We start from the raw sequence: 57,671 nt of genomic DNA, 5'->3' as shown, positions 1-57,671 counted from the left end.
TCTCGTAGGAGGTGGTGTTGTTGCCGGAAGCAACGCCATCTTTGGCAGCCGTACGCCGGCAGCGGTCACCAGCAGCCAGCCCGGAACGGTTATCGTCAACAACAAGGACGACGTCAACGTCATTACGGCTGCCGCGGCCAAGGCCTCACCCAGCGTCGTGACCATCAAGGCCTCCAGCGGGGGCTCGGGTGGTACAGGTTCAGGCATCATCCTGGATGGCGAGGGCCACATCCTGACCAATACCCACGTTGTTACCCTGGACGGCACCACCGCGAACCCGACCCTTGAGGTCAGGACAAACGATGGAAAGGTCCTGAAAGCCACTGTTGTCGGAACCGACCCCCTGTCAGACCTTGCCGTCATCAAGGTTGAGAACGCAGGAGGCTTGGTTCCGGCCACCCTGGGTGACTCGAGCAAGATCAACGTGGGGGACACCGCCGTCGCAATTGGTTCCCCGCTCGGCCTGACGGGGACCGTCACGGATGGTATTGTCTCCACCCTCAACCGGACTATCACGGTTGCTTCTTCCGCGGCGCCGAAGGACGGATCTGACAATTCGCAGGGCGGTGACCAGGGCTTCCAGTTCGCTCCGCCGGACGGCAGCCAGAGCCAGCGGAGCGCCAATGAAGGTTCCATCTCCCTCAATGTCATTCAGACCGACGCCGCAATCAATCCCGGCAATTCCGGAGGCGCGCTGGTAAACAACAAGGGTGAGATCATCGGCGTGAACGTTGCCATCGCTTCCGCTGGAAGCAGCTCCGATTCGTCCGCCGGCAACATTGGTGTTGGATTTAGCGTCCCGATCAACCACGCCAAGCGCGTTGCCCAGGAAATCATCAAGAACGGCAAGGCCAGCCACGGCCAGTTTGGTGTAAGCGTCAAGCCCAAGTCCGCCAGCGGATCGTCCTCCGGGTTCTCGGTGGGCGCACAGGTGGCTTCCGTGGTCCAGGGGTCTGCCGCTGCGAAGGCCGGAATCCAGGTTGGCGACGTGATCACCAAGTTCGGCGAGCGTGGCATCAGCGATCCTAACCAACTGACCGCTGCCGTTCGTGAGCAGTCCGCCGGCGCCACTGTCAAGGTGACGATCCAGCGCAACGGACAGGACCGGGAAATCGACGTCACCCTTGACGCGGCGACGCAGTAGAACTGAACGGCAGTAGAACTGAACGGCAGTAGAACTGCACGCAGCACAGCAAGGAAATAAATCCCCACGACGCCGGGCGGCACCAGGCAAGGTGCAGCCCGGCGTCGTTGTTTGTCCATGACACAGGCGTTAACGCAGGCGGCGCGGAAAGCGGCCGCTATGGTTAGCTAGGACGTGCCCCTACGGTGGGGTGATGCATGGCTGTGGGCGGCCCCATCACGAGAGCCCCGCCATGAACAGAGCATGGAAGGCTGCTTCTAAGACAGTGGAAGAGACATTGAAGATTGTCGTTCTGGTCAAGCATGTCCCGGACGCGCAGTTCGACCGGCACCTCAGCGGCGAACACAACACCACGGACCGCGCCGAGAGCATCTTGTCCGAGCTGGACGAGTATGCACTCGAGGCCGCATTACAGTTGGCCGAGGCTCGCGGCGGTGAAGCCGCAGGCAACCAGGTCATTGCGCTGACGATGGGTCCGGCGGCTGCGGTCAACGCGGTCAAGAAGGCCCTGCAGATTGGTGCCTTTTCCGGAGTCCACCTGAGTGACGACGCTTTGGCGGGCTCTGACGCAGCAGCTACGTCCCTGGCCCTCGCCGCGGCCGTCCGTCACCTCGGTGCCGAGGCGCCGGTTGACTTGGTGCTCACCGGAATGGCCTCCACTGACGGTGAGACGTCCCTGGTTCCGGCTCAGTTGGCAGAGCGCCTGGGTTTGCCTCAGGTCACCTTCGCAGCCACGCTGGATGTCGCTGAAGGCAGGATCACCGCGCGCCGCGACGGCGATGCCCACTCCGACACCATTGAAGCGCCGCTCCCCGCCGTTGTCTCCGTAACGGACCAGATCAACGAGCCACGCTACCCGAACTTCAAGGGGATCATGGCCGCGAAGAAAAAGAAGGTCGCCACGTTGTCGTTGGCGGACGTCGGGGTGGATGCGGCCGAGGTTGGCCATAGCGGCTCACTGACCGTCGTTGAAAGCGCCGAGGCCCGTCCGCCTCGGACGGCGGGCACCATCATCACTGACGAAGGCGACGCCGGCATCCAGCTGGTGGACTTCCTCGCCGCCCAGAAGCTGCTATAAGAGGACCGGGAAGACATGGCAAACGTACTCGTATTCATCGACAACCCGGGCGCTGCCCTGAAGAAGAGCAGCCTTGAGCTCCTCACGATCGCTAGTACCCTTGGGGACGCCGCCGTCGTGATCTCCGGAGTTTTGCAGGATGGCGCCGCTGCTGAGCTCGGCGCCCACGGAATCTCCACGGTTTACGTTCCCTCAACTAGGGACCTGGATGACTACCTCACTGGCCCCAAGGCGGCATACCTCGCCGCCGCTGTAGCAGCCTCCGGTGCAAGCACCGTGCTCTTGGAGAACAGCTTCGACGCCAAGGAGATCGCCGGGCGGCTGGGCATCAAGCTCAATGCCGGCGTCATCACTGACGTCGTGGGTGTCGACGCCGACGGGACCGCGCACAAGTCCGTCCTCGCCGGTTCCTACACCACCACCGCCAAATCGCGGACCGGCGTTTCAGTCCTCACGGTCAAGCCCAACAGCGTGGTACCTGCCGAACCTGTTGGAGAAGGAACTCCGGAAATCGTCACGGTGGAAGTTCCCGCCGACGCTGCTGCCAACGCTGCCCGCATCACCGGACGCACTGAAAAGCCTGCCAGCGGCCGTCCCGAGCTCACCGAAGCCCGCGTTGTTGTCGCCGGCGGCCGGGGCGTGGACGGAGACTTCGGTCCACTCGAGGAACTCGCGGACGTCCTGGGCGGGGCCATCGGCGCTTCACGGGCAGCCACCGACGCCGGCTGGATCGGCCACGACGCCCAGGTGGGCCAGACCGGTAAGACAGTCTCCCCGCAGCTGTATATCTCGGCAGGCATCTCGGGAGCCATCCAGCAAAAGTCGGGCATGCAGACATCCAAGGTGATTGTGGCGGTCAACAAGGATGCAGAGTCGCCCGTGTTCGAGATCGCGGACTTCGGCATCATCGGTGACCTCTTCAAGGTCTTGCCGCAGGCCACCGAAGAGATCAAGAAGCGCCGGGGCTGAGTCCTTGGCTCACACTGCCGCAGGCACAAGCCCGTTCAACCCGGAACTGCACCGGGTTGAGCGGGTGCTTTGTTTCACTGCACACCCGGATGACATCGATTTTGGCGCTGCCGGCGCCATCGCCGCCTGGACCGCCGCAGGCGTGCAGGTCAACTACTGCATCATGACCGACGGCGATGCCGGTGGCTTTGATCCGGCTGACCGGCCGGACATTACGGCCATGCGCGCCGAGGAACAGCGTCGTGCCGCGGCAGTGGTGGGGGTCAGCGACATCCACTACCTCCACCAGCGCGATGGCTACCTGGAGCCCTCCCATGAGGTGATGCGCGAAGTGGTGCGGCTGATCCGCCAGATTCGGCCCGACGTTGTGCTGTCCATGCATCCGGAACGGAACTGGAAGGTACTCCAGCGAAGCCATCCTGACCATTTGGCAGTCGGTGAAGCTGTAACGCGCGCTGTGTACCCCGCCTTGGAGAACCCCTTCGCCTATCCGGAACTCGTGGAAGCGGGCCTGGAAGCGTACAAACTACCTTGGCTCTGGCTCTTCGCCGGTCCCGAGGAACGCGAGAACCACTTTGTGGTGGTGGATGACCATGTGCAGGCCAAGTTGGAGGCCATCCGCATCCACGCCAGCCAGCACCCCGACTTGGAGGCCATGGAGCGTTCCGTGCGAGCCACGATGAAGGCCAATGCTGCAAGGGCGGGTCTTCCGGAGGGTACCAGCGCAGAGGCGTTCCACGTCGTCGCCGTCAACGGCCCGGGGACAATAGCCGGTTTCTAGGATTGCCCGGGACCATTCTCTGCCGTACTCTTGAAGTGTTTTAAATCATATTTATTCAGGAAGGCAGACTTTGATGGCGAAGACTGCGCAACAACCCGTTCTGGTGATCATGGGCGTCTCCGGCTCGGGCAAGTCCACCGTTGCTGGAGTACTTGCGGGCCGCCTCGGCTGGGAACTCGCCGAAGGCGACGACCTGCACCCCGAATCGAACGTGGCCAAGATGCAGTCCGGGCAGCCCCTCACGGACGACGATCGCTGGCCGTGGCTGGAAAGGGTTGCCGACTGGATCCGCGAACACACAGCTTCGGGGACGCCGGGAATCATTACCTGCTCCGCTCTGAAGAAGCGTTACAGGGACGTCCTGCGCGGGGAAGGGGTCGTGTTTGTGTTCCTGCAGGGAAGCAAGGAGCACATTTCTGGTCGGCTTGCCTCGAGGCATGGGCACTTCATGCCGCCAGCCCTGCTTGAATCACAGTTCGAAGCTTTGGAGGAGCCGACAGAAGACGAGAACTTCATCTCCCTGTCTGTGGCTGCTTCACCGTCTGAAGAAGCGCAAGAAGTCATCGAACGACTAAGCCTGGAGCCCAAGAGCACGGGCGCCACCACCGCTGGGGCCAACAGAGTGCCCGGACACTAGCGCTTCGCCGAAGCGTACAATCCAACTGAACTGCCGACGGCGGTGCCTCCTGGCAATGAGGAGGCACCGCCGTCGTTGTTTGCCCGATTGCTGCGGCGGGCCCCCTCAAGGGGCCGCCTCAGCTGAGCTGCCGCTCAGCGTAGACCTTTATGCCGGCCAGCAAGAAGGAGGCTAGGCCTGCGCGGTAGTTGTCGTAGAACGCGGTGAAGCGTGGGTCGTCGACGTACATCTGTCCCAAGCCGACGTAGGACTCGGCGTTCGGGGTCCAGCTGACGCACACCCACTTGTAGTGTCGGTCGACGGCGGCCTGGACGGCGGGATCGTCGGCAGCCAGGCCGGCGTCGAAGCAACGCGCCAATTCCTCGTTGAGGGCCGCAGACTCGGCAATGAACTGTTCTTTCTCGCCGAGGCTCATGCCAGCGTAGCGGGCCTTGCTGTCGTCGACAGCTTTGTCTCCCCAGCGCTGCCGTGCTTCGGCTTCATAGGGGTTGTGGTCGAAATCCTTGAACATGTTCTCCGCTGTCATGGGTTCTCCTTGGCGTAAGGCGTTGATGGTGGCGTCCACGGTGCGGGACATCCGGTCCATCCGGTCACGTTCGGCCAGCAGCCAGTCCCGGTGCACGGCAAGCGCCTGCACGGGATCGGCCTGGCCGTCCAAAACCTCGGCGATGGTCTCGAGCCCAAGGCCAAGTTCACGCAGCAGCAGGATTCGCTGGAGCCGGAGAAGTTCGGCGGCGCCGTAGTAGCGATAGCCGTTGGCGCCCACCGAGGCTGGCTCCAGCAGGCCTAGTTTGTCGTAGTGCCGTAGGGTCCTGGACGTGATGCGGCTGGCCCGGGCAAGCTCCGAAATCGTCCAGGTCCTGTTGTCGTCCCGCTGCATAACTCCAGCGTAGAAGTTGACGTTACGTCAACGTCAAGCGCTTAGTTGGGCGTTGGCTACCGTTGGCAGCGAAGGCTTTTTGGAACCGCCCACGGGTTCAACCGTGATTCCCAACGACGCTGCGCCGGAGATGCCCTTGACCAGGGCAGGCCGTGACAGGGCAGCGGCGTCCATGAGCCCTTGGGAGACCGGATCCGAGCCGTCGCGGGGAATGAGCCACATTTGGTAGACCTTGCCCGGCGGCGGTGCCGGCACGTCCTTCATACGCACGACGGCGGCATCGTGTGAGGCGGAGACCGTCACCGTGGCTGTCCCGCCGCCGATGACTTGGACGGTCGCTTGCCGTACGTCCTGCGCCTGAAGAACCTGGTTTAGGGGGTCGTTTTGGGAAGCGACGTACGTGCCAATGCCCACGCCTCCGGTGGCGATGACGAGGGCGGCTGCGGCAGCAACAAGCCAGCGGCGGATGCCGCCCACCCGTCGTCGGGACTCCCTGCGGTTCCGCGCGGCACTGAGGTCTATTAAGCCGGAATCTCCGACGCCGGACGGGCTGAGGGCGGGGGACTGGTCACCGGTGCCCGTGGTCGCCTCGGCACTGGGGCGTGGGGATCCCGGTTCGTACGCTATAGCTGTAGTTTGGTCCGCGTCACGGGGAGGTAGCTTGGCAACAATTTGGTCGATCAACCCGGCGGGCGGCTCTTCTTCTGCCGCGAATGTTGCAGCAAGCGTTTCCCGTGCGGTGCGGACCCTGTTCAAGAACGCGGTCCGCTCCGTCTCCGGCGCGCGAGTCACATAGTCGTCGATGACTGCCCTCTCCGGATCGGTTATCGCGTCCAAGGCATAGATTTCGGCAAGTTCCGTCAGCCGGCCTTCAGCCAGGTCGGTGGCGATATCCTGGGCAAACATCCTGCGCACGTATCCGCTGCCCTCCTCTCCGGTAGTCATCGTCAGGCAACCCCCAGGCATGTCTTGAGCCGGATGAGCCCGTCGCGGATACGGGACTTGATGGTGGGCAGGGCAGCGCCTAGCCGTTCTGCCACTTCGCGGTAGGTGAGCCCGCCGTAGTAGGCCAGGCGTACGGATTCCTGCTGGGTTTCCGTCAGGGTTTCCAGGCACCCGGCCACTGCTTCGGCTTCGAGGCGGTCATCTACTTCTTCGGCGACGGAATCGTGGTCGGCCTCCTGGCTTGACGCAAACACCCTGGCTTCCCGGTCCGTTGCGGACTGGACGGATCTCACGCGATCGACGGCCCGCCGGTGGGCGATGGTCATCAGCCACGCGATGGGCGATCCCGCAGCAGGATCAAACGCTCCGGCCCCCTGCCAAACCTGCAGGAAGACCTCCTGTGTGGTGTCCTCGCTAAGACCCGGGTCAATCAGCACCCGGCGCGCCATGCCATAGACGCGGCGGGAAGTCGCTTCATAAAACTGGGCGAAGGCAGACTGGTCACCCTCCGCGATTAGCGCCAGGAGAGCGGCAAGCCGTTGGTTCAAGTCGGCAGCGCTGGAGGACTCCGCGGAGATATCGCTATCAGCGGCGGTGCCAGCGGCCGGCGCATTGGGATTGTCCATCGCTTCCCAGCATAGAGCGGCACTTCCAGAGGCCACGAACGATCTTGAAATCTTCGCGGTGGGCGCGTCCAACCCGGTGGCCCGCGCAGGCATGTGCAATTGCAGCGTGCTCACGTGCCCTCCTGACTTCACCTATTCCCCGGCATGTTCCACCCGCGAGTGGCCGGTCGATATCTTGGCCGTTCTGAGGACGGCTGAAGCTATCTGCTTGGTATTCGGCGCAGAAAGGACGACGGATGGGCCGGGCTACAGTTGCGCTCCGGCGAAACCCTGCTGCCGCCAGGCCTCGTAGACGGCGATCGAGGCGGCGTTGGCCAGGTTGAGCGAACGAAGGGAAGGCCGCATTGGCAGCCGCACACGGGCTGTCACATGTGGATCTTTCTTCAGTTCCTCCGACAGTCCCACTGACTCGGGACCGAACATGAGCACATCTCCCGGGCGGTAGGCGATGTCTGTGTACGAGGTGTCACCGTCGGATGTGAAGGCAAACACCCGCTCCGGCCGCAGGGCTTCCCACGCAGCCGTGATGTCCGGGTGGACGGTGACGACGGCAAGATCGTGGTAATCGAGTCCTGCCCGGCGGAGTTTCGCATCGGAAAAATCGAAGCCGAGCGGCTCCACGAGGTGCAGTTCGGCTCCTGTGATGGCTGCGAGACGGATGGCGTTGCCCGTGTTGCCGGGGATTTCGGGCGTGTGGAAGAGGATGCGGAACACAGATCAATCGTAGCCGTGGCTGCCGGCCCTGCCGGATTTGGGACCTCCTGTCCCTGTGGCAGGGCTGTCAGTGCATGCCACGGAGCAACCTGGCCAGCACCGGAACCACCACTGTATTCGGTGCCGGTCCCGACGACAGGAACTGCTTCACCCCGCGGACCAGGCCGGCAGCGTTGACCACCTGCACCGGACCGGACTCCTGATTGCGCCGGAACTGGTCGATGACCGGCTCGTGGAGGTTGCCTCCAGGACTGTGGACCACAATCCAGGCTGTGACGTTGAGTTCGGGGAAGATGTCCTGCATCTGCCTGACGATATGGTCCAGCCGCGGCGGAGCCACGGACCGGCTCCCATGACGCAGCACGGCGCCGTCCCAGGCGTACGCGCCTTTGGGCAGCATCATCGAGTCGATAAGCGCCAAACGGTAACCAGACAGTACCGCGTGGTCGATGTGCCCGTTGTCCGACGGCGACTGCAGTCCGTTGACCAGCCGCGCCGCGGGGATGCCGCTGAGCACCTGCCGGACCAGCAGTTGGACAGTCTGCATTTCCCGCTGGATGCGCGCTTCGGCACCAAAGATTCCCCGCTTGCGCGGCATCCCGTGCACTTGCCTGGCGGCCTCGGCCTCAGGGATGAGCGGCACTTCTCCGGGAATACCGTACGCAGGAACATAGAAGGGCGGATCGCCAGCAGTGCTCCGTGGCGTGGCTGGGCGCCGGGTGCCTGGCCGGAAAGACGACGACGGTCCTGTTGCGTAGCCGCCCTCCCCACGACCCTGCGAGGATCCGGCCTGCCCCGGATGGCCCGCCGCTCCAGTCCGGTACGTCGCCCGGGCGTAGCTTCGGTCATACGCGGCCCTGCGCTGGGGATCGATGAGTGTCTCGTAAGCGAGCGTGACCTGGCGGAAAGCCGCGGCGTCACCGCCGTGATCAGGATGGGCGCGGCGGGCCGCTTTCCGGTAGGCGGATTTGATGTCCTTCTCGGTCGCCGTCACCGCTATGCGCAAGACCTCGTAGTGTGACTTATTGTCGTGGTCCACATCACCACCCCCTCTTGCCAATCAGCCTGTGACGCACCGCAGCCAGAGCAAGCGCACATTCAAAAGCGCATGCTTTTAGCGGCCAGCCTGCCGCAACAGTGTATCCAGCTTGGCACCTAACGAGTCCTGGCCGCGCTCGACGCCCGCACGGCCTTCCTCCATAACGCTCAGCTGCAGCACTCCGGTTCCCGCGGCCTGCCACTGTACCGCGGGCGTGGCCCCGGTACAGTGGCAAGGCCCGCTGTTAGCCACCGTGGAGGTGGTCCCGAGGGCGTTGACAATCTTCGCTTGGGCACGGGCCGGTCGTGACGGCGGGCTAGACTTTCTGCCGGACACGTTGCCCGGCAGGCGGTCGGGCGCGACACGGACAAACGCGAGGGGATAACGGTGCGCTTCGAGGCCGGCAGCAGAGCGACCTTCCACAGCCCAGCCTTCCACAGCCCAACCTTCCACAGCCCAACCTTCGGTGCACCTTCCCTCCACAGCACAAGGCCCGCACAACTCGGCCGCTACTCAGCAGCAGGTGCCTTTCGTGGGGCCCTCTTGGCCGCCGTCGTCGTTTCGGTTGGTGCCGCCCTGGCGGCGTGCAGCGTCAACGTCCCAGATCCGGCGTTCGCCCCGGCAACGACGACGAGCACCCCCATCGCCACTCCAAGCATCACGCCCGGCCACGACGCCGAAGCCGTGGCAGCAAGGGACATGACCATGGGGGCGGGTGAGACGCTGGCAGCCGGTGTTCCCGTGGGCATCTCGGATAGCCTCAAGGAAGCGGAGGGCTGGAAGCAGGTCCGCCAGAACGTCCAAGGCGAAAACCGTTACACAAACGGCAGCGGTTGCACCGTGACAACAAGGGTCCGCACCAACCAAGGTCCATTGGCCGTATCCGGAGATGACAAAGCCTCCACCGCCGCGCTTTTTCAGTACCTCGATCCAAGCATCCTTCCGGAATACCTAAGAATGGACACCCTGCGATGGGGTGGTGAGGAAGGCAAGCCGGGCCCACGGGTGGAGGTGCTTTCCTTGGAAGGAACAAAGCACGCAGGTTCCAAAGCCACAGCGATTTTCGCCCGAGTCTTTGGCAAGGCGGGATCGTCCATTTATGTCTCCGTGTCCTGCCCCAAGCCCTCGGATTTGGACAAAGCGCGGCAGGATGTGATCTCGCGGCTTCCCGTGGTTCCGCCCACGTCATAGCCGCCTGCCCGTGATGCTAACGCGGCCGTGTGATGCCAACTCGGCCATCTAATGCCACGCGGCCGGGCCCTGTTCAGCCGCCTCGGTAGACTATAATCGTGCCCGCCTACCTCGACCATGCCGCTACTACGCCCATCGCGCCAGCCGCGCTTGAGGCGTTGACCCGTGAACTCACGCGCACTGGCAACCCGTCATCGCTCCACGCCGCCGGCCGCCGTGCCCGACGTGCAGTCGAAGACGCCCGGGAGGCTATTGCGGCTGCAGCGGGGGCGCATCCCTCGGAGGTGATCTTCACGTCCGGGGGAACCGAGTCCGACAACCTGGCTGTCAAGGGGCTGTTCTGGGCCCGCAGGGACGCGGACCCGCGACGAAGGCGGGTGCTGTGTTCCGCCGTCGAGCATCATGCCGTGATGGACGCCGTCGAGTGGCTGGAAACGCACGAAGGCGCAGAAGTCTCCTGGCTTCCCGTTGATGCCGAGGGAGTAGTGCGGCTTGATGCCGTCCAGGCCGCCATTGACGAGGACCCGGAGACTGTGGCGTTGGTCACTGTCATGTGGGCGAACAATGAGGTCGGCTCCATTCAGCCCGTACAGGAAATAGCCGAACTTGCACATAGGCACGAAATCCCGGTGCATTCGGACGCTGTGCAGGCCTTTGGTTCCATCCCCGTTGACTTTCGTGCCAGCGGTTTGGACGCCATGGCCATTTCAGCCCACAAGATCGGCGGGCCGGTTGGCGTGGGCGCACTTCTGCTGGGTCGCGGTGTGAAGCTGACTCCCGTGCAGCACGGTGGCGGACAGGAGCGCGACGTTAGGTCCGGTACGTTGGACACTGCATCCATCAGCGCCTTTGCTGCCGCTGCTGAAGCGGCAGTGGGCAACCTGACACAGGAATCCGCCCGAATCGAAACCCTTCGCGACCGCCTGATCGATGGAGTCCGGGCTGCGGTCCCGGAGGCAGTTCTTCGCGGTGCTCCCGGAGCCGGCAGACTGCCCGGCAATGCCCACTTCACCTTCCCGGGATGCGAAGGGGACTCCCTGCTGTTCCTCCTGGACCTGGCCGGGGTCCAGTCGTCCACCGGCTCTGCCTGCACGGCGGGAGTCCCGCGTCCTTCACATGTGCTCCTCGCGATGGGGCTTGGCGAAGAAACAGCCCGCGGAGCCCAGCGGTTCAGCCTGGGCCACACTTCCACCGACGCCGACGTGGATGCGCTCTTGGCCGCGCTTCCTGATGCCTATGCCAGGGCGCGACAGGCTGGGATGGCCGGGCACGAGTCCAGCATCGAAACCGCCGGGACAGCTGCCCGCCGATCGTCTGGGCAAGCCATCTAGGACTCCAGCTTTCGGAGGGCGCCTTGGTCCCGGCGAGCTTTAGCCGACCGGCAGGAGCTGATCCAACGGCACGTCCTGGTCAGTGAGGGCGTTCACATCCAGCGGGACACGGCCGGAGATCAACGCCTTGATTGACTTATGGACCTTGGGAACATTGATGCTCAGGCCAGCAACGAGCACTCCGTCCCGCAACCAGAATGCCAGGAATTCCCCACTGTCGGCGTCGCCGCGCAACACTGGCTTTCCCTCCACCAGGCTTGGGAAGCCCGAGTATTCGAGGCTGACCTCGAATTGGTCTGTATAGAAATACGGGACTGCGTCGTGCTGGGCACCCTGGCCCAGCATGGCTTTGGCCACAGTTTTCCCGCCCTTCAGTGCATTGTCCCAGTGTTCGCTGCGGTAGCGCTGGCCCGTGAGTGGATGCAACGCGTTGGCAATATCCCCGGCCGCAAACACATCGGGGGCGCTGGTACGAAGAGATTCATCCGTCAGGACGCCATTGTCGACGTCGATCCCGGCCTCCGCCGCGAGCTGGACGTCCGGATCCGCGCCAATTGCCAGCACCACCACGTCTGCCGGCAGTTCCTCGCCGGAATCAGTCACCACGGCGGCCGCGGCACCGGCGCGGTCAGCGTTGCCTTCTGCAATCCTTGACGCTGTTCCCTGGACGAAGCGCACACCGTGGGCTTCGTGCACGCCCCGTAGGTACGAGCCGATATCAGTCCCAACGGAGGCGGCGAGGGGCACAGGTCCACGGCCCAGGACAGTTGCGGTATTGCCAAAAGTCCTCGCAGCGGCGGCAAGCTCCATGCCGATCCAACCGGACCCCACCAAAACTACATTGAGTCCGCCGGGGGATAACAGTTCCTTGAGCTGGAGACAGTCATCCAACGTACGGAAGGTCAGGACGTTTTTGAGTTCGGCACCTGGCAGCTCCGGGTGGCGGGGAATGGATCCGGTGGCCAGGAGCAGCTTGGTGTAGTTGAGGCTCTTAGCTGTGGAAAGGTGCGCCGTGCGTCCTGTGACGTCCAAGGCTGAAACTGACGTGCCGAGCCAAAGGTCCACCTGGTGTTCGGCGTACCAGTCCCTGGGCAGGACCGGCACGGAGTCCTGGTCTTCGGTGCCGAGCAAGAAGCCTTTCGACAGTGGTGGGCGTATGTAGGGGTAGTGCAGTTCTTTGCAGAGCATTGTGACGTCGCCGTCGAATCCCTCGCTCCGCAGCGTTCGTGCTGCCGTGGCGGCGGCCAATCCGCCGCCAGCAATGACGATGTGTTCGCTTGCCATTCCGCCTCCATTCGGTGGGTCAAGGCCCCAATCCGGACCGGCTGCCGGGTTTTGGTACGGCTTCCGGCAAGCGGTAAGATGGATGGGCATTTGGTACACCCTCAGTGCATTCTTCCTTCATCACCAGCAGAAAGCCAGCATGCGAGTTCTTGCAGCCATGAGCGGTGGAGTGGACTCCGCCGTAGCAGCCGCCCGTGCCGTTGAAGCCGGGCACGACGTCGTCGGGGTTCACCTGGCGCTGTCACGCATGCCTGGAACCCTCCGCACCGGAAGCCGGGGCTGCTGCACGATTGAGGATTCGCGGGACGCTTGGCGCGCCTGCGACAAGCTCGGCATTCCGTTCTACGTCTGGGACTTCTCCGAGCGCTTCAAGGAAGACGTGGTCCAGGACTTCATCGACGAGTACGCAGCCGGACGTACCCCCAACCCGTGCATGCGCTGCAATGAACGAATCAAGTTCGCCGCCCTCCTCGAAAAGGCCATTGCGCTCGGGTTCGATGCCGTCTGTACCGGCCACTACGCCAAGGTGATCGAGGACGCCGACGGCAACCGCGAACTTCACCGGGCCGCCGATTGGGCAAAGGACCAGAGCTACGTCCTGGGCGTGCTGACGCATGAGCAGCTCAAGCACTCCATGTTCCCCTTGGCGGATACACCGTCCAAGGCTGAGGTCCGAGCCGAGGCGGAGCGCCGCGGCTTGTCCGTGGCGAATAAGCCGGACAGCCATGACATCTGCTTCATTTCCGACGGCGACACGCGCGGCTGGCTGGCAGAGAAGATCGAGATGACCCCCGGTGACATTGTGGACGAAACCGGGGCCAAGGTGGGCGAACACCCCGGAGCAAACGCCTTTACCGTTGGGCAGCGGCGCGGACTGAAGCTTGGTACGCCCGCAGCTGACGGGAAGCCTCGGTTTGTTCTAGAGATCCGTCCGAAGGAAAACAAGGTGGTTGTGGGGCCCGAGGGGCTGCTGGCCGTCGACGAAATCCGCGGCATCAAGGTCTCCTGGGCGGGCCTGCCCATCGCCGAGGTTGGCACCGGCGAAGAATTCGAATGCCACGCCCAAGTCCGGGCCCACGGTGACCCTGTCCCGGCTACCGCCTGGACGGAACGGGACTCCGCTGACTCGGACTTCCGCGAAAACCTGGTGGTGCGGCTTCGCGACTCCCTCCGCGGTGTGGCGCCCGGACAGACGGTGGTGCTGTACCAGGGCAGCCGAGTCCTGGGGCAGGCCACCATCGACGCCGCACGCTCGCTTCAGCGCGCCGCAACGTAGGCCGCTAGCGCACGCGGGGCGTGTCGACGTCGTACTTTCATGGTCCTGGCGCTTGCCCAGGCAACTGCTGGCCCGGCGTTGCCGTCCGCGGCGCGCCGCAATGTAGGCCGCTAGCGCACGCGGGGCGTGTCGACGTCGTACTTTCATGGTCCTGGCGCTTGCCCAGGCAACTGCTGGCACGGCCCGGCGTTGCCGTCCGCGGCGCGCCGCTGGAGGTCATTGCCTGCCCCTTGGCGCGCGGCCATACTTGGCCTTACAGCGATCCCGCTGACGTGTGGCTTGGGTGGGCGAGACGGCGATGACTGTGGAAATCCGGAAGAAAGTCCCGGGCGACATTCGTGCCGGGCAGATGGTTCCCGTGACAGTGCTGGCTGAGGGACCCGTGGCCTCCGGGCCCGGAGGGCCGCTGACGGTGGATCTGCGCATTCCCGTTGAACGGATGAGGCGAGGGCCATCCGGATTGCGCTTTGCCATCCATATTCGAAAGTGGCGCGGGACCAATGTTGCTCCTGTGACGCTGACTGAAGTAGGGGACCCGTGGCGGCTGGTCTCCAAACCACCGCCGTCAGAATTGCGCGAACTGCTGGATGACAACAGGTTTCTGGCACAGCATGTGTATGGAGTGGCCTCGGCGACGCTGGACCTCTTTGAGACCACGCTGGGCCGGCGCATGCCCTGGAACCTGGAAGGCCGGCTGGTCCTCAAGGCCCGCGACCAGGCAGACGCCTACGAGACCGGTTATGAGCGCGGAAGCAACATCATCCGTTTCGGCTCCATCGAACGGCTGGGATACAAGGTTCCGATCGCCCTTTACCGAGACATCGTGGCGCACGAGGTGACGCACGCCATCCTGGATGGCTTCCGCCCGGCGTGGGCCGACGCTTTGGCCAACACTGAACAGCTCGCCATGCATGAGGCCATCGCCGACCTTGTGGCGATTCTCTCGGTCTTCTCGTCCCGTGAGGTGGTGTACCGCCAGTTGGCCGCCGTAGCGAACGGTTCCGGAACAGGGAAACCGGTGACCGATGAGGTGATGATGAGGTCCCTTTTCGACTTTGCAAAAGACCTTTTTGCCCGCGGCGCCTTGCGCGAACCGCTCCTGGATGTAGCTCCAAAGGACTGGCAGCAGTTGCCCGAACCGCACGCCCGCGGCTCGGTTGTGGTTGGGGCGGTATTGCGAACGGTGCAGCGGCTGTGGGCGGAACGGAACAGCCGGTTCGGGGATAACCAGAGCCTGCAGCAGAAGGCAGAGTCCGGGTCGATCGTCGGCATGCGCGTCCTCCGCATGGTGATCAGGGGACTGTCCTACATGCCTCCCGTGGACGTGACGTGGCGGGACTTGTTGCGTGGCATCATCGCGGCGGACATGGACATGATCCCCGAGGACCAGCACCACTATAGGGACGTCCTGCAGGACGAGTTTTCGGCGATCGGCATACGCCGGATCCCTTCAGCCAACATCTCCGGCGTCGAAAACTACACTTCCCTGCGCTATCCGATAAGGCTGCGTGCCCTGGGTTCGGATCCCCAGGAAGTCCAGCGCTTTGTGTGGGAGAACCCCCGGCTCCTGGACGCCGCACGGCTGGAGCGGCGAACGCCACTCAGCTCCACCCGGGTACGCACATCGGAACGCGTTTCGCCGGACGGCTTTGTTGTTTCCGAGATAGGCGCTTCCTTCATCCAAACGGTAAGGATGGGGCGGAAAGAGGCTTTCGTGCGGTTGGGCCTGAAGACGGAACGTGACTACGTGGACATTCGCGGGGGCGGGGTCTTAAGGTTCGACGCCGGTGGGCGGCTTGTGTATGCGGCGTTCAAGCCCGTACTGGACCGGGAGCGTCAGGCGGCTATGTTCGTTTCCGATGAGCAGCGTGCGGCAGAGCAGGCGGCCTCCTCCACCGCACGCAACAAGTTCCACAGGACTGGGGACTAGCAGCTGTCGTGCACCCACGTTCAGTGTCCCCAGGCCGCCTTCTTCGCGGCAGTGGTCCCTTCAAGTTGGGCAATCTGGTCAAAGCCGCCTAACTTCAGTCCTTTGCTGACCACCTTGAGCACGTCCGCCCGGGAAAGTTGGCCATTGTCCTTCAGCGCGCGAATGAGGTTATAAGTGAATGCACCGTTGTAGCGGCCATCAAGGAACGCATCCGCGGCTGTTTGGTCTGCCCGGCAGGCCGCCATCAGGACTGGTTTTGCTACGTTGCCCATCTTGATGAGGTCCTTGAGGACACGAACGTCCTTTGATTCGTTTGCTGCCACGGCCGTTGGTGTCGGCGCGGGAAGGAACCTGGGGCGCCGCCCGGGCAACAGGTCCAGGGACTTTAGTCCGGTGCCGCTGTGGCAGGTATCCATCACGACTTCCATCAGCACTCCATCGGGGAGTTTGGCGAATAACTGGTAGAGCTCATCGTCCGAGATGACGGTGGCCGCGTCCCACGCGTCGCCGGCGTTATTGATGTCATGACAGGCGAACGCTTCGTCCAGCCGGTCTGCCTCGTCCCCGCTGGTATCCGGGATCTGTGTGCCATGGCTGGAGAAGGTGAAGACCAAGTGATCGGCTTGGCCGCTGGCGGCAAGGTCCAGTAACCCCTGCAGCTCATCCATGACCCGTTCCTTAATGGCGTCGGAGTCGTGGAGTACGGTGACCGAGTCGGCCGGAAACCCGTAGTCGGAGGTGAGCAGGGATGATAAGTCGTTGGCGTCGTTGACGCAGCCTTGGAGCCAGCTCGATTGGGGAAGATTGCTGAATTGGTTGATGCCTACGCAGAGGGCGGCTTTGCTCATGGCGGGAGACCTTTGGCGTGCGGTTGCGCGGACCCAGCCTCGAATTTAGCCGGATCCGGCGCGGATTGGACGTTCGATCGGCGGCCCCAACTTCCACCGCCCGGATGTCGAGCCGCAACTTTCCAACCTGGGCGGCAGATCCCACCGCCACGGGCGTAAGTCCGATCCGACGACACGCCGTTCCAGCGGCCGTTTCATCCGGCTTGTGAGTGGGGCCGGCACTACACGCAGGAACGCAAGATAACGATATTCCCGGTGCTTTCAGGGGGCAATGGACTCCCAAGCCGACCGACCGTTCGGGAACTGAACTACCGTAAGGTAAATATTGGGTCTCAACTCATCACAATTGCGCGTCGTTCTGATTGAATCGTGGCATCAGGACTGTGTTCTGCGCCACACTCCCTGCGCTGAGCGCGGTACTCATCGAACAGAAAGTTCACAGATGTCAATGAAATCCAAGGCCCTGCACGGCGTCATCGCGCTGGCAGGTGTTTCGGCCCTCGCCCTGACAGCCTGCACGGGTCCATCCGGCGGCAGCTCCTCTCCATCGGCGGCAGGCGGTCCCATCGCCTATGGCACCACGGACAAGGTCACGGCCCTGGATCCGGCAGGTTCGTATGACAACGGTTCGTTTATGCTGATGAACCAGGTCTACTCGTTCCTGATGAATTCGAAGCCCGGTGGTGCCGATCCCGTCCCGGACCTAGCGGAATCCGCTTCGTTTACGTCGCCCACGGAATACACCGTGAAGTTGAAGTCCGGCCTGAAGTGGGCCAACGGCCACACACTTGACTCCAAGGACGTCAAGTTCTCCTTCGACCGCCAGGTCAAGATCAACGACCCTGCAGGTCCCGCGGCGCTCCTGGGAAACCTCGACAGCGTCAGCACACCTGATGCGACCACCGTCGTGTTCAAGCTCAAGTTGGCCAACGACCAAACCTTCGCCCAGATCCTCAGCAGCCCCGTCGGACCTATCGTGGACGACGAGGTCTTCCCGGCAGACAAGATTCTTCCCGACGATGAGATCGTCAAGGCAAAGGCGTTCTATGGCCAATACACCATCGACAGCTACAAGAAGAATGAACTGGTCAGCCTGAAGGCCTTCCCGGACTACAAGGGCCTCCTCGGAAAGCCGGCCAATGATGCGGCGACCATCAAGTACTACGCCAGCCCAACCAACCTCAAGCTCGATATCCAACAGGGCAACCTTGACGTAGCCAACCGCAGCCTAAGCGCCACGGACGTCGACGACCTCAAGAAGGACTCGAAGGTCAAGGTCAATGTTGGCCCGGGTGGCGAGATCCGGTACATCACGTTCAACTTCAACACGATGCCGTACGGCACCAAGGCGCCCAATGCCGACCCAGCCAAGGCCCTCGCCATTCGGCAGGCCATCGCCAACCTCGTAGACCGGCAGGCTATCGCCGACCAGGTCTATAAGGGCACCTACCTTCCTTTGTACTCACATGTGCCCAGCGGCTTCCTCGGTGCCAACCAATCCTTCAAGGACCTTTATGGGGATGGCTCGGGTAAGCCGAGCACGGACAAAGCCAAGAAGGCGCTGAGCGATGCGGGCATCGCTGGACCGGTGGCAATCAACCTGCAGTACAACCCGGACCACTACGGCAACTCTTCAGGTGATGAATACGCCCTTGTCAAGGCGCAACTGGAGAAGTCTGGCCTGTTCAAGGTCAACCTGCAGTCCACAGAATGGGTGACCTACACCAAGGCCAGCCGTGCTGACGAATACCCGATCTTCCAATTTGGGTGGTTCCCGGACTTCAGCGACTCCGACAACTACCTGTCACCGTTCTTCCTGGAAAACAACTTCCTGAAGAACCACTACAACAACCCGACCGTGATTCAGCTCATCAACAAGCAGCTCACCACGACGGACAAGGGCCAGCGTGAATCGGCCATCAAGGATGCGCAGAACGCCCTCGCCAAGGACATCTCCACATTGCCGTTGCTGCAGGGCGCCCAAGTCGCCATCTCGGGCACCGGGGTGAACGGCGTGGACAAGACCCTGGACGCATCGTTCAAGTTCCGGCTCGGAACCGTTTCCAAGTAGCCGGCACCGACACCAAGTAACCGGCTCAGGGGGAGGCCGGGTGCCGGACCGGCGCCCGGCCTCCTCTCCTGCCGATTCGCTGGCTCCACGCGCCAGCACCCATCACCAACCGCGCAATCCGCGGGATCCGAAACTTTTAGGCAACAATGACTTCTCTTATCGAGGTGCCCGAGGCCAAACCGGGAGCAGTGACTCCCAAGAGCAAGGCCGCACCGGGCGGAGGACTTGGACGCTACCTAGTGGTCCGCTTCTTCCTGATCATTCCCACCATCTTCATCCTCGTCACCCTCGTGTTCTTCATGATGCGAGTCATCGGCGACCCCATCACAGCCGCCCAGGGTGGGCGGCTTCCCCCGGACGTCCTTGCGCAGCGGATTCACGACGCCGGCTACGACCGGCCAATCCTCGTCCAGTACGCCGAGTACCTGGGTCAGTTGGCCACCGGGAATTTCGGCACCACCATCACTGACCGCCGTCCCGTCGTCGACATGCTGGCCACGTTCGGCACAGCGACACTCGAACTGTCCATCAACGCCCTGGTTGTGGCGCTCGCCGTCGGAATCCCGCTCGGCTTGATCGCAGCCCAGCGCCGTGACAAGGGGCAGGACGCTGTCCTGCGCTGCTTCGCGATCCTCTGCTACGCGACGCCCGTGTTCTTTTCCGGGCTCCTCCTCAAGCTGGTCTTCTCGGCTTGGCTCGGGTGGCTGCCCGTCGCCGGCAGGACGTCCACACGAACCGAACTCACCATGCAGGGCTTGGCTGCGCCATCCGGGATCTACTGGCTGGACGCTCTTCGCAGCGGCAATATGGCTGCTCTGGGCGATATCGCCGCGCATGCAGTGCTTCCTGCCATAGCCCTGGGGCTGTTGACCGCCGGAGTGTTCCTTCGTCTGGTCCGCACCAACGTCATTGGAACGCTTGGCAAGGACTATATCGAGGCCGGGCGCTCCCGGGGCGTAAGTGAGTTCCGCCTCCTCACCAGGCACGCCTACAAACCGGCACTGATTCCTATCATCACGGTCATGGGCCTCCAGATTGCGCTGATGCTTGGCGGCGCGGTGCTGACGGAGACCACCTTCGAATGGAAAGGGCTCGGGTACCAGCTAGTGCAATACCTGAATGCGCGGGACTTCGTCGCCGTACAGGGCATCGTGGTGTTGCTGGCCGTCATCGTGGCCGTAACCAACTTTGTGGTGGACGTTGTGGCCGCCCTGATCGATCCCCGCGTGAGGTACTGACCATGAGCACATCTGAACTGCACGCGAGCCGGGGCCCGATCCTTGGCAGGCTCCCTGTAGTCTCCCACCTGCGCAAGAGTGTTGGGCTGCAGCGGGGCATGCTTGTCGCCGGGGTGATCCTCACCGGCTTCTTCCTGCTCGCAACAGCGTTGGCACCGCTGCTGGCTCCTTACGGCTATAGCCAACTGAGCGACAACTCCGGATCATTCCCCACTCAACAGGCGCCAAGCGCAAAGCACCTCTTGGGAACTACCGTGGGCGGCTATGACGTGCTGTCACGGGTCTTGTGGGGATCGCAGACCGCTGTCACTGTGATCGTGGTGTCCGTGGCCATGTCCCTGTTCCTTGGCGTGGCACTAGGACTGCTCAGCGGCTACTTCGGCGGCTGGCTTGACCGGATCATGGTGGTCATCGCGGACGCCATTTACGCGTTTCCTTCGCTGCTGCTGGCCATTGTGATGTCAATCGTCATCAGCCGTGGACAGTCGAGCTTCTGGGGCGGCATCCTGGCCTGCTCGTTCGCGATCACCGTGGTGTTCGTGCCGCAGTACTTCCGGGTGATCCGCGCCGAGACCATCCGGTTGAAAGCTGAGCCCTTCGTGGAGTCGGCCAAGGTGGTGGGCGCTTCGAGCCTGCGCATCATGGGACGCCACATCTTTACGAATGCCACGCGCACTTTGCCGCTCATGTTCACCCTGAACGCTTCCGAGGCGATCCTCACGCTCGCAGGCCTGGGCTTCCTGGGCTTCGGCATTGAACCGTCATCTGCGTCGGAGTGGGGTTTCGACCTCAACAAGGCCCTCTCCGACGCCTCGTCCGGAATCTGGTGGACCGGGGTCTTCCCCGGCCTCGCGATCGTCCTGACGGTGCTCGGACTAACCCTGGTGGGAGAAAGCATCAACGACCTTAACGACCCACGGCTGCGTGGCCGGCGCCGCGCCGGAACCAAACAACTCAAGGCAGGCAAGGCATGACGGTGAACCTGGGAACGATGTCCGACAAGTCGGGCCGTGCCGTCGGACCAGTGCTGGACATCGACGGATTGAAGGTAACGTTCGCCACCGACAGCGGAGACGTTGAAGCTGTCCGGGACGTCAGCCTGGATGTGAAGCCCGGCGAAGTCCTTGCGATTGTGGGTGAGTCAGGCTCAGGCAAGACCGTTACGGCGAAAACAATCCTTGGACTGCTGCCGGAAACGGCCACGCAATCCGGGACGGTGGTGATCCGCGGACATGACGTTGTCAGCGTGACACCGGCAGCGATGCGGCAGATCCGGGGCCGTGACGTGGCGATGGTGTTCCAGGAACCCTCAACCGCCCTGAACCCGGTCTTTACGGTAGGTTGGCAGATCGCCGAAGGAATCCGGGCACATAGCGCCCACGGCCACAGGGTGTCAGCCAAGGAGGCCAGGAAACGGGCCGTTGACGCCCTGCGCAAGGTGGGAATTCCGGATCCGGAAGTCCGCGTCAACTACTATCCGCACCAGTTCTCCGGTGGTCAGAAGCAGCGTGTGGTCATCGCGGCCGCGCTGGCACTAAACCCTGGGCTCATAGTGGCGGACGAACCCACAACGGCCCTGGACGTCACCGTCCAAGCTGAAATCCTGCAGCTTCTGCGGGACCTGCGGGACCAGTACGGCACATCCATCGTGCTGATTACCCACAACATGGGCGTGGTGGCGGACCTCGCCGACCGCGTGGTGGTGATGTACCAGGGTGACGTGGTTGAAGAGGCCTCCGCCCGGACCCTGTTCGCCGAGCCGCGTGAGGACTATACCAAGCGCCTCTTGGCCGCAGTGCCCCACCTGGGCCGGCAGTCGGCGTCGGAAGGGGTGACAAAACGGCTCCACCAGGACGGCAAGGTCCTGGTGGAAGCCAAGAACCTCACCATCGAATATCCAGGCAGGCTGGGCCGTCCCGGCTTTAGGGCCGTGGACGACGTCAATTTCACTCTGTCAGAGCGTGAGGTCTTTGGTCTGGTGGGAGAGTCCGGATCGGGCAAAACCACCATCGGGCGAGCCATCGCCGGGCTCAACCGCGTCACGGGTGGCAGCCTCAAAGTCCTCGGCTACGAGATGCTGAACTTCAAGGAACGGACGTTCAGGCCACTCCGGAAGGACATCGGCTTTGTCTTCCAGGACCCGGCGGCGTCGTTCAACCCGCACCTGAGCATCGGGGAGTGTGTCGCGGAGCCCATCGTTATCCACGAAAAGGCATCACCGGCGGAGACACGACGCCGGGTCGGCGCGCTGCTCGAATCAGTCCAGTTGCCGTCGTCGTTCGCGGCGCGGTTCCCGCATGAGCTGTCCGGCGGACAGCGTCAGCGGGCCTCCCTGGCCAGGGCACTGGCCCTCAACCCCCGGTTGCTCATCGCGGATGAGCCGACGTCGGCACTGGACGTTTCGGTGCAGGCCAAAGTTTTGGAGCTGTTCCGGGACATCCAGGAAGAGTTCGGTTTCGCTGCCCTGTTTATCAGCCACGACCTGGCTGTGGTGGACATGCTGTCGCACTGGGTTGGCGTGCTGTACAAGGGCAAACTGGTTGAGCAGGGCATCGGCAGCCACGTTATGGGTGCGCCGCAGCACGATTACACCAGGCGGCTCATCGCGTCGCTCCCCGTGCCGGATCCCGCCGAGCAGGCGTTGCGTCGTGCGGAGCACCGCGCCTTGCTGGGCACCTAGGGTCGCACGCAAGCCTGCGCCCAAGCCACTCGGCAAGTGCGTTACGGGCCCGCCTCCGATCGTGGAGGCGGGCCCAAGGCCTGTCCTGCGGGAGGTCAGGGCGCGGCAAGATCCGGAGCGCTACGGCACAGCCTAGACTGAAGGCATGACCGAACTGAACAACGCCCACCCTGACGATGCCGAAACCTACGATCCTTCCGCCAGTTCCTTGGCCGGCCAGGTGGACGCGTCAGTCATGGAAGAGCTGTTGTCCATCCGGTCCAGTATCGACAACATTGACGCAACGCTGGTGTTCCTGCTCGCCGAGCGGTTCAAGGCCACGCAGAAAGTTGGCGTACTCAAGGCGACGCACAAGCTTCCTGCTGGAGATCCCGGCCGCGAAGCAGCCCAGATCGCTCGGCTCCGCAGGCTTGCTGAGGAAGCGCATCTGGACCCGGCCTTCGCTGAAAAATTCCTCAATTTCATCATTAGCGAGGTCATCCGGCACCACGAAGCCATCGCGGAGGACCACCAGGCCTCGGCCGCCAAGGCATAGCGCATGGCGGAAGGATTGCCGCGCGACCAGGTAACAGCGACGGCCCACGGCCCCTGGCCCGGGAGCGATCCCTTAGAAGCCATCCGGATTGTCCGTGGCGAGCTCGGCACGCCGCATCTGCCCTTCCTTCCTGAATTTCCGGACAGGGGAGTGGGCTCGGACGCTGTGGGGCGGACAGCATGCCTGCTGGAGGAACTGGCGATCGACGTCCAGCCGCATGGCTGGCGCCTGGTGGACAAGCCCGGCCGCGACATGCAGCGTGCGCGCTCTGCCCTTGCCACGGATCTCAACGTTCTGGCGGACGTCGCCGGCGAGGAAGAGCGGCCGGCGGAGGCGTTTAAGGTCAGGCTCCTTGGACCACTGTCGCTGACAGCCGCGCTGTACCTTCACAACGGCGAGCGTGCGCTGTCAGACCATGGTGCCCGCCGCGATATCGTGCAGTCGCTGACGGCGGGGATTAAGGACCACCTCAAGCGTGTATCCGTGGCCGTTCCGGGCGCCGCCCTTGCCGTTCAACTGGACGAACCGGACATCGCCGACGTACTGGCGGGTACCATTCCTACGGCCAGCGGTTACCGAACTCTTCGTTCGGTCCCCGGTGAAGAGGTCACACTGGCGTGGCGAGCCGTTATTGACGCCGCCAGGGACGCCGGCGCTGCCGAGACCGTGATTTCAGTGCCCGAAGTTGAAGCGCCGTTCCAGCGGATCCTTGCCTCCGGGGCCGACGGCATCGCGGTGCCGATTAAGGCCCTCACCACCCGGCAGTGGGAACAATTGGCGGGCGCTGTCGAGGGAGGGAAGCGCCTCTGGCTGGGGGCGCTGCCGACGGCGGACCGGGTAGCCGCGCTGCCCCGGACCGCCGACGTCGTCGACGCCGTTTGGCGACCGTGGCGCCAACTTGGCCTCCCGCCGTCGCAGCTTGGAGCGGTCAGGGTGACACCGTCGCACGGTCTGGTTGACTTTGGCCCGTCGGAGGCGAAGGACATTCTGGTACGGCTCACAAAAGTGGCCGATGGCCTGAACCAGGCTGCCCTGGGCTAGGCCAACCTTGCTGGTCGGAAATGCAGCATCAGAGCCTTGCGGCCGCGTCAGCGGGTACCGAACGTCCAGGGATTAGAGGCGCTTTTCCCAGCGCTCCGGTTCGGCATACCGGGGCAGCCCGCTGGTGGTGTCCGCCGTCGCGCCGGGCAGATAGGGCTGGAGCCGATAGCTGAAGCGGCCCGCGTAAACCAAAATCAGGCCAAGCTGCGGCTGAATCACCTTGACCTGGATGCGGTGCAACTGCTCAATCGGATCCCACCACTGCTCCGCGTAGGCCTTCGCATCCATCACGGCAGGCAAAGGAACACGGAGGGGGCCGGCAAGCAGCCGGGACGCTTCCGAAACACCGCGAAGCCGGCCCTCATCCGTGACGGCCAGATCCAGTTCGGTGACGAGCCTCCGGTACTTGCCAACGTAGTCCACCAGCCTTGTGCCGCGTGCTGGCTTCGCAGGCTTGCTGTCGTCCACAGTCGCTGGGACCGGGCCGGTTGGGACTGCGCTGGTGGTGTCTTGGAAGAGCCGGGTGACGCGCGGAAAGAAGATCTCGCGCCTGGCTGTCAGGCTCGACCGCCCGAAAGGATCCATGTGGGCGTGGTTCTCGATCCGGAACGGAATCCCTTCGCCGTACTCCGGAAAAAATGCTTCCTCGCTGGCCGTCAGCGCAAGAAAGGGCCGAAGCCACGGCTGGCGGCAGCCAACCACGTCAAAAACCCCTTCGCCGATACCGTAGTGGCCCGAACCGGGGGTCAATGAGAAATATTCCTGGAGTTCGGGTTGGAGCCGGGCGAAATCGCCGCCAAGGGCTTGTTCGTAAATAGGCGTGGTCACGAAGTTCCTCCTAATTTGGGAGTGCGGCGGCTTGCGGCGGACGCGGGCTGCGGGTCGGTTTACAGGCGTCCCGCCGCTTTCAGCCGAATGTAGGCATCAGCGAGTTTGGGAGGCAAATCCAGCGGCTCGGCATCAACCACTTCGGCGCCGAGCTGCCTCAGTTCCGCGCTGACGGCCTCGCGTTCCAGTAGTGCCCGTTCCGCTGCCGCGGCGGCGTACACTTCGCTGGCCGAAGCGCGTTGTTCGTTCATTTCCGCAAGGCGCGGGTCCCGGACGGAAGCCACAACCACCACGTGATCGCGTGCAAGTTGCGCCACAACCGGGACAAGGCCCTCTTCTGGTGCGCCGACGTCCAGCGTCGTCAAGAGCACCACCAGCGAGCGATGCGCGGACATCGAACGGACCTGGGCAGGTACTTGCCACCAATCCAATTCGATCAGTTCAGCCTCGAGGGGTGCCATGGCTTGGACCAACATGCCCAGTAGGTTTCCTTTCGACGACGAGGAAACCTTGCCGCGGACCCGTCGGTCGTATGCAACAAAGTCCACCCGGTCGCCGCCTCGCTCCGCGAGGACCGCCAGCAGGAGCGCCGCCTCGATTCCTGTGTCCAATCGGGGCTCGTCGCTGATGCGTGCTGCCGCTGTCCGCGAAGTATCCAGGAGGATGACCACCCGGCGGTCCCGCTCGGGTCGCCAGGTTCGGACGACGACGGCGGATCGCCTTGCCGTGGCGCGCCAGTCGATGGACCGCACATCATCGCCGCGGACGTAGTCGCGCAGTGAGTCGAACTCGGTACCGGCCCCACGGATTTGCACGGCGGCTTTGCCGTCCAGCTCCCGCAGCTTCCTGAGCTTGGATGGAAGGTGCTTCTTCGCATGGAATGGGGGCAGGACTCGCACGGAGGCCGGTGCCGCAAGTGTCCGCTGCCGTGCACCGAGTCCCAGCGGCCCCAGAGAGCGCACGGTTACGTGCGGGGACCGTAAGTCGCCCCTTCGCCTGGGTTGCAGATGCACCACCAGTCTGCGCCGTTCGCCGGCCGGGATGGAAATGGACTGGATGGGATCTGTCGCGCCTGCCGATGGTTGCCATCCGTCCCTCACGGAAGCTCTGAGTTTACGCCGGTTGGTATTTTCGAGGATCGTCGGTACGTCAACCGACGCCCCTAGGGTGACGTTTCCGGCGTCGCCCCTTACAACCTTGACGCGTGCAGGCGACGCTGCCAGCAGCGCATCCAGCACGAACAGGGCCAGCAGCGAGGCGGCAACCAAGGACACCGTAGTCCACGAGGGGAAGAGGGCCAGTGGAATTAGCCCTGCCGCCACCAGCAGTACGAAGCGGCCTGTTAATGCCACGGCTGACCTCCCGTGAACGCTATTAACAATTGGCCCTGGCGGCGTCGCCAAATTGTACGCATCCCAGCCCCGGTTCGTTCCGCCGTCGTGAGTGCCAGGCGCTGTGGGATCTCGGGGGTCATCGCGGCACTGGCACAGTGGCCAGCAGGCTGAGCAGGACGTCGTCAACGTGGACGCCGTCCATCTGTGCTTCGGGTCGAAGCCCAACGCGATGCCGCAGGCACGGGAGCGCAAGCGCCTTGACGTCGTCTGGAGTGGCGAAGTTGCGGCCCGACAGCCAGGCCCAAGCGCGGGAGGTATTCAATAGGGCAGTGGCACCACGTGGTGACACTCCCAGCTGGAACGACGGCGCGGCGCGCGTTGCCCTGACGATGTCGACTATGTAAGCAAGCACTTCCGGTTCAACCCGAACCGCGGCCACCTCATCGCGGGCCGCCTCCAGTTCCTCCGCGCCTGCCACGGCCCGGACTCCAGCGGCCGCCAGATCCCTGGGATTGAATCCGAAGGCGTGCCGGCGAACCACCTCGATTTCCTCGTCCCTGCCCGGCAAAGGCAGGGCGAGCTTGAGAAGGAAGCGGTCCAGCTGCGCCTCGGGCAACGGATACGTGCCCTCGTACTCCACGGGATTCTGCGTGGCGGCCACCAGGAATGGCGAAGGCAGGGGCCTGGAGACGCCGTCGACGGAGACTTGGCGCTCTTCCATCGATTCAAGGAGAGATGCCTGGGTTTTCGGCGGCGTCCGGTTGATCTCGTCGGCCAGCAGGATGTTGGTGAACACCGGGCCTTCGCGGAACGTGAACTCCGCCGTATGGGTGTCGTAGACCAGCGAGCCAGTGACATCACCCGGCATCAGGTCCGGAGTGAACTGAACCCGCTTGGTGTCGAGACGTAGTGCCATGGACAAAGCGCGGACCAGGAGGGTCTTGGCCACGCCGGGCACGCCTTCCAACAGCACATGCCCGCCGCACAGCAGGGCGATCAAGAGTCCGCTGACTGTGGCGTCCTGTCCCACAACGGCCTTGGCAACTTCCGCGCGGACGGCTAGAAGCGCATCTCGCGCTTCGCTGTTGCGTGGCGATGACGGGTCTGCTTCGCGAACCCCGCTGTGCTGAGTCCAGGCGTTGTTGTAGTCGTGTCTATCAGGGTAGCCCTCAGGCTGATGGCTCATGGGCGCTTCGCCTCCTTTTCGAGATGTTCGACTTGCTGGGCCCACCGCACCAGCTCGCTGTCATTCGTGGGCCGGGCGCTATTGAGTATTCGGCGGGCCTCGCCGCTGTGTCCGAGGCGCCGTTCAGCGGCATCCACCACGGCGTCGGCGCTCGCATCCGGTCCCAGCCTAAAATGTCGGGCGAGGCGGGCCAGGCAACCGGCACGTAGATTGTCCGCGGCGACGCCTATGGCCCGGGTGTCCTGGTACAGCCGTGCCCTGCCCTCTGCGGTTTCGGCTGCTTTGACAACGACAGGCAGGGGCTCGGTGACCAACGGGCCGTGGCGCCGCCCCCGCCATAGGATGGCGGCTACGGCAATGACCGCCAGCCACAATCCCAGGAAAGTAGTCCACGGCGGCACGAGTTCATTGATTGTCGGACGATCCCTTGCCTGGCGGACTTCGGTGATGCCAGGCATGAACCAGATCAGCTCTTTGGTGCTGCCGAGGCTCCGGATGGCAAGTGCCGCGTTACCGTCTTTGTCCAGGCCACCGTTGCTGAGCAATGTGGTGTTGCCCAGGACGGTGAGTTTGCCATTCGAGGTACGCGCATAGGCGCCTGCGGTGCTTCCGTTTGTGTAGCAAACCTCGGGTGCCGTGTAGACAAACGAACTGTTCGCGGAAATCTGCCCGGCGGCTATTGCGTCTGGTGCGGAACAACCAGGGTCTACCACTTTGGCGGAATCGGGGAGGACGCCGGCTTGGTGGATTTCCTTTGTCAGCGCAGCCAGGGTCTGGGTTCTGGGTGCGGCGACCACTAGCTTGCCCACGCTGTCGGATAGCTCGTCAAGCTGCGCTGCGTCCAGGTAGCCGTTGCGATCGTAGAGGAAAACAGTCGCATCCCCGCCGCTGTCCACAAACGCGTCCGCAGTCTTGGCTAGGCTGTCCGTAGTCCTGACTGTTACACCATGTTTTTCCAGCACCCTGGCCAAGGCCATGGCTCCGTCGGGTGCTGCATTGCGCGTGGACAGTTTGTTGCGGTCAGCTGGCGTAGCGAACAGTGCCACGGCCTGGAGGACCAGCATTGCAATGAGCAAGCTTCCTACAATCACCAGGACCGGGTGTCGCCGAAACCACGCCACAGCCGCCTGCCGCGCTGAGGGCCGCGTTTGGGACGTACGGGCCTCCACGTCCGCCAGGACGCTCACCGTGGCACCGCCGGGCTGATTCCTGGCCGGTCGGCGTGCGTGGGAGTAGTCGCAGTCAAACGTGTGTCCAGCTCGCGAATCATTGCGTGATCCTCCGCCTTGGCGGGCTGGTGACCATAGCGAACGCTGTCGAAGAGGACGGCAGCGTCCCTCAACTGCTCCGCCTGGAGCGGGAAAGCAGGACCGATTTCGACCGCGGCCTCGTCGGCCGTTCGACCGGCGCGCGGATCGATGACCACCCGTTCTTCGGCGCCCCGGACAATCGCTCGGAACTGTTCGACGACGGCGCCCGCCCAGTCACCGGCTCCGGCCAGCTCGGCCGCCCGGCGTCGGTGGGCCTCGGCTGATACTGAAGGGCCGTCGTCGAACACGTCCTTATGCACCGCGCGGCGCGCGTTCAATCGCGGGCGGGCCAGGAGCACTGCCGTCACCACAACGGCAATACCAAGGAAGGCCACCAGCGGGACAGTGACGTCAGCTCCGGCCCAGGGATCACCGCGGAAAAGCGATTGCACCCACTCCGTGATCTGACGGATGAAGTCTTCGAACCAGCTGGGCGCAGCCTTCTGGTAGCGGGGATCGGCCAGTTCCTCCGCCGCCCAACGCTGGGCTTCATTCCGATCCGGGTCAAGTGGCGGTTCGAATGCCGGGCCGTGGAGCAGGGAGGCTACGACCCAGGACCCATTCACCTCGCTGGGGCGCCGAAACGCCCAGGGATTCCGTCAGGGTCCGCGCCTGTTTCCAACAGTCTCAGCAACTCAACGTCGAGGCCCTCATGACGCATGCGCAGGTCCATGTACAAAAGCGAGCTCACTGACGTTTGGAACGCGAAGCCCAGGGCCCCAACCAGGGCGCCTACCGCCAGACCGGCCAGGGTGACCGCCGTGATGCCGGCCATAGCCTCGTTTAGGCCGCCGTGCGGAGCGACGGTGAGGACAATCATTTGCATGCCAAATTGGATAGGTATCATCACCACCTGGCTGATCACGCCCACGAGGATCGCGGCAACAACCGTGATGCCCAGGATTCGCCACCAGTTGAACCGCGTCAGGTTCCAAGATCTCGTCAAGGCCTGCACGGCTCCGATGTCTTCCACAACGGCAGCCGCAGGCGCAACGCTTACTTTGATAAATAGCCAGGCGCCCAGTGCGAGCAGGCCTAAGCCAACGATGAAGGCGAAGAAGAATCCTGCGGCACCGGCTGCCATCGCAAGCACGATGGCAAGGCCTACGCCCACGGCTGCGAGTGCAGTGTAGCCAAGGATCATCAGTGCCCCAATACCGGCGAGTGTCCAGATTCGGCCTTTCGCGAGCGACCACATCATCTTGAATCGCGTCGTACGGTTCAGGACGGACCTCGCAACGGGTACGGCCATAACGCCCTGCAGAATCGCCGACAAGAAACCCACCACTAGGGAGGCTCCGAGGCTAATCCCCATATACGCGAGGAACTGGGACATCATGTCGTTTAGTTCCGTTGTCGAGGGCCTTGACCCGATAGTGGCCGTCCGCGCCATGAAATTGGTGATCCACGGGACCATGGCGGCCCCCGCTCCTGCGCGGAGCACCTCGACAAGGACTGCGGAACCGAACATCGCCGCGGCATTCCGTCGTACCGTCCTAAAGGCGCCGTCCAACACCTCACCGAACATCAGCGGCCTCAAGGGAACGACGCCGGGTTTTGGCGGGGGAACGTAGCCTTGGGGAGGCATGTGGTGGCTGGCCTGGTAACCGCCCCACTGTGGTGGTGATCCCCATTGAGGCTGGGTGCCCCAACCCGGTTGACTGCCCCACTGGGGTTGGGCTCCCCATTGGGGTTGGGCTCCCCATTGGGGTTGCTTGCTTTGCGGCGGCGTGTCCCATTGGGGCTGTGATCCCCACTGCGGCTGGTTTCCGTATGGCTGGTTGGGGTATGGCTGGTTGCCCTGTGGAGCTTGGCGCGGCTGTGGTTGTGATCCCCACTGCGGCTGGTTTCCGTATGGCTGGTTGGGGTATGGCTGGTTGCCCTGTGGAGCTTGGCCCGGCTGTGGTTGTGATCCCCACTGCGGCTGGTTTCCATATGGCTGGTTGCTGCGTGGCGGAGCGCCCCACTGTGGCTGCGTTCCCCACGGGGCCTGGCTGCCCGCCTGTGGTCGGCTTCCACCTTGCGGCTCGGCAGGCGGAATAGCCGGGTTGTCCCCGCCCCGCTGCCGCTCGTCGTCGGGCTGTGACACTTTATCCTCCCCACAAGATTGGACCGCTGTGGCGGCCCTGGGACCCTGTCACGGAACCCTTGGCCCAGCCTATAGTTTTAGCGCCGTAGCTCATAGCACATTCCCGAACGCCGGGGTCCACCATCCCGTGTCCGTTCGGGCAAAGGTCCAGCTAATCCACGGGGGTGCTTGGCTGCGGCACGCCATGCCACGGGGCCCGGTGAACAGGACAAAGTCTTTTCGATGGGGGAATATATAGCTATGAAGGCACGCATTCTTGTGGTAGACGACGACGAAGCCCTGGCGGAAATGATCGGCATTGTCCTGCGCAATGACGGCTTCGAACCTGTCTTCTGCGCCGACGGCGGCCAAGCCCTGGATGTGTTCCGTTCAAGCAAGCCCGATTTGGTGCTGCTCGACCTGATGCTGCCCGGCTCGGACGGAATCGAAGTCTGCCGCAACATCCGGTCCGAATCCGATGTTCCCATCGTGATGCTGACTGCAAAGTCAGATACCTCCGACGTCGTCCGGGGCCTTGAATCCGGAGCTGACGACTACGTTCCCAAGCCCTTTAAACCCGCCGAACTGGTGGCTCGTGTGCGCGCCCGCCTGCGGCCCGGCGAGCAGAAGGCACCCGAAACGCTCAAGATCGCCGACGTGACCATTGATGTTGCCGGCCACATGGTCACACGTGGCAACGAGCGTATTTCACTGACACCACTGGAGTTCGACCTCCTGGTGGCTTTGGCACGGAAGCCGTGGCAGGTGTTCACCCGGGAGCTGCTGCTGGAGCAGGTGTGGGGATACCGCCATGCAGCGGACACTCGCCTTGTGAACGTGCATGTCCAGCGCCTGCGTTCAAAGATTGAACGTGACCCCGAGGCGCCCGAAGTAGTGCTGACGGTTCGTGGTGTCGGCTATAAAGCAGGTGCCTGAGCCCAGGCCCGGCGGTTCCGCTGTGCCCGGCGGTTCGGTTGGGCGGGGGACGGCTGAAGAAACCGAGCGGCCCACGACGGCGAACACCGCCCGCACATCAAGCGGCACCGAGCAGCCGGCCAAGCAGGAGACGGGACCCGGCGTCGGCAATTCCCACGCCGGCTTGGCTGAACAAGGGGAGCAGGCCGCAGGGCCCGACAGCCCTGCTGACACTTCTGGGCCGGAACGAGTGACGCTTACGTGGATTCGCACCCGTACCCGCATCTGGGCTCGGCGCGCCCTCATTCTGGCACTTCGCGTTTTTCGCCTTGTTGTCACCGGACTGCGCCACATCGGCCCCGGCTTCCGCTTGCTGTGGCGTGCAATCCTGAAGCGTTGGCGGAGATCGCTGGAATTCCGCACGGTCCTGACCACTTTGGTCTTGGCGATGGTGTCATTTATGGTGGTGGGCGCATACTTGTCCAACCAGATCGCCAACAACCTCTTCCAGGAGCGGTTGGCCCAGGCCGAGTCTGAGACCCGCTACAACGTCAAGCAGGTTCAGGACACTTTTGACGGCGCCCAAGTCACCGATCAATCCAGCGTCATCACTCTCGTTTATGACACCCTGAACGCAGTTGAGGGGCGAGGCTCGGTCATCCAGCGGCGGTACGTGTTCGAGGCCATGCCAGAGCAGACGAAGCCTCGCAATAGATGGGTGGAATCTCGGGCTTCGGACCAGCTCACCATCCGCGTAATCCCGCCCGAGCTGCGAAAGGCCGTCCAGCAGTCCGGCAAGGACCAGTATTGGGCGTCCATGGAGTTCCCCGTGGGCACAGAGGACCGGCCGGGCATTGCAGTGGGCAACAAGGTCACGTTCAACGGCACCGTCTATGAGCTGTACCTGATCTACGACCTCAACACCGCCCAGAAGACGCTCAACGAAATTCAGAATGTGCTGTGGGCGGGAGGCGCTGCCTTGGTCCTCATGATTGGCGGCGTTGCCTGGTACGTCACCCGAAACGTGGTCAGCCCCGTCAGCCATGCCGCCGTCGTCTCCGAGAAGCTTGCCGCAGGACAGCTCCAAGAGCGCATGGTGGTCAAGGGTGAGGACGAGATGGCCCGGCTTGGCGCCTCGTTCAACCACATGGCTGCCAGCCTGCAGGAGCAAATCACCCAGTTGGCCACACTGTCCCAGATGCAGCAGCGCTTTGTTTCAGACGTTTCCCACGAGCTGCGAACACCGCTCACTACCGTGCGGATGGCCGCCGAAGTCCTTTATGACGCGCGCGATGAGTTCGACCCTATAAACAAGAGATCCGCGGAGCTCCTGTACAACCAGGTGGAACGCTTCCAGTCCCTCCTGTCCGACCTGCTGGAAATCTCCAGGTTCGACGCCGGCGCGGCGATGCTCGACGCTGAACCACAGGACATCTTCCAAGTTGTGGCCGGTGTCGTGGAGGGTGCAGCGCCGGTGGCTGCACAGTACGGCTCCGAGGTTCGGCTGAACTCGCGCCAGAAGAGCATCGTCGTCGAGATGGACTCCCGCCGCATCGACCGCATCATCCGCAATCTGCTCCTGAACGCCTTGGAGCACGGTGAGGGAAAGCCCGTCCACATTTCGGTTGGGGCCAACCACGAAGCCGTTGCGGTCTGCGTCCGGGACTATGGAATCGGGATGACACAGGCTGAGGCCGCGCGCGTTTTTGACAGGTTCTGGCGTGCAGACCCGGCCCGCGCGCGTACTACCGGTGGCAGTGGCCTCGGTCTGTCGATTGCAGCTGAAGACACTAAACTCCATGGCGGCTGGTTGCAGGCCTGGGGTCGCAAGGGCTCGGGTTCGAACTTCCGGCTCACACTGCCCCTGCGACAGGGAGGAACAATCATCAAGTCGCCCCTGCAGCTCGAGCCTGCAGATATCGGCTTCTCCGCAACCACCAGTGAGCGCCGCTTGCTTGTGCTGGAGACCCCCGAGCGGCTGAAGCCTGCGAGCGAGTCATCACAGGATAGTCCGCTCGACGACGGCATGGCGGCCACGCAGGACAACAACTCTGATCCTGGAACGAAAGGGCCGACGGCCCCGGCAGAACGTGGCGCACAGCCGGCGCAGAGCAGAGAAGCTCGCGACGGTCAGTCGCCGTCGGACGGTGTCTCCGAGGGGGAGGCGCCATGAGGCGCCGCCGTCCCCGAGCCTTAACTGCGGGGCCTATCCGCTCCGCGGTGCGGACCGCCGTCGGACTCTTGGTAGTCCTCGCGGTGATACTGACCTCGTGTGCGCAAATTCCGCGGTCCGGGCCTGTCGGCAAGAGCAAGGACGAGAGTGCTGGGAATCCCAACGCCCCCGTATTCTTCCCCGCGGCACCTCGGGCAGGCGCCAGTCCGGAGGCCGTCATCGAGGACTTTTACTCGGCCGGCAGTGGCTACGAGGATGACTATGCAGTCGCCCGACAGTACCTGACCCAAGCCCTGTCGGTTACGTGGAAGCCCGACAAGCGGGCTTTGGTATTCCGGTCCGCGCGTGTGGTGAAGACTGACGTCGAAAACGTCTATATGTACGAATTGGACCTTGCATACACGGTGGACGCCGACGGCGTGGCGACGCAGCTGCCCGAAGGCACCAAGGAGAACGTCCCGGTAACGCTCAACCAAGTGGACGGACAATGGCGCATTTCCGCCGTTCCAGACGGTACGGCCATCCAGGAGGAGACTTTCAAGGTCATCTATGGCGCCTATCCCATCTACTTCTACGACCCCAGCTACACCTACGCAGTTCCGGATATCCGCTGGTTCATCAAGAAAAAGACCGTCAAGGCGATGACCAGCGCCCTGCTCAACGGTCCGGCTCCTTACCTGCGCGGCGCTGCAGTGAGTGCGTTCCCCTCCGGCATGAAGCTGGCGCGGGAATCGGTGCCGGTGGTGTCCGGGGCGGCACAGGTGGACCTCTCGGCAAAGGAACTGTCGGAAGCGTCCACTGAGGACCGGCAGCGCATGCAGAACCAACTGGCATTGACATTCAGGAGCCAGCCGGACGTTATCAATGTGGAACTCCGCGCCAACCAGGACCTGGTCCGCGTGGAGGACAACGGGACGGTGCTGCCGCCCGTACTGGACAAGACTGTTCCCCTGCGCCAGATCGCCATCAGCAACAACGACTTGGTCCGGTACGAGAACAACAGGGTGTCGCCGATACCCGACCTTCAGCCCGTTTCTGCAATCGGTCCGAAGTCACCTGCTGAATCCCCGGTGTCGCAGGCAGTTGCGTTCCTGAACGCTGACCACACAGCGATGTTCTCCATGGTTCCGGGTCAACCTGCGCGTCAGCTCACATCACGCAGCCGCTTGAGCCATCCGTCGTTCAGCCCGCAGGACTGGGTCTGGACGGCAGGGCCGGGCGCCACCGGAGCCACTGAAGTTGTCGCCTTCAAGCCCTCAGGTGTAGCCCCCGGGGCTCCCGTACCGACGGTCACACTCAGCCCTGCCTGGCTTTCCGGCCGCATCATCAAGGATTTCCGCATTTCTCGTGAAGGCGTGCGAGCCTTGGTGATTTCGGAAATGCACGGCAAGACCCAGGTGCAGGTCACCGGCATCATTCGAAATCCTGACGGAACACCACGGGAGCTAACCGCGCCGGTGACGCTTATGACTTCCAAGGCGCCGGACCAGGGCGTCTGGTTGAACGGAACAACGGTTGCGGTCATTCAGGGATCGGCCACGGGGACAGTGGTGCCGGAACTGCTCTCCCTTGCCTCCGGGCAACCGCAGCCACTCGCCCCCTGGACCGGGCTAACAGCCATCAGTGGGGGCAATGGAGCTGACGAAATTTACGGCCAATCGGACGCAGGCGTCTTCCTGCGGGTCGGTAACGGATGGGAACTTCAGCTCAAGGGGCTGACCGACCCGGCATTCCCGGGTTAGCCGTCCGACCCCCTCGATGGGGGTTCTTAGCGTCCGGACCCCTGTAGTTGTCCACATAGTGGCGCAGGGTGCTGGAGCGGTGCGCATTCCCCGCGAAAACTGAAGTCATGGACGCAACGGCGGCTGGGAACACATTGGAGGGCAAGACTTCGAAGCACCGTGGCTCCTACCCACGCACCTGGCAGCGTTGGATTGACGGCGTCCAGGGCGCTGCCGAAGACCTGCTTTCTTTGGTGTCGCCGGTGGAATGCGTCTGTTGTGAAGCTTTGGATACGCAATTATGTGCTTCCTGCGCGCGCCGAATCAGGCGCCAGTGCAGGACTCCCTTTCGTGCCGAGTTGCAGGCACCTGCCCTGATTGATGCTGACGGCACAGCCACGCTGGCGGTAGTGGCAGCGGGTGTTTATCGGGACGAACTCGCCCAGGCCCTGCTCGCGTTCAAACGTCATGGCCAGTGGCGCGTCGCGGACGTCCTGGCCCCAATGCTCGCGCATGCCCTCGACGCCGCCGTTGGCGGTCGCGGGGGCTTTGTCCTGGTACCCGTTCCCAGTAGTGGGGCGGCCTTCCGTCGACGCGGCTTCAGCCCTGTGGACCTGCTTCTTTGGCGCCTCCGTTGCCGGGGCCTTTTGTTGCGGGACCAGACGGTGCGGGCACTCCGACGGCGGGTGAGGGCACCCACGTTGAACGAGCTGCTGCAATCGATCACGTCCGGCGGGGCAATGGGGCAGAAAGGCCTGGGCAGGGGCGCCCGGGCACGCCGCGTCCGCGGCTCGATGTCCGTCAGCCGCTGGCCGTACTTACGTGAGCTGCGAGGCCAACGCTGCGTGATCGTCGACGACGTCCTTACCACCGGTGCCACGCTCGCCGAAGCCGCGCGCGCCATCCGAAAAGGCGGCGGAGAGGTCTGCGGTGCCGTGGTGCTTGCCGCAACGCGGCCACCCACTGCGACGATGGACGCTAAGGATCGCTAGGCATTGCACGTGACCGCCTCGCGAGCTTTGGGACCATCGATGACGCAGGCTCAGCTAGCTTCCAGCAAACTAACAGCGTGTCTTAGTGAAAGTTATTGTGACGAAAGGATGAATTTGCCGTGGCGATGAACTAACGTCGGTTATGGGTACCAAGATCAGTTGTACCTGTCGATAGCGGCTCGGAAAGGGGCTCGACTGTCAGCCAGATCGGCCCCAAAGAAGCGCCGTTGTCGTGTCACCTGAGTTGTTTGGAGGGCACCATGGAGTTCATGATCAGCGGCCGGAATCTGACGGTTTCAGACCGCTTTCGCGAATACGCGGGCGAGAAAATCTCAAAGATTGAATCGCTCGGGGATAAGGTCCAGAGGGTCGATGCCAAAGTTTCCAAGGAAACAAATTCGCGCCAAACACCTGACCAGCTCACCGTGGAAGTAACAGTCACGGGTCGAGGCCCCGTTATTCGCGCCGAAGCCAGTGCCGCTGACAAATTTGCTGCATTTGACCTTGCGTACAACAAGTTGCTGGAACGGCTCCGCAGGGCCAAGGACAGGAAGAAAGTCCACCACGGGCGGCACACACCCAAGGCCGTGCGCGAGGCAACTGCTTCCCTTGAGCCTGCCAGCACCAGCCAGCCCATCTACGTCGCGGCGAGCAATCACCAGGAACCTGCGCCGGAAACAGCCGAGCGCTCACCTTATGACATCGAAAACGACATTCCGGCGGGCGACTCGCCTGTACTGATCCGCCGCAAGGTATTTCCTGCCGCCTCGCTGAGCCTCGACGATGCCGTCGACAACATGGAATTGGTGGGCCACAACTTCTATCTCTTCGTGGACAAGGAGACGAATGCACCATCGGTCGTCTACCGTCGCCGGGGATGGACATACGGCGTGATCACTTTGGACACTGACTGCGAGCCTGGCGCGAGCGCCCCGCTGGAAGAGAAAATCCTGGCGTACCGCTCTGACGACAAAGCCGCCACAGCGTAGATTGGCCGAAGAAGAACAGTAAGGATTGATAAGAAAGGGATGACGTGGTCGAATCGCTGAGCCTCTCGGAGGCACGGCGGATCGCACTCGCAGCCCAAGGACTAGACAAAGGCCGGCCCACCGGACCCGTAACAGCACGGGCGGTGGGCCGGACCTTTGCACGTCTGCAGGTAGTCCAGATTGACTCCGTCAACGTGCTGGCACGCAGCCACTACCTTCCATTTTTTTCGCGGCTGGGCAATTACGACCGCAGCATTCTTCACACCATGGCAAGCCGTAATCCCCGGCGCATGATGGAGTACTGGGCACATGAAGCGAGCTTCATTCAGCCTTCCCTGTTTCCTGACCTGCTGCTATGGCAACGACGCGCATGGGTGGGAGCCCATTCGCTCGATCCGGTACTCCGCGAGGATATGGAGGAGCGAATCCTCGCAGTCCTTGCAAACGGGCGTCCGATGACCGCGGCCGAAGTGAAAGCCGAGCTCGGTCATGAAGAGGAACTCCTGCACGTCAACTGGGGCTGGAACTGGAATGCGGTTAAGCGCGTCTTGGAACACCTCTTTGAGCAAGGGCTCGTCTCGGCTGCGTCCAGAACTGCGCAGTTTGAACGCAAATACGCCCTAACCGCCTCAGTGCTTCCCAACCGCCTGGTCGGACCAGGCAGCTTCGACGCCGACGCCGCGATGGACCGGCTCATTGAGGCTGCCGCGCAAGCTCACGGTATTGGTTCAGTGCGCTGCTTCGCGGACTACTTTCGGACACCTGTCCGTGCCGCTGCCGAGTCGGTTCGCCGGTTGGAGGAGGCCGGAAAGCTGCAGCCGGTCAGGGTCGCGGGATGGAACAGGATCGTTTACCGTAATGTCGGGTCCAGGCTTCCGCGGGCTGCTGTTGGGCGCGCGTTGCTAAGCCCCTTTGATTCCTTGGTTTTCGAGCGTCGCCGCCTGGAGGAACTGTTCGGGTTCCATTACCGCATCGAAATCTATACCCCCGCTGCCAAGAGGCGCTTCGGCTACTACGTCCTGCCGTTCCTGCTTCGCGAAAACATCGTTGCACGCGTGGACCTCAAGGCGGACAGGGGAAGACGGTCGCTCCTGGTGCGCGCCGCTTACGGGGAGCCCAACGCTCCGGCGGACACCGCCGTCGAACTCGCCGGCGAACTGCGGTTGATGGCGGAGTGGCTGGAACTCGACGACGTAAAGGTCATGCCCGACGGCGATCTGGCGGCGGCACTGGCCGCCCAGCTCGGGACGTCGTGAATCGAGTCAGGCTTATCCGCTCTTGGGGAAACCGTCAACGTGGTATAGGTCTTCTCCCGTAGACTGAAACCGCCAGAATTTCGGCAGCATAGGACTGGGAGCAACTTCACGTGGCATCACTCATCGAAAAAATCCTCCGCACAGGTGACAAGAAGACCCTGAAACAACTGCGGAACTATGCCGACGCCATCAATGCCCTGGAAGACACCTTCAAGACCTTCAGCGATGCCGAGCTGCGCGAGGAAACCGACCGGCTCCGGACCCGTTACGAAGACGGGGAGCACCTGGATGACCTGTTGCCCGAGGCCTTCGCGAACGTGCGTGAAGCAGCATCGCGCACTCTGGGCATGCGGCACTTCGATGTTCAGATGATGGGTGGTGCTGCCCTGCATCTGGGGAACATCGCGGAGATGAAGACCGGTGAAGGTAAGACGCTGGTTGCCACCGCTCCCGCCTACCTGAACGCCCTGTCCGGAAAGGGTGTCCATGTCGTAACGGTGAACGACTACCTGGCCGAATATCAGTCGGACCTCATGGGCCGTGTCTACCGCTTCCTTGGACTCACCAGCGGTTGCATCCTTGCGAACCAGGACCCGTCCATCCGCCGCCAGCAGTATGCCGCCGACATTACCTACGGCACCAACAACGAATTCGGATTCGATTACCTGCGCGACAACATGGCCTGGGACAAGACCGAATTGGTGCAGCGCGGACATCACTTCGCGATTGTCGACGAAGTGGACTCGATCCTGATTGACGAGGCCAGGACGCCGCTCATTATTTCGGGTCCCGCACAGGGCGACGCAAACCGTTGGTACTCCGAATTCGCCAAGGTCGTGCTGCGCCTGAACGCGGAAAGCGACTACGAAGTCGACGAGAAGAAGCGGACAGTCGGAGTCTTGGAAGCCGGCATCGAAAAGGTAGAGGACTACCTGGGAATCCAGAACCTCTACGAATCCGCCAATACCCCTCTTATCGGCTTCCTGAACAATGCGATCAAGGCCAAGGAACTCTTCAAGCGGGACAAGGACTATGTAGTCCTGGACGGAGAGGTCCTGATCGTCGACGAACACACAGGACGTATCCTCGCAGGACGGCGCTACAACGAGGGGATGCACCAGGCCATCGAAGCCAAGGAAGGCGTCGAGATCAAGGCCGAAAACCAGACGCTGGCAACCATCACGCTGCAGAATTACTTCCGTATGTACGCCAAGCTCTCAGGCATGACCGGTACAGCTGAGACCGAGGCCGCCGAGTTCATGAGCACGTACAAGCTCGGTGTTGTGCCCATTCCCACAAACAAGGACATGCAGCGCATCGACCAGTCGGACCTTGTGTACAAAAACGAGATCGTCAAGTTTGACGCTGTGGTCAGGGACATCCAGGAGCGGCATGAGAAGGGACAGCCTGTCCTGGTCGGTACCACAAGTGTGGAGAAGAGCGAATACCTCTCCAAACTCCTCGCCAAGGAAGGTGTCCGGCACGAAGTCCTGAACGCCAAGAACCACGCACGGGAGGCCGCCATTGTTGCACAGGCCGGCCGCAAGGGCGCAGTGACCGTTGCTACCAATATGGCCGGCCGCGGCACCGACATCATGCTCGGCGGAAACGCCGAATTCACAGCCGTCGCGGAAATGGCCAAGCGCGGCCTTGACCCGGAGGAGAACTCGGAGCAGTACGAGGCCGAGTGGCCCGGTGTGCTGGAAGCTGCCAAGCAGGCCGTCAAAGAAGAACACGAAGAGGTCCTGGAACTGGGTGGCCTCTACGTTCTGGGAACAGAACGGCACGAATCCAGGCGAATCGACAACCAGTTGCGTGGTCGTTCCGGACGTCAGGGCGACCCGGGGGAGTCGCGGTTCTATCTCTCCCTCACTGACGACCTCATGCGCCTCTTCAACTCCGGAGCCGCTGAGCGTTTGATGAACAGCTCCGTTCCGGATGACGTCGCCCTCGAATCCAAACTCGTCTCCAGGGCGATTGCATCGGCACAGGGCCAGGTTGAAGGCCGGAACGCAGAGCAGAGGAAGAACGTCCTCAAGTACGACGACGTCCTCAACCGGCAGCGTGAAGCGATCTACGGCGACCGGCGTCGCATTCTGGAAGGGGACGACCTCCACGAAAAGGTCCAGTTCTTCCTTGAGGACACCCTGGTTGCAATGATCGATGCCGCAACGGCTGAGGGGACTGGGGACGACTGGGACTTCCACCAGCTTTGGTCCAATCTCAAGACTCTCTATCCTGTCAGCGTCACGTCCCAGGAAATCATTGATGAGGCGGGCGGCAAGTCCCGCGTCACAGTGGATTTCCTCAAGGAGGAGATCCTGTCTGACGCACGGCTTGCCTACCAGGCTAGGGAAGAAGCCATCGGTTCGGACAACATGCGCGAACTTGAGCGCCGCGTTGTCTTGTCCGTCATTGGACGTAAGTGGCAGGAACATCTTTATGAGATGGACTACCTGAAGGAGGGCATCGGCCTGCGGGCGATGGCCCAGCGCGACCCGCTGGTCGAGTACCAGCGTGAGGGCTTCACCATGTTCCAGGCAATGATGGAGGCCATCCGCGAGGAGAGCGTCGGATTCCTATTCAATCTGGAAGTGGAGGTCACGCCAGCAGAAGACGTGGTAGTTGATGCTGGCGCAGCCACTGAGCACACTGAACACCACGACGCCCAGATCCGGGCGGCCGGGCTCGCTGCTCCGGAAAAGCCGGCGCAGCTGCAGTACACGGCCCCGGACGAGGTTGGCGGAACCCAGACGCGCGTTGAAGCAAGGAGCTCAGGCCGCTCCGGCAATCCGGCCAAAGCCGCCGCCCAGGAGAACCCCCGCCGTGCTTCCCGGAAGCGGCGCCGCTAACAAAGGTTGTTTTCGGGGCGCGACGTTCGGCTCAGACTCCAGGAATCGTCGCTAAGCAGGAGCGGCGGGGATTGGCGGCCCTGACAATAAGGTCACGCGGATACGCTGCACGGACAAAGCATCAGAGAAGCTGCCCGGAGGGGATCCTCCGGGCAGCTTCTTTTCTCATCATCGCCCTGGAGCGCTGGGTGTTGGTCTCCCAAGTTGCCGCCGCTCTTCATCGGAAACCCGAAGGCGGACTCAGCCGATTTCGAGTTCCGTGATGCGCCACGCCTCATCTGTTCTCTCCAAGCGCATGGCGACAGCCCTGGCGCGAAGATCTTCGCTTACGACTATTGAGGCTTCGCAAATATCCACGGTGATTGCGCAGGCACGCACGGAGCGAACCTGCGGGTTGCGATGCAGCCTGGTCCCCGAGGCACGGTTGCGTGCTGCTTGTGCACGCGTCAACGCCGCCCGGTGGGTAAGTGCTGAGTAGCATCGTGGGCTGAGCCAGCGGGACAACTGTTGTGCTGGCCTTGTTCCGGCGAGAACTTCGACGGCGGCTTGGCTGATCTTGTGCGCCACGGCCCGGACTTCTCGTTCCACTGCTCCGAGGCTGGGTTGCGGGCTGGGGCGCTCATTCCATGATGACGCGGATGTGCCGCGTTCACCCGGTGCTGCTTCTGAATTGCCGACGCCGGCATTCCGTGGCCGCCGTACGAGTTTCAGGGACCGGCCTTCGCTGGCCCCGGAAAGCGCGACGGTCGTGCTGATGGTGGTGTTGGAAGTATCGACGACAGATGCTGAGCTCATAACGCTTTCTCCCCACGCTCAGTAGCTCAGTGAAGGCGCCAGCCGGGCGGGCGCGTGGAGCACTTGTCCGGGGCGAAGCAGATTTGGATCGTCACCGATGACACCACGGTTTGTGTCATGCCAGCGAGGCCATTCCCGCGCAATTTCAACGTCCGTTGCCAGAGGTCCAAGATCCTCGGCCGCGATGTTCCACAGCGTGTCCCCGGCTGTCACCACTACATCGCGCTGATCGGATTGCGATTGAAATGTGGCGGTGGTGGTCCTCGGAGCGTCCTGTCCGGGGAGCCCCGGCACCTGCGACTGCGGCGTGGGTTGCCATTGCGGATCAGGCGATTCTTCACCATTGGGTCTGTTGGTGGGCAATCGCAACGACTCGGAGCTCGCTGCGAGACTGTTGGGTTTTGAGGCAGACAGCTTCTGATCTGTGGCATTCCATTGCGGTGAAAGGCGTACCTGCTGTGCCTTGGTCGGTGACCAGGATGGTGTAGCCACATGTGACGGCCTGTCTTGCCGGCTGTGGTCCTCTAGGTCCTGGATTCCGATTTCCGGGTTTTGCCGGGACTGGATGCTGTGAGACGGCGCCGCGTTGGCGATAGGTGCTCCGACGAGGCTAAGGCCGAGTACTGCGATCGCCAGTCTCCGCATGAAGGCAGGGCTGAACTTCGCGACAGCGGCCGCCTTCCCGTCGAATCCCCGGTAGCTGAGGACGGCGGCCAAAAGGGCTGCAAAGAATGACAACACCCACCACATGACCACCGCCAGGCCAGCGGTTGTGGCCGTGACTCCCGCAAGCTCTTCAAAGGATGCCAGCGCCTCTCGCCCGTGCCATTGCTGTGCCATGGTGTGGCCCGAAAGCAGAAGGACTGCTCCCAGCAGGAGAATGGCGACGGCCATGCCTGCGTCTGAGCGTGTGTGATGAACCTCGTTTTCCATGGCAAATCCCCCAATGTGCCTTTGGTGCAATTTGATGTTATTTGATGCGACTTAGCCAAGTTTGGACGGAAACTTCGCATTTGTCCAGACGATGATGAAAGTGCCTGTGCGAATTGACCCGTCAAAACAGGCTTCCGTACGCTGGCGCACATGCGATGGGATGCACTCTTTGGGGACATGGAAGCCCAGTTGGCAGCCGGGCGGTATCTCGGCTTGGAGTCCGAAACCTCGGAGCGCACACGCGTGGACCAGGCGGGCGTTGATTTAGTCGATAGGCTGCGCGGAGCGCTTGGGACCAACCTGACTGTGGACCTTGGCTCCGGCGTGAAAGTGCGCGGCATCCTGGGTCACGCCGGGAGCGAATGGCTGGTCCTCAATGATGGTCCGCACCAGTGGCTCATCCCATACTGGTCCGTTGCGAGCTTGCAGGGATTGGGCCGGGTAGCTGTCGCTGAACGTTCTGAGGTCCGAAAGGCGCTTGGCTTGGCGAGTGCCATTCGAGGGCTGGCGCGGGACAGGCAGGAGTTGACCGTTCACCTCATGGGATCACAGCCGGGCATGCGTCACGGCGTCGTGGACCGAGTGGGGCGCGACTTCTTTGATTTGGCAATCACAGTTCCGGGCGAGTCGCGCAGGCGTCATGACGTTTCGGCAGTCGTCACGGTGCCGATACGGGCGGTTGAAGCTATTCGAGCCCACCGGTTCGGCGACTGACGCGCGCACTGTCAGCCTGGCGGTCGACCGAGGCGGGGTCGACCACCAGGGCGGAATGTTTGCCCGGCAGGAGGGTGCTGGCTAAGAAGATTTCGACTTCGACTCTTCGATCATGCGACTCGCTTCTGCGTATCGCTCTTGTATGTATTGCTCAAGCATGGCTTCTTCCACGCGCCATTGACCGCGTCCACCCACTTGGATGGCTTTGAGTTGGCCACTGCGAACCAGCGCGTAGGCCTGTGGTGAATTGATCTGGAGTTGCTCGGCCACGTCGGCCAGTGTCAAAAAGCGAGGCATGCCTACATTGTCGCATCAGGGCTGCTGGTTGTGTTGTTATCCACAGTTTGATGTCATTTGGTGCAGTTAGGTTTCTCTTGGTGCGCAATCTGGAAGAGACTTATTGCATGGCCGGCTGTCCGCCGGCGCGGGTGGCAGGGGGAGAAGCCAGCATGAACGTGACCACAGATACTCAGGCCATACGCTTGAAAAGACCGTCGTGGAAGGACCCACGCTTACTCATTGGCATTCTCTTGGTCTTGGTTTCCGTGGCTGGCGTGATAACTATTGTGGGGTCTGCGGATAGGACCACCGAAGTGTATGCGGCCAAGCAGGCCATCGAGGTCGGGCAGAAGGTTACGTCGGACAATCTCATGACTGTCAAAGTTCGCCTTGACGACGTCGAATCCAACTACGTAAAGGCGCATGACGGGCTCCCTGAGGGCAGAGTGGCCCTGCAAAGGATAGAACCCCAACACCTTGTGCCCAAACGTAGTCTCGCCACACCGGATTCCCTCGAACGAAAGCCCGTGGCGGTAACCCTGGACGATCCGCTGCCTACACAGGCCGTCGCCGGCTCGCGGGTGGACGTGTGGGTCTCCCCGCCCGATTCGAGGAACGGTTTCGCCGAACCGCAGAAGGTGCTTCCAGCCGTCGAAATTTCCAGCATCACGCCGGCATCCTCGGCGCTTGGGGCATCGAGATCCACCGTTGTTCTTGTGCTGGTCAACGAACAGCAATTGCCCAGGCTTCTCGGTGCCCTTGCCAACAAGGCCAAGGTAGCAGTGGTCTGGAATCCTTCAGGATCGGCGAAATGACCATTCCTGTCGTTACCGTAGGCCAATCCGGTGAGGATCTGGTCGGCGGCCTTGAGCGGCTCCATGGCGACATCATTGTGGTTCGGCGGTGCGAGGAGCTGGCTGAGCTTCTGGCTGCATGCCAGAGTGGACTGGCGAGGGCCGCCGTCATTGCCGGGGGCAGCGGAGAGCTGACGGCTACGCTCGTGGACAGGCTTGCCGCCGTCGGCGTCGCGGTGGTCGCCGTTGCCGGTCACCACGATGAAGCGCAGCGACTCCGGGCGATCGGTGCCTATGTCGCGGGCCCGGACGCGGACTCTGCGGAGTTGGCCCGGAATATTGCGGAGGCAGTGGAAGGCCTGACCGGCGTTGGGTTCAGCGCCGATGGAGTGCGCGCAAGCTCCCTGAGCGACCCAGCGGCCTCGCTGAATCCGACTGTTCCGCCCGTCCAGGAAACCCAGGAAGTCGAAGGTGACGCTAGGATCATCGCAGTCTGGGGACCGCTCGGCTCGCCGGGTAGGACACTCGTTGCCGTCAACATGGCAGCAGAACTCGCGGCCGACGGGCAGTCGGTATTGCTGGTTGATGCTGACAGCTATGGAGCCAGCGTGGCCGCGGTTCTCGGCATGCTCGACGAGTCCGCCGGGTTGGCGCAGGCGTGCCGGGCGGCAGACCAAGGCCAACTGGATCTCGACACCCTGCGCCGAATCGCGACACCCGTGTTCCTCAAATCCGGAACCCTGCGCGTCCTGTCCGGAATTACCCGCGCTGATCGGTGGACTGAGTTGCGCGCCCCGGCGCTCACCATGGTGCTGGAGAAAGCAAAGGCGATTGCCGACGTCGTCATCGTCGACACGGGCTTTTCGCTCGAAGCCGACGAGGAACTGAGCTTTGACACGCTCGCTCCGCGTCGAAATGCGGCAACACTTCGAGTCCTGGAGTTGGCGGATACCCTTTATGCGATCGGATCCGCCGACCCGATCGGAATCCCAAGGCTGGTTAGGGCGCTGGCCGAACTGGAGACCAGCGTGCCGCATGCGAGTCCCACAGTGATCCTCAACAAAGTCCGGGTGGGGACTGTTGGACGATCTCCGCAGGCCCAGCTCCGCGACGCCTGGGAGCGGTACGGTCCCGCTGTGGACATCGCGGGCTTCCTCCCCGCAGACCTGGACGCATGCGACGCCTCATTACTGACAGGCTCCGTTCTCAGTGAAGTTGCGCCAACCTCCCCGTTGCGTCATGCCATCGCCCAAATCGTCTGTGCGAACGTCCAGCAAAATCGCAAATCTCATGTACGCAGTGCCAGAGCAAGGCGCCGCCTTAAGCGCTAGGCTCGCCATAAGGGCTGCAAAGGGGCAGCAACGAGCATGTGATGGAGGCGTTAGTCGATGTCGTCTGGATCCAGTGTGGAGGATCAGCAAAAGTCGGAACTTGACCGTGAAGGATTTCTGGCGGACTATTACGAGCATCTCTCCGAGGAGGATTCCGGGGCCTACTCACCGGATGTTCTGCGCGCTCGGGCCACAGCGCACCGCGCCATCGGCGGAATCCGTCGCCAAGGTACGGCAAACGTTGACATCCTCGATGAAACCGACCGCAGCGTCATCTACATTGTCACTGATGACATGCCCTTCCTCGTTGATTCGGTCACAGCGGAGGTGGTACGCCAGAACGCGGCCATCCGTTTTGTGATGCACCCATTGTTCGTTGTGACACGGGACCGGACGTCGGGCGAATTGGCGGACATCACCCGCATTCCTGCAAATATTGGCACGTCCAGCGGTGACACCGCGGCCATTCCCAGCCTTAAGCACCTCATTACGCATGGTGACAAGGCGTCCCACATGGAGTCCTGGATCGCCGTCGAAATTGACCGCGTCCCGGAAAGCGCCAAGGGCGACCTGCTTGCGGGACTCAAGCGCGTCCTCGGCGACGTGCGGGCAGCAGTGGAAGACTGGCCCAAAATGCGCAGCAAGGCACTCGAAATCGCATCGTCGCTTGATGACGTGCCGCACGCTGCGGACGTCGCCGACCTCCGGCAGGCGCAGGACCTACTCCGCTGGTTGGACCGCGGTAACTTCACCTTCCTCGGATTCCGTGAGTATGACCTCATCAACGACCACGGCGAAGACGTTCTGGAACTGCAGGAAGACAGTGGACTCGGCCTCCTCAGGGCGAACATCGAGACCCGGCATATTCAGCACCTGACGGAAGCCGGACGTCGGAAGGCCCGCGAGAAGCGTGCCCTTGTCATCACTAAGGCCAACTCCAGGTCCACGGTGCACCGGCCCGCATACCTTGACTACATCGGGGTCAAGCGATTCGATGCCGCTGGCAACGTCAATGGGGAACGACGTTTTATCGGCCTCTTTGCCACGAGCGCATATACCGGTTCGGTCAAGTCCATTCCGATTGTGCGCGAAAAGGTTGACGCCGTAATGCGGGAGGCGGGCTTCCCGCCGGACTCACACTCCGGTAAGGACTTGCTTGGCATCCTGGAGACTTACCCCCGCGATGAACTCTTCCAGATCGAAGTCCCGGACCTCGCGGACACCGCGACGGGCATTCTCCGATTGCAGGAACGCCGCCGAACCAAACTGTTCCTAAGGCCGGACATCTACGGCAGGTTCATGTCCGCTGTTGTGTATCTGCCCCGTGACCGCTACACCACCAACGTTCGGCTTCGCATCGAACAGGAGCTGCGCGACACCTTCAAGGCAGAGAATATCGACTACGAGGCCCGCATTACTGAGTCGGCACTCGCCAGGGTGTTTTTCAGGATCCGGCTCCCCAAGAATGCGGAACTTGGCGACGTCGACGCTGCCGCACTGGAACAGCGACTGGTCCGCGCGAGCCGCTCCTGGGGCGAAGGCGTCACCCAGGTGATCCGCGACAACATGCCTTTGGCGGACGTGGAACGCTTGTCGGCCCAGTGGGCGGAAGCATTTCCTGCCGGTTACAGGGTCGACTATGAAGTTGAGGACGCCCTAGAGGACATCAGGCGCTTTGAAGAGTACGGTTCCCGTGCAGTGCCGGGCACTCCTGACTATCGAAGCCTCCGCCCGGGTGTCCATGTCTATCTTCCGGAAGGCGCAGGACAAACCCTGGAAGAGGATGCCCGCGTCAAGCTGTACCTGCTGGAACCCAAGAGCCTGAGCCAGATCCTGCCCTATTTCCACAACCTTGGGCTTGAGGTGCTGGACGAGCGGCCATTCGAAATCGAGACGTCAGATGGTCGGGATTTCTTCCTGTACGACCTCGGGCTGAAGTTTCCGCCCACCGTTAATCCGATTGCCACCGGCAACCTGCTGGGTGACTTCTTTGGTGCTGCCGTCACAGGGGCCGTGGAGTCTGATGCTTTCGACCGGCTTGTCCTTCGAGAAGGAATGCACTGGCGGCAAGTGGTTGTCCTGCGGGCCTACGCCAAGTACATGCGGCAGACCGGCAACACCAACTCCTTCGGGTTTATGGCAGACACACTCCTGGCGAACGCAGACGTGACGCGGGCCTTGAATGAGCTTTTCGCCGCACGTTTTGACCCGTCCGTCGACGCCTCCCAGCGTCGGGAACGCCAAGCTGCCGCCAAGGCACGACTGGACGCCGCCATCGATCAGGTTGCCACGCTCGACGCCGACCGGATTCTGCGTGCATTCAGGAACCTGATCGAGTCGACCCTTCGCACCAACTTCTACCAGTCAAAGAGCTACGTCAGTTTCAAGCTTGACCCATCCTCGATCGACGGCCTGCCCTTCCCTCGGCCGAAGTTCGAAATCTGGGTCTACTCGCCACGGGTCGAGGGCGTCCACTTGCGCTTTGGCAAGGTAGCCCGAGGAGGGCTGCGCTGGTCCGACCGTCGCGAGGACTTCCGAACCGAAATCCTTGGCCTCGTCAAGGCTCAGACGGTCAAGAATGCCGTGATTGTCCCAACCGGGGCAAAGGGCGGCTTCTTCCCGAAGCAACTGCCTGACCCGGCGGCTGACCGTTCGGCCTGGATGGCCGAAGGTGTCGAAAGCTATAAGACATTTATCCGAGGTCTGCTCGACCTCACCGACAATTTGGTCACCACACCGGCCGGTGAAAGGATCGTTCCGCCTGTTGACGTTGTAAGGCACGACGACGACGATTCTTACCTTGTGGTGGCGGCCGACAAGGGGACGGCAACGTTCTCGGACATCGCCAACGGACTGGCCGCCGAATACGGCTTCTGGCTCGGCGACGCCTTCGCCTCCGGTGGTTCGGTTGGCTATGACCACAAGGCAATGGGCATCACGGCCCGCGGTGCTTGGGAATCAGTCAAACGGCACTTCAGCGAACTGGACCTGGACACCCAGTCCGAGGAATTCACAGTAGTTGGCGTCGGAGACATGTCCGGTGACGTCTTCGGGAACGGAATGCTGCTTTCAAAGCACATCCGGCTGATTGCAGCGTTTGACCACAGGCACATCTTCCTCGATCCCACCCCGGATGCAGCAGTCTCGTTTGCCGAAAGGCAGCGGCTGTTCGAACTGCCTCGTTCGTCGTGGGACGACTACGACAAATCGTTGATCAGTGAAGGCGGCGGCGTCTTCCCGCGACAGGTGAAGTCGATTCCGATCTCCGCCCAGGTTCGCGCGGCCCTCGGCTTGTCCGAAGGAACAATCCAATTGAGCCCGCCCGAACTGCTCCGGGCGATTCTGTTGGCTCCCGCAGACCTGCTGTACAACGGCGGCATCGGTACATATGTAAAAGCCAGCACGGAAAGCAACGCGGAGGTTGGCGACAAGGCAAACGACGCGATCCGCGTGGATGGACGTGATCTCCGAGTCAAGGTTGTTGGCGAGGGCGGGAACCTCGGCTTCACCCAGCGGGGCCGCATAGAAGCAGCCCTGCAGGGCGTCATCCTCAACACCGACGCGATCGACAACTCAGCTGGTGTGGATTGCTCCGACCATGAGGTCAACATCAAGATCTTCGTCGACCGAATGGTGGCGGCAGGCAAGCTTGACGCGGCCGAGCGGACGTCCTTCCTGTCATCGATGACGGATGAAGTGGGTCGACTGGTCCTGGAGGACAACATCGACCAGAACATCCTGCTGCTTAATGACCGGACCCGGGTGGCGGAGTGGAGCCCTAGTTATGAGCGGCTCATGGACTGGCTGGAGTCTTCGGCGGACCTCAAGCGCGACCTTGAGGCGCTTCCGTCAACGGAAACACTCCACGAACGCTTGCAACAAGGACAGGGCCTGACTTCTCCCGAGCTGTCTGTCTTGGCCGCTTACGCCAAGATCGAGTTGGCCGGGGCATTGCGGGACAGTGATCTTGCCGACGATCCCTGGTTCCAGCGCACCATCCGACAGTACTTCCCGCAGCAGTTGCGCGAACGTTTTGATGCCGAACTGGACACCCATCCGCTCCGCAGGGAGATTATTGCGACGGTCGTGGCCAACGACATGATCAACATAGGCGGAATCACCTTCGCCTTCCGGACCATGGAGGAGACATCCGCCAACGAGGCTGCCGTGGCCAGGGCGTTCGTGGCCCTGCGGGAGATCTACGAGCTCGATGACATGGTGGCTGAGCTAAACGCCCTCCCGGCGTCGTTCCCGACCGAACACTGGAGCGCTGTGCACCTGGATATCAGGCGCCTGCTGGACCGTGCGGTTCGATGGCTCCTGGGCGAGGGCAACGCATCCCGCCCAATTGCCGAGATTGTTGCCGAGTTCAAGCCGGTCATGGACTCGATGCGCGCACGGCTGCTCGATCACCTTCACGGCGACGACAAGGTGCGGGTGTCAGCGTGGCTGGACGAAGCTCTCGGCTGGGGCCTTCCCGACAGATTGGCTCACCGTTGGGCAGAGTTGTTCGAAAGCTTTGTGCTTCTGGAGATCGCCAAGATCGCCCAAGGCAGCAAGCAGCCTGTGGAGAGCATTGCCGGCGTCTACTACACCGTGTTCAACCGCTTCCACGTGGACTCGCTGCTGGAGCGCATCAGCGCACTGCCGCGGGCAGACCGCTGGCAGGCCTTGGCCCGGGCAGCGCTCCGCGATGACCTGTACTCCACGGTGTCCGACATGACGGTTTCCGTACTGGGATCTACTTCGGAGACAGCGTCCTCGGAGGACCGCCTTGCAGAGTGGGAAACCCAGAACGCCGAACAACTGAGCCGCGCCAAGACGATGTTTGACGAGGTCAACGCCTTGGGTGCGGACGATATGGCCTCACTGTCGGTAGCATTGAGGCTCTTGAGGTCAATCGTTCGACGGTAGCGGATCGATCCGGTACGTCGCCTATGGAGGTGCAGTGGCAATCTTTACGGACCCTATCAGGGAGCATGCTGATTTTGGGCCGGGGGATGCTGAATGGCTGCACCTCCTAGTGGGCGACTGGCAGATGGTGGCCGACCTTGCTTTCGCGGACCTTGCCCTGTGGTTCCCTCACCCCGAACTCGGGTATGTGGCGCTCGCACACGTGCGTCCGTCCACCACCCACACCGTATTTCATGCGGACTTCGTGGGTGAGGGGATCCGGTCCGACCTGCAGCCCCTGGTTGAGAGGGCCTGGACCAGCCGGTCCATCGAGCGCTCCAGTGAAACGAACTGGAGCAGTGAGATGGCGCTCCGTGTCGAGGCCGTTCCGATGGTCCGAAACGGTCGGACCCTCGCCGTGGTCACCTCGCACATGGACCTGTCCAGCTCCAGGATGCCATCTCGTCTGGAACTAACGTACAGGCAGTGCGCCTATGATCTTTTGCGCATGGGAACCCTCGGGCTGTGGCCCGACTTCGCCTCCCCAACCGGATCGCGCAGGGGCGCACCCCGCGTAGGCGACGGATTGATCAGACTCGATGCAGAAGGCATTGTGCAGTACGCCAGCCCCAACGGCGTATCTGCATTCAGGCGCCTAGGAGACGTCGAGTCACTCGAAGGACGCTCCCTTGCGGAAGTAACGGCTGGACTCCTCAAGGACCGCCGGATGGTCGACGAGACCCTGCCGCTTGTGGTAACCGGACGCATGCCGTGGCGGAGCGAGATTGAGTCCCGAGGCGTCAGCCTCTCATTGCGCGCAATCCCGTTGCGTGATGAACAGGAGCGATTCGGTGCCCTGGTGCTTTGCAGGGATGTTTCTGAACTGCGCAGACGCGAGATGGAACTTGTCACCAAAGATGCAACCATCCGCGAGATCCACCATCGTGTGAAGAACAATCTTCAGACAGTTGCGGCCCTACTTCGGATGCAGTCCCGACGGATGGTCAGCGAAGAGGCGAAGCAAGGTCTTGAGCAGGCGATGCGCCGCGTGGCAACCATTGCGTTGGTCCACGAGACTCTCTCCCAGGGCCTGACCCAAAGCGTCGACTTTGACGAGCTCATAGGTCGTCAATTCCGTCTCTCGGCCGAAGTTGCCTCCCCGTCGCAGCAGGTCCGCACCGAGCGGTCGGGGCAATTCGGCGAACTCCCGAGCGATTTTGCCACACCCTTGGCTTTGGTAATCAACGAGTTGGTAACCAACGCCGTGGAACATGGCCTTGAAGGCCGGACGGGGACGGTCTGGCTAATGGCTGACCGCAGCCCTGCTGACAATAGTGACGAGCGGCTGACCGTCACGGTGGCCGACGACGGAATTGGACTACCAGAGTCCCCGTACTCGGAGGGGCTGGGACTGCAGATTGTGCGGACACTTGTGACTAGCGAATTGGGCGGCTCGATTCAATGGATGCCTCGCGATGGTGGTGGCACCATGGTCAAGATCGTCCTCAATCTCGTGCACGGCTAACCGGAAGATTGGGCGGCCGCCCAACTTGGAAGACAAAATAGTGACCGCGGACCAACTGGTCCGCGGTCACTATTTTTTACAAACCGATTTGCTTCAGTGGCTGCCCTGTTTGTCGGCTGCGTTTGCCTATTGTCCGCCTAGGAGGCCCGGCGGGCGCGGGCGGCGCGTCGCTTCAGCGCGCGTCGCTCGTCTTCACTCATCCCGCCCCAGACGCCAGCGTCCTGTCCGGATTCAAGGGCCCATTGCAGGCACGTGTCGATAACGGGGCAGCGGCGGCAGACGCTTTTTGCCTCCTCGATCTGGAGGAGCGCCGGGCCAGTATTTCCGACGGGGAAGAACAACTCCGGGTCTTTGTCGAGGCAGGCCGCGCGACTACGCCAATCCATGCTTATCAGTCACTCCATTCGTGAGAGCTAGGGGAGCATTGTGAAAAAATTCACGAGACGCTCCAAAGGAAAGGGGCCCCTTGGGCCCCCTTGGTCATCTGCATCAAGCGTGTCATGTTAACGCCATGTAAACAAGGGGTACCAGCGTTCAAAGTGCCCTGAAAGCATGAGCGATGCGTCACATCGACCGCACTAGCCCTCAACGTCTGTTGACTATGTCCGGTAGTGTGCCAGTGTGTCAAGACCCCCGCGCGATGCTGATCAGCCAAATCCGGACGTCAATCCAGAAGGCGGCCAGCATCAACCTCAAAAACGTGATGATGAACCGACCCGGCCTCGGGGGATCCTGGTGATATCGCTGATAGTCGCGGCCGAAGGCCTTGCGCTTCTTAGTGCCGCCGCCTGGTACGCCGTCCAGCTGCTGAGTGGTGCCCCCGTCGCCTCGCTTTGGGGTGCCATCTTCACCCTGGCCCTTCTCCTGGCTGCAGCCTCCTGGTTGTTGGCTGTGGGGCATTTTCTGTTCCGCGGATATCGCTGGACGCGTTCTGCAGCGCTGGTAGCACAGCTGTTTGTGCTCACCATCGGAGTGCCCACAATCACCGGGGGCTATGCCGTAGCGGGATTGGCCATGGTGATTCCCGCTGTCGCTTCCATCGTGCTGCTCTTCGACAAGCGGGTTATTGCCTTCGCGTCCCGTGCCGGTGGTTCGCCGCCTGCGCTCTAAGGCACCCCGCGGCCAAAATGCGCTGCTGTTCCTCCCAAGATCCGGTCCGGAGCTGCCGTTTGAATCGGAACGGCTGATCCAGAGCGAAGAAGAATTGCCCGCCCCGGAGGGGGCGCTTGGTCGACCAAGTCCGTGCGAACCATAAAGAAATCGCAGTCGGCCGCCACGCGTGGGCGAAGGATGACCCCAGTGCCCGAGTTGCGCGCCGAGACCGCGACTGGCAGCCGCTGGACTAGGGAGGGGCTTGGGCTGGCAGTGAGGACCATCGTCCTGCAGAGCCCGGACAGTGCCAGAAGGTGCTGCTGTGTCGCGTGTGGCAGGGTGTCAGCATCGTCAACGAGGATGGCCACGTTCCTCGCAGCTGCGTCCGACTCCAGTCGCCGCAAAGTCTCTGAAATAGCCGAGCTGCTGTCTGGCCCACTGTTGGCGGACAGCCAGGGAACATGGGGGTTAGCTTCCTGGATGGTCTCCAGGAAAGTGCTCTTGCCGGACTCTGGTCCACCTATGGCAAGGAATACGTCTTCTTGCCTCAGGGTGACGATCGACTGAACCAGCTCGTCACCCTCCAACCCAAGGACCAGGCGAATCGGACCTTTGCTGCTTGTGGCTTCGTCCCATCCCGGGACTCGTTCCGATGGGCGACGCAGCATGTCTGTCACGCCAACCACATCGGGGAGGGCTTCAATGTGGAAGGGAGCATGTTGCGGCTTGGGCACCGATCCATATGGCCATTCGCCCGCCTCAGGCGGAAGGAACAGTTGGGTGACTGGGGTTGAGGTTCCCTTCCCGCCCAGGGCTCCCGTTACCACCGCTCTCCCTTGCAATGGCTCAGCTGTGGGCAATTTGGATGGCCAGGCCATTTTGCTTTCTTCACTGGACCCCTCGGGGAAGTAGGCGCGGCTAGGGAGGAGGGGCCCAAGCCGGGACGTGGAAAGCTCCCTGTCACCGGTGGTAATGATGGTGATACCAGCTGCGGAACCATCGCGGGCGAGGTCGTACGCAAGCTCTTCGGCCCAATTCAGCGGACCGGATCGGAAGCAGGAAAGCCACGTTCCCCAGCCATGAATGACCAGGATGAGGGGCGTGCGATCAGGAGATACAGGGTCGATTCCTTGCACCATGGAAACTCCGGCGTCCGAAGATTCGTTGCCTTTGAGGACGCCGGTGGGGGAGCTGGGACGAAGAGCACGTCCGGCCGACAGTCTTGACTGCATTTCCGCTACCAGGCGGCGGAGGATGCGGGCGGCTCGGCGGGGTTCGTGAATCCTGGCCACGGCCCCTGTACGCGGTGTAAGTTCCGCGCCAGCAAATGAACCGTCAGAATCCAGGATGTACATATGAGATTCCCGGGCTGCAGCGGCAATCGAAGCTGTTACTGCGAGGCAGGCCCCCGAGACCGCAGAACTTACGCCGACGAGGCCCAAATGGCCATGTGTTGACGGACACCAGTTGAGGGGCAAAGTTTCCTGTCGCTCGGGGTAATCTGCAAGCCCCAGAGTGACCGTAGTAGGGGACACGTCCCGTGGAGGGGTGATTTGACCATGGATTGCGTCGCCAAGGGTGAGACGCTCCGGTAACGGCTGGGCTACCGGAAGTCGAGGCGCGTGGCCGCCCTTCAGTGTCCATGCGGCCGCAACTGCATTGGTGACGTTGGCAGCCAATGCCGTGGAGTTCTTGTCGTCGCCGTCGTTTTTGCCGAAACCATTATGGGTACCAGGAGGAGCTAGGGCGGCCTCGCGGAAGCTCTTGACCCGAACTGGCGGCTGTTGGCCTCTAGCTTGCACGGATATCCGTGCGGTTTGGAACGCCATGGGATGGTCTGAGCCGCGGGCAAGAAGGGCTCTCCCCGGCGTTCGCTGCGGAATCGCGGCTGCATCCTTGGTTCCGATGATGTCTACGGATTCCATGTCGGATTGAACCCGCAGTGCGATGGCGGTGGTGACATTCGCTCGGATATCCATGGTCAGGGCGCCTTGCGGTCGTTGAGTTGCCATAACGAGGTGAATGCCCAAGGAGCGCCCGATAGCCGCTATTCGCATTAGTTCGCCCAGAGCCGCGGGGGCCTCATCCACGAGCATGCGGAATTCATCGACAACCAGCACTAGGTGTGGCAAGGGCGCTCGATCCGCAGTCATCCCATGGCGGTAGGCCCGGAGATCCTGGGTTCCCGCCTCTGCGAATGCCGCTTCCCGGCGTTTTACCTCAGCGCGTAGGGAGGCGAGAGAGCGTGCAAGCCCGCCGGCATCGAGGTCTGTCAGTAGTCCCACGCAGTGCGGGAGTTTGGACAGCGGGCCCAGGCCCGACCCACCCTTGAAATCGACGAAGAGGAAATTAACGGTGTCGGGGCTGTAGCCAAGGGCAAGGGATGAAACCAAGGTGCGCAGGAGCTCGGATTTTCCCGAGCCCGTAGTACCGGCTACCAAGAGGTGCGGACCATCGATGAGAAGGTCAACGCTGACGGGGCTTTCGGCTCCTGCTCCAAGTACAGCTATTAGGTCCTTCCCTTGCTCATTGGCGGACCAACGCCGCGCGGTAGTGCTCGGATCAAAAGATTGCAGGTCCGCAAGCTCGACAGATTCGGGGATTCCACGCTTGCCACTCCTCTGCGGCCGTCGCAGCGCTGACGCGCGACAGAACCTGTCGAAAACGTCCTGCGAAACGGAATCAGGCACGAATTCAAGCTCGGAACCGGTGGTCCGCAGCGTCGCTGGCCTCCGGCGTAGATCGACCACGGTTGATGCCCCGGGCGCCGGCATTTGGTCGACAACGACCACTGCCCAGCCCAGGGATATCGCCAGCTCCGCGAGTTTCGCTTCGCCGCGGGCCCCAGATCCTTCGGCCTCCGATGTTGCACCCACATCCAAGTGACCTGTCTTGGAGAGCGCTCGGCGGGATCTGGCGTAGCTGCGGTGGCGCGGCCTCTCTTCCTCTCTGCTCGCCAGTGGCCGCACCATCGGCGGGTTATCCCCGCCCGGGTCGTCGGCCAAGTGAGCGGAGGAGGGATCCCGTCTCAGAACAATCATGACTCTGCCACCTCCTGGAACACCTCGAACGCAGTCGGCTGCCGAATCGATGCTGGAAGTGACTACCGCTCCGGGTAGGAACCTCGCGCTCGCGGGCAGACTGGAGCCCGGCCCAAGGACGACGATCCTCGGGCCGGTCAAGGGGTTGATGCTGGTTGAGGCCTGCATCAAGAGGAATCGGACAAGCCCATGAGTGTCAGACTTCCGGCCGCAGATGGAGATCACTCCCTCGCTCGGGTTGGCAACTACGGGAAGGGCTGGAAGTGTCGGGGGCTTGAAGGATTCCTCCCTAGGCTCAAGCCGAATCCGCGCGGGCTGGTCCGCGGTACCAAATCGAAGTGGCGGCACCATTGGCACGGAGGGTGCCCGAAGCCGGGGGTTGGCCATTTCGAAGTTGGCCCGGGAGGCGTCT

48 protein-coding genes (2 of these 48 cut by a window edge) are annotated in these 57,671 nt (G+C 62.5%); 29 read left to right on the top strand and 19 right to left on the bottom strand.

Annotation, left to right across the window (positions count from 1 at the left end; all coding sequences use genetic code 11):
* The 5 genes from LD110_RS05725 to LD110_RS05705 all read left to right on the top strand — a co-directional run.
* On the top strand, window positions 1-1,144 hold the 3' portion of the coding sequence (locus LD110_RS05725; protein ID WP_225497025.1) for a S1C family serine protease. 587 nt of this gene lie to the left of the window's left edge; the window shows 1,144 of its 1,731 coding nt (coding positions 588-1,731); its start codon lies beyond the left edge, outside the window; the stop codon is at window positions 1,142-1,144.
* Between the two features lie 277 nt (window positions 1,145-1,421).
* On the top strand, window positions 1,422-2,222 hold the full coding sequence (locus LD110_RS05720; protein WP_225497023.1) for an electron transfer flavoprotein subunit beta/FixA family protein: 801 nt from the start codon (window positions 1,422-1,424) through the stop codon (window positions 2,220-2,222).
* 15 nt (window positions 2,223-2,237) lie between these two features.
* Window positions 2,238-3,191, top strand: a complete 954-nt coding sequence (locus tag LD110_RS05715; protein WP_225497021.1) for an electron transfer flavoprotein subunit alpha/FixB family protein — start codon at window positions 2,238-2,240, stop codon at window positions 3,189-3,191.
* Window positions 3,192-3,195: 4 nt separating this feature from the next.
* The gene (locus LD110_RS05710) at window positions 3,196-3,972 is read left to right on the top strand and encodes a PIG-L deacetylase family protein (RefSeq protein WP_225497019.1); all 777 of its coding nucleotides are present in this window, start codon (window positions 3,196-3,198) and stop codon (window positions 3,970-3,972) included.
* Window positions 3,973-4,045: 73 nt separating this feature from the next.
* Window positions 4,046-4,609 carry a gluconokinase gene (locus LD110_RS05705; protein WP_225497017.1) on the top strand — a complete coding sequence of 188 codons (564 nt, stop codon included), beginning with the start codon at window positions 4,046-4,048 and terminating at the stop codon, window positions 4,607-4,609.
* A gap of 118 nt (window positions 4,610-4,727) precedes the next feature.
* Here the strand turns inward: LD110_RS05705 and LD110_RS05700 are convergent, their stop codons facing one another.
* The 6 genes from LD110_RS05700 to LD110_RS05675 all read right to left on the bottom strand — a co-directional run bounded on the left by LD110_RS05700 (window position 4,728) and on the right by LD110_RS05675 (window position 9,251).
* Window positions 4,728-5,489 carry a MerR family transcriptional regulator gene (locus LD110_RS05700; protein ID WP_225497015.1) on the bottom strand — a complete coding sequence of 254 codons (762 nt, stop codon included), beginning with the start codon at window positions 5,487-5,489 and terminating at the stop codon, window positions 4,728-4,730.
* A gap of 33 nt (window positions 5,490-5,522) precedes the next feature.
* The gene (locus tag LD110_RS05695; protein WP_225497013.1) at window positions 5,523-6,434 is read right to left on the bottom strand and encodes an anti-sigma factor; all 912 of its coding nucleotides are present in this window, start codon (window positions 6,432-6,434) and stop codon (window positions 5,523-5,525) included.
* Window positions 6,435-6,436: 2 nt separating this feature from the next.
* Window positions 6,437-7,060: an ECF RNA polymerase sigma factor SigK gene (gene sigK / locus LD110_RS05690; protein WP_225497338.1), complete on the bottom strand. Its 624-nt coding sequence runs from the start codon at window positions 7,058-7,060 to the stop codon at window positions 6,437-6,439.
* Between the two features lie 246 nt (window positions 7,061-7,306).
* Entirely contained in the window at window positions 7,307-7,774 is a 468-nt protein-coding gene (locus LD110_RS05685; RefSeq protein WP_225497011.1) for a tRNA (cytidine(34)-2'-O)-methyltransferase, read from the bottom strand.
* Between the two features lie 67 nt (window positions 7,775-7,841).
* Window positions 7,842-8,813, bottom strand: a complete 972-nt coding sequence (locus tag LD110_RS05680; RefSeq protein WP_225497010.1) for a DnaJ domain-containing protein — start codon at window positions 8,811-8,813, stop codon at window positions 7,842-7,844.
* A 75-nt stretch (window positions 8,814-8,888) separates the two neighbouring features.
* Window positions 8,889-9,251, bottom strand: coding sequence for a hypothetical protein (locus LD110_RS05675; RefSeq protein ID WP_225497009.1), 363 nt, complete (start codon window positions 9,249-9,251; stop codon window positions 8,889-8,891).
* A gap of 105 nt (window positions 9,252-9,356) precedes the next feature.
* Between LD110_RS05675 and LD110_RS05670 the strand changes: the two genes are divergently transcribed.
* Together LD110_RS05670 and LD110_RS05665 are read left to right on the top strand one after the other, a co-directional pair.
* Window positions 9,357-10,004, top strand: a complete 648-nt coding sequence (locus LD110_RS05670) for a hypothetical protein (protein ID WP_225497007.1) — start codon at window positions 9,357-9,359, stop codon at window positions 10,002-10,004.
* Window positions 10,005-10,102: 98 nt separating this feature from the next.
* Complete coding sequence (locus LD110_RS05665) at window positions 10,103-11,335, top strand: cysteine desulfurase family protein (protein ID WP_225497005.1); 1,233 nt, start codon at window positions 10,103-10,105, stop codon at window positions 11,333-11,335.
* A 39-nt stretch (window positions 11,336-11,374) separates the two neighbouring features.
* On the opposite strand, the gene LD110_RS05660 is transcribed toward LD110_RS05665, so the two are convergent.
* The gene (locus LD110_RS05660) at window positions 11,375-12,619 is read right to left on the bottom strand and encodes an NAD(P)/FAD-dependent oxidoreductase (RefSeq protein WP_225497003.1); all 1,245 of its coding nucleotides are present in this window, start codon (window positions 12,617-12,619) and stop codon (window positions 11,375-11,377) included.
* Between the two features lie 139 nt (window positions 12,620-12,758).
* On the opposite strand from LD110_RS05660, the gene mnmA reads away from it, so the two are divergent.
* Both mnmA and LD110_RS05650 read left to right on the top strand, forming a co-directional pair.
* The gene (mnmA, locus tag LD110_RS05655) at window positions 12,759-13,895 is read left to right on the top strand and encodes a tRNA 2-thiouridine(34) synthase MnmA (RefSeq protein WP_225497001.1); all 1,137 of its coding nucleotides are present in this window, start codon (window positions 12,759-12,761) and stop codon (window positions 13,893-13,895) included.
* A gap of 298 nt (window positions 13,896-14,193) precedes the next feature.
* On the top strand, window positions 14,194-15,825 hold the full coding sequence (locus LD110_RS05650) for a hypothetical protein (RefSeq protein ID WP_225496999.1): 1,632 nt from the start codon (window positions 14,194-14,196) through the stop codon (window positions 15,823-15,825).
* Between the two features lie 20 nt (window positions 15,826-15,845).
* Here LD110_RS05650 and LD110_RS05645 read toward each other — a convergent pair whose 3' ends face one another.
* On the bottom strand, window positions 15,846-16,673 hold the full coding sequence (locus LD110_RS05645) for a caspase family protein (protein ID WP_225496998.1): 828 nt from the start codon (window positions 16,671-16,673) through the stop codon (window positions 15,846-15,848).
* A 442-nt stretch (window positions 16,674-17,115) separates the two neighbouring features.
* Here LD110_RS05645 and LD110_RS05640 point away from each other — a divergent pair, with 442 nt between their 5' ends.
* The 6 genes from LD110_RS05640 (at window position 17,116) to LD110_RS05615 (ending at window position 24,238) form a co-directional block, all read left to right on the top strand.
* On the top strand, window positions 17,116-18,744 hold the full coding sequence (locus LD110_RS05640; RefSeq protein ID WP_225496996.1) for an ABC transporter substrate-binding protein: 1,629 nt from the start codon (window positions 17,116-17,118) through the stop codon (window positions 18,742-18,744).
* A gap of 146 nt (window positions 18,745-18,890) precedes the next feature.
* Window positions 18,891-19,982 carry an ABC transporter permease gene (locus LD110_RS05635; RefSeq protein ID WP_225496994.1) on the top strand — a complete coding sequence of 364 codons (1,092 nt, stop codon included), beginning with the start codon at window positions 18,891-18,893 and terminating at the stop codon, window positions 19,980-19,982.
* A 2-nt stretch (window positions 19,983-19,984) separates the two neighbouring features.
* On the top strand, window positions 19,985-20,956 hold the full coding sequence (locus LD110_RS05630) for an ABC transporter permease (protein ID WP_225496992.1): 972 nt from the start codon (window positions 19,985-19,987) through the stop codon (window positions 20,954-20,956).
* Window positions 20,953-22,662, top strand: coding sequence for an ABC transporter ATP-binding protein (locus LD110_RS05625; RefSeq protein ID WP_225496990.1), 1,710 nt, complete (start codon window positions 20,953-20,955; stop codon window positions 22,660-22,662). The genes LD110_RS05630 and LD110_RS05625 overlap by 4 nt, the downstream gene beginning before the upstream one ends.
* Before the next feature lie 145 nt (window positions 22,663-22,807).
* Window positions 22,808-23,197 carry a chorismate mutase gene (locus LD110_RS05620; protein WP_225496988.1) on the top strand — a complete coding sequence of 130 codons (390 nt, stop codon included), beginning with the start codon at window positions 22,808-22,810 and terminating at the stop codon, window positions 23,195-23,197.
* A 3-nt stretch (window positions 23,198-23,200) separates the two neighbouring features.
* A complete protein-coding gene (locus LD110_RS05615) occupies window positions 23,201-24,238 on the top strand; it encodes a hypothetical protein (RefSeq protein WP_225496986.1) in 1,038 nt (345 codons plus the stop codon).
* A gap of 72 nt (window positions 24,239-24,310) precedes the next feature.
* On the opposite strand, the gene LD110_RS05610 is transcribed toward LD110_RS05615, so the two are convergent.
* The 6 genes from LD110_RS05610 to LD110_RS05585 all read right to left on the bottom strand — a co-directional run bounded on the left by LD110_RS05610 (window position 24,311) and on the right by LD110_RS05585 (window position 30,235).
* Complete coding sequence (locus LD110_RS05610) at window positions 24,311-25,066, bottom strand: DUF4166 domain-containing protein (protein WP_225496984.1); 756 nt, start codon at window positions 25,064-25,066, stop codon at window positions 24,311-24,313.
* A gap of 59 nt (window positions 25,067-25,125) precedes the next feature.
* On the bottom strand, window positions 25,126-26,418 hold the full coding sequence (locus tag LD110_RS05605; RefSeq protein WP_225496982.1) for a DUF58 domain-containing protein: 1,293 nt from the start codon (window positions 26,416-26,418) through the stop codon (window positions 25,126-25,128).
* Between the two features lie 118 nt (window positions 26,419-26,536).
* On the bottom strand, window positions 26,537-27,586 hold the full coding sequence (locus LD110_RS05600) for a MoxR family ATPase (protein WP_225496981.1): 1,050 nt from the start codon (window positions 27,584-27,586) through the stop codon (window positions 26,537-26,539).
* On the bottom strand, window positions 27,583-28,662 hold the full coding sequence (locus tag LD110_RS05595; protein WP_225496980.1) for a DUF4350 domain-containing protein: 1,080 nt from the start codon (window positions 28,660-28,662) through the stop codon (window positions 27,583-27,585). The genes LD110_RS05600 and LD110_RS05595 overlap by 4 nt, the downstream gene beginning before the upstream one ends.
* Before the next feature lie 107 nt (window positions 28,663-28,769).
* Window positions 28,770-29,462 (bottom strand): DUF4129 domain-containing protein, encoded by a 693-nt coding sequence (locus LD110_RS23845; protein WP_225496978.1) that lies wholly within the window; start codon window positions 29,460-29,462, stop codon window positions 28,770-28,772.
* Window positions 29,459-30,235, bottom strand: coding sequence for a hypothetical protein (locus tag LD110_RS05585; RefSeq protein WP_225496976.1), 777 nt, complete (start codon window positions 30,233-30,235; stop codon window positions 29,459-29,461). Before LD110_RS05585 ends, LD110_RS23845 begins: the two co-directional genes overlap by 4 nt.
* Here LD110_RS05585 and LD110_RS05580 point away from each other — a divergent pair.
* From LD110_RS05580 to secA, 8 genes are all read left to right on the top strand, one after another.
* The gene (locus LD110_RS05580) at window positions 30,234-30,470 is read left to right on the top strand and encodes a hypothetical protein (protein WP_225496974.1); all 237 of its coding nucleotides are present in this window, start codon (window positions 30,234-30,236) and stop codon (window positions 30,468-30,470) included. The two genes, LD110_RS05585 and LD110_RS05580, sit on opposite strands and share 2 nt — an antisense overlap.
* Window positions 30,471-31,225: 755 nt before the next feature.
* Entirely contained in the window at window positions 31,226-31,900 is a 675-nt protein-coding gene (gene mtrA / locus LD110_RS05575) for an MtrAB system response regulator MtrA (protein WP_225496972.1), read from the top strand.
* Window positions 31,901-32,129: 229 nt separating this feature from the next.
* Window positions 32,130-34,052 carry an MtrAB system histidine kinase MtrB gene (gene mtrB, locus LD110_RS05570; RefSeq protein WP_225497336.1) on the top strand — a complete coding sequence of 641 codons (1,923 nt, stop codon included), beginning with the start codon at window positions 32,130-32,132 and terminating at the stop codon, window positions 34,050-34,052.
* Complete coding sequence (locus LD110_RS05565; RefSeq protein WP_225496969.1) at window positions 34,049-35,794, top strand: LpqB family beta-propeller domain-containing protein; 1,746 nt, start codon at window positions 34,049-34,051, stop codon at window positions 35,792-35,794. Before mtrB ends, LD110_RS05565 begins: the two co-directional genes overlap by 4 nt.
* A gap of 338 nt (window positions 35,795-36,132) precedes the next feature.
* Window positions 36,133-36,765, top strand: a complete 633-nt coding sequence (locus LD110_RS05560; RefSeq protein ID WP_225496967.1) for a ComF family protein — start codon at window positions 36,133-36,135, stop codon at window positions 36,763-36,765.
* A 260-nt stretch (window positions 36,766-37,025) separates the two neighbouring features.
* Window positions 37,026-37,754: a ribosome hibernation-promoting factor, HPF/YfiA family gene (gene hpf / locus LD110_RS05555; RefSeq protein ID WP_225496965.1), complete on the top strand. Its 729-nt coding sequence runs from the start codon at window positions 37,026-37,028 to the stop codon at window positions 37,752-37,754.
* A gap of 44 nt (window positions 37,755-37,798) precedes the next feature.
* Entirely contained in the window at window positions 37,799-39,010 is a 1,212-nt protein-coding gene (locus LD110_RS05550; protein WP_225496963.1) for a winged helix-turn-helix domain-containing protein, read from the top strand.
* A 110-nt stretch (window positions 39,011-39,120) separates the two neighbouring features.
* Window positions 39,121-41,862, top strand: a complete 2,742-nt coding sequence (gene secA, locus LD110_RS05545; RefSeq protein ID WP_225496961.1) for a preprotein translocase subunit SecA — start codon at window positions 39,121-39,123, stop codon at window positions 41,860-41,862.
* 240 nt (window positions 41,863-42,102) lie between these two features.
* Here the strand turns inward: secA and LD110_RS05540 are convergent, their stop codons facing one another.
* Together LD110_RS05540 and LD110_RS05535 are read right to left on the bottom strand one after the other, a co-directional pair.
* Window positions 42,103-42,657 carry an Rv3235 family protein gene (locus tag LD110_RS05540; RefSeq protein WP_225496959.1) on the bottom strand — a complete coding sequence of 185 codons (555 nt, stop codon included), beginning with the start codon at window positions 42,655-42,657 and terminating at the stop codon, window positions 42,103-42,105.
* Between the two features lie 18 nt (window positions 42,658-42,675).
* Entirely contained in the window at window positions 42,676-43,590 is a 915-nt protein-coding gene (locus LD110_RS05535; protein ID WP_225496957.1) for a LysM peptidoglycan-binding domain-containing protein, read from the bottom strand.
* Between the two features lie 150 nt (window positions 43,591-43,740).
* On the opposite strand from LD110_RS05535, the gene LD110_RS05530 reads away from it, so the two are divergent.
* Complete coding sequence (locus LD110_RS05530; RefSeq protein WP_225496955.1) at window positions 43,741-44,304, top strand: hypothetical protein; 564 nt, start codon at window positions 43,741-43,743, stop codon at window positions 44,302-44,304.
* Window positions 44,305-44,385: 81 nt separating this feature from the next.
* Here LD110_RS05530 and LD110_RS05525 read toward each other — a convergent pair whose 3' ends face one another.
* Complete coding sequence (locus tag LD110_RS05525; RefSeq protein ID WP_225496953.1) at window positions 44,386-44,601, bottom strand: helix-turn-helix domain-containing protein; 216 nt, start codon at window positions 44,599-44,601, stop codon at window positions 44,386-44,388.
* A 152-nt stretch (window positions 44,602-44,753) separates the two neighbouring features.
* Between LD110_RS05525 and LD110_RS05520 the strand changes: the two genes are divergently transcribed.
* The 4 genes from LD110_RS05520 to LD110_RS05505 are packed head-to-tail and all read left to right on the top strand — an operon-like array spanning window position 44,754 to window position 53,126.
* A complete protein-coding gene (locus LD110_RS05520) occupies window positions 44,754-45,398 on the top strand; it encodes an SAF domain-containing protein (RefSeq protein ID WP_225496951.1) in 645 nt (214 codons plus the stop codon).
* Window positions 45,395-46,708: a P-loop NTPase gene (locus LD110_RS05515; protein ID WP_225496949.1), complete on the top strand. Its 1,314-nt coding sequence runs from the start codon at window positions 45,395-45,397 to the stop codon at window positions 46,706-46,708. Before LD110_RS05520 ends, LD110_RS05515 begins: the two co-directional genes overlap by 4 nt.
* Before the next feature lie 57 nt (window positions 46,709-46,765).
* Entirely contained in the window at window positions 46,766-51,622 is a 4,857-nt protein-coding gene (locus LD110_RS05510) for an NAD-glutamate dehydrogenase (RefSeq protein WP_225496947.1), read from the top strand.
* A gap of 34 nt (window positions 51,623-51,656) precedes the next feature.
* Window positions 51,657-53,126 (top strand): sensor histidine kinase, encoded by a 1,470-nt coding sequence (locus tag LD110_RS05505; protein WP_225496945.1) that lies wholly within the window; start codon window positions 51,657-51,659, stop codon window positions 53,124-53,126.
* A gap of 137 nt (window positions 53,127-53,263) precedes the next feature.
* Here LD110_RS05505 and LD110_RS05500 read toward each other — a convergent pair whose 3' ends face one another.
* Entirely contained in the window at window positions 53,264-53,512 is a 249-nt protein-coding gene (locus LD110_RS05500; protein ID WP_026818945.1) for a WhiB family transcriptional regulator, read from the bottom strand.
* Window positions 53,513-53,855: 343 nt separating this feature from the next.
* On the opposite strand from LD110_RS05500, the gene LD110_RS05495 reads away from it, so the two are divergent.
* Complete coding sequence (locus tag LD110_RS05495) at window positions 53,856-54,236, top strand: hypothetical protein (protein WP_225497334.1); 381 nt, start codon at window positions 53,856-53,858, stop codon at window positions 54,234-54,236.
* Here LD110_RS05495 and LD110_RS05490 read toward each other — a convergent pair.
* Window positions 54,233-57,671, bottom strand: partial view of an FtsK/SpoIIIE domain-containing protein gene (locus tag LD110_RS05490; protein WP_225496943.1) — the 3' portion only. Its footprint extends 1,076 nt past the window's final position; only the last 3,439 of its 4,515 coding nucleotides appear in the window; its start codon lies off the right edge, out of view; the stop codon is at window positions 54,233-54,235. The two genes, LD110_RS05495 and LD110_RS05490, sit on opposite strands and share 4 nt — an antisense overlap.

Origin of the sequence: Arthrobacter sp. M4 (assembly GCF_020251205.1) — a bacterium.
Taxonomy (GTDB): domain Bacteria; phylum Actinomycetota; class Actinomycetes; order Actinomycetales; family Micrococcaceae; genus Arthrobacter.
The sequence above is the reverse complement of the archived record's forward strand: the minus strand, read 5'-3'. Positions and strand labels throughout refer to the sequence as shown.

What these genes read in the sequence shown, in the direction of transcription:
- LD110_RS05580 (WP_225496974.1), top strand. Translation starts at nt 30,234, where the DNA reads ATGTCGTTTAGTTCCGTTGTCGAGGGCCTTGACCCGATAGTGGCCGTC.
- sigK (WP_225497338.1), bottom strand. Translation starts at nt 7,060, where the DNA reads ATGGACAATCCCAATGCGCCGGCCGCTGGCACCGCCGCTGATAGCGAT.
- mnmA (WP_225497001.1), top strand. Translation starts at nt 12,759, where the DNA reads ATGCGAGTTCTTGCAGCCATGAGCGGTGGAGTGGACTCCGCCGTAGCA.
- LD110_RS05705 (WP_225497017.1), top strand. Translation starts at nt 4,046, where the DNA reads ATGGCGAAGACTGCGCAACAACCCGTTCTGGTGATCATGGGCGTCTCC.
- mtrA (WP_225496972.1), top strand. Translation starts at nt 31,226, where the DNA reads ATGAAGGCACGCATTCTTGTGGTAGACGACGACGAAGCCCTGGCGGAA.
- LD110_RS05635 (WP_225496994.1), top strand. Translation starts at nt 18,891, where the DNA reads ATGACTTCTCTTATCGAGGTGCCCGAGGCCAAACCGGGAGCAGTGACT.
- LD110_RS05715 (WP_225497021.1), top strand. Translation starts at nt 2,238, where the DNA reads ATGGCAAACGTACTCGTATTCATCGACAACCCGGGCGCTGCCCTGAAG.
- LD110_RS05660 (WP_225497003.1), bottom strand. Translation starts at nt 12,619, where the DNA reads ATGGCAAGCGAACACATCGTCATTGCTGGCGGCGGATTGGCCGCCGCC.
- hpf (WP_225496965.1), top strand. Translation starts at nt 37,026, where the DNA reads ATGGAGTTCATGATCAGCGGCCGGAATCTGACGGTTTCAGACCGCTTT.
- LD110_RS05530 (WP_225496955.1), top strand. Translation starts at nt 43,741, where the DNA reads ATGCGATGGGATGCACTCTTTGGGGACATGGAAGCCCAGTTGGCAGCC.
- LD110_RS05650 (WP_225496999.1), top strand. Translation starts at nt 14,194, where the DNA reads ATGACTGTGGAAATCCGGAAGAAAGTCCCGGGCGACATTCGTGCCGGG.
- LD110_RS05620 (WP_225496988.1), top strand. Translation starts at nt 22,808, where the DNA reads ATGACCGAACTGAACAACGCCCACCCTGACGATGCCGAAACCTACGAT.
- LD110_RS05700 (WP_225497015.1), bottom strand. Translation starts at nt 5,489, where the DNA reads ATGCAGCGGGACGACAACAGGACCTGGACGATTTCGGAGCTTGCCCGG.
- LD110_RS05640 (WP_225496996.1), top strand. Translation starts at nt 17,116, where the DNA reads ATGTCAATGAAATCCAAGGCCCTGCACGGCGTCATCGCGCTGGCAGGT.
- LD110_RS05645 (WP_225496998.1), bottom strand. Translation starts at nt 16,673, where the DNA reads ATGAGCAAAGCCGCCCTCTGCGTAGGCATCAACCAATTCAGCAATCTT.
- LD110_RS05630 (WP_225496992.1), top strand. Translation starts at nt 19,985, where the DNA reads ATGAGCACATCTGAACTGCACGCGAGCCGGGGCCCGATCCTTGGCAGG.
- LD110_RS05695 (WP_225497013.1), bottom strand. Translation starts at nt 6,434, where the DNA reads ATGACTACCGGAGAGGAGGGCAGCGGATACGTGCGCAGGATGTTTGCC.
- LD110_RS05540 (WP_225496959.1), bottom strand. Translation starts at nt 42,657, where the DNA reads ATGAGCTCAGCATCTGTCGTCGATACTTCCAACACCACCATCAGCACG.
- LD110_RS05520 (WP_225496951.1), top strand. Translation starts at nt 44,754, where the DNA reads ATGAACGTGACCACAGATACTCAGGCCATACGCTTGAAAAGACCGTCG.
- LD110_RS05615 (WP_225496986.1), top strand. Translation starts at nt 23,201, where the DNA reads ATGGCGGAAGGATTGCCGCGCGACCAGGTAACAGCGACGGCCCACGGC.
- LD110_RS05625 (WP_225496990.1), top strand. Translation starts at nt 20,953, where the DNA reads ATGACGGTGAACCTGGGAACGATGTCCGACAAGTCGGGCCGTGCCGTC.
- LD110_RS05585 (WP_225496976.1), bottom strand. Translation starts at nt 30,235, where the DNA reads ATGATGTCCCAGTTCCTCGCGTATATGGGGATTAGCCTCGGAGCCTCC.
- LD110_RS05565 (WP_225496969.1), top strand. Translation starts at nt 34,049, where the DNA reads ATGAGGCGCCGCCGTCCCCGAGCCTTAACTGCGGGGCCTATCCGCTCC.
- LD110_RS05510 (WP_225496947.1), top strand. Translation starts at nt 46,766, where the DNA reads ATGTCGTCTGGATCCAGTGTGGAGGATCAGCAAAAGTCGGAACTTGAC.
- LD110_RS05500 (WP_026818945.1), bottom strand. Translation starts at nt 53,512, where the DNA reads ATGGATTGGCGTAGTCGCGCGGCCTGCCTCGACAAAGACCCGGAGTTG.
- LD110_RS05600 (WP_225496981.1), bottom strand. Translation starts at nt 27,586, where the DNA reads ATGAGCCATCAGCCTGAGGGCTACCCTGATAGACACGACTACAACAAC.
- LD110_RS05525 (WP_225496953.1), bottom strand. Translation starts at nt 44,601, where the DNA reads ATGCCTCGCTTTTTGACACTGGCCGACGTGGCCGAGCAACTCCAGATC.
- LD110_RS05535 (WP_225496957.1), bottom strand. Translation starts at nt 43,590, where the DNA reads ATGGAAAACGAGGTTCATCACACACGCTCAGACGCAGGCATGGCCGTC.
- LD110_RS05515 (WP_225496949.1), top strand. Translation starts at nt 45,395, where the DNA reads ATGACCATTCCTGTCGTTACCGTAGGCCAATCCGGTGAGGATCTGGTC.